52 protein-coding genes and 1 pseudogene (1 of these 53 running past the window's edge) are annotated in these 57,671 nt (G+C 40.7%); 42 read left to right on the plus strand and 11 right to left on the minus strand.

Annotated features, from left to right (window positions below):
- The first annotated feature begins 477 nt into the window (after window positions 1-477).
- Window positions 478-3,006: an excinuclease ABC subunit UvrA gene (locus H5154_RS07555; protein ID WP_182717980.1), complete on the plus strand. Its 2,529-nt coding sequence runs from the start codon at window positions 478-480 to the stop codon at window positions 3,004-3,006.
- A 34-nt stretch (window positions 3,007-3,040) separates the two neighbouring features.
- On the opposite strand, the gene H5154_RS07560 is transcribed toward H5154_RS07555, so the two are convergent.
- Window positions 3,041-3,310, minus strand: a complete 270-nt coding sequence (locus tag H5154_RS07560; RefSeq protein ID WP_182717923.1) for a transglutaminase family protein — start codon at window positions 3,308-3,310, stop codon at window positions 3,041-3,043.
- A gap of 254 nt (window positions 3,311-3,564) precedes the next feature.
- Complete coding sequence (locus H5154_RS07565) at window positions 3,565-4,359, minus strand: hypothetical protein (RefSeq protein WP_220493378.1); 795 nt, start codon at window positions 4,357-4,359, stop codon at window positions 3,565-3,567.
- Between the two features lie 20 nt (window positions 4,360-4,379).
- Here H5154_RS07565 and H5154_RS23620 point away from each other — a divergent pair.
- Window positions 4,380-4,632 (plus strand): annotated as a pseudogene (locus H5154_RS23620) (hypothetical protein); the annotation flags it as partial.
- A 20-nt stretch (window positions 4,633-4,652) separates the two neighbouring features.
- On the opposite strand, the gene H5154_RS07570 reads toward H5154_RS23620, so the two are convergent.
- The gene (locus H5154_RS07570) at window positions 4,653-5,546 is read right to left on the minus strand and encodes a LysR family transcriptional regulator (RefSeq protein ID WP_149982884.1); all 894 of its coding nucleotides are present in this window, start codon (window positions 5,544-5,546) and stop codon (window positions 4,653-4,655) included.
- 117 nt (window positions 5,547-5,663) lie between these two features.
- Here H5154_RS07570 and H5154_RS07575 point away from each other — a divergent pair, with 117 nt between their 5' ends.
- From H5154_RS07575 to H5154_RS07585, 3 genes are all read left to right on the plus strand, one after another.
- Window positions 5,664-6,311: a DsbA family protein gene (locus tag H5154_RS07575; protein WP_182717925.1), complete on the plus strand. Its 648-nt coding sequence runs from the start codon at window positions 5,664-5,666 to the stop codon at window positions 6,309-6,311.
- Between the two features lie 67 nt (window positions 6,312-6,378).
- Window positions 6,379-7,260, plus strand: a complete 882-nt coding sequence (locus H5154_RS07580; protein WP_182717926.1) for an MBL fold metallo-hydrolase — start codon at window positions 6,379-6,381, stop codon at window positions 7,258-7,260.
- Between the two features lie 208 nt (window positions 7,261-7,468).
- Window positions 7,469-7,855 carry a nuclear transport factor 2 family protein gene (locus H5154_RS07585; RefSeq protein WP_149982971.1) on the plus strand — a complete coding sequence of 129 codons (387 nt, stop codon included), beginning with the start codon at window positions 7,469-7,471 and terminating at the stop codon, window positions 7,853-7,855.
- A gap of 127 nt (window positions 7,856-7,982) precedes the next feature.
- On the opposite strand, the gene bcp is transcribed toward H5154_RS07585, so the two are convergent.
- Both bcp and H5154_RS07595 read right to left on the minus strand, forming a co-directional pair.
- Window positions 7,983-8,459 (minus strand): thioredoxin-dependent thiol peroxidase, encoded by a 477-nt coding sequence (gene bcp, locus H5154_RS07590; protein ID WP_145241547.1) that lies wholly within the window; start codon window positions 8,457-8,459, stop codon window positions 7,983-7,985.
- Between the two features lie 10 nt (window positions 8,460-8,469).
- Entirely contained in the window at window positions 8,470-9,003 is a 534-nt protein-coding gene (locus H5154_RS07595) for a glycine cleavage system protein R (protein ID WP_145241549.1), read from the minus strand.
- Window positions 9,004-9,355: 352 nt separating this feature from the next.
- On the opposite strand from H5154_RS07595, the gene bamC reads away from it, so the two are divergent.
- Together bamC and H5154_RS07605 are read left to right on the plus strand one after the other, a co-directional pair.
- Entirely contained in the window at window positions 9,356-10,417 is a 1,062-nt protein-coding gene (gene bamC / locus H5154_RS07600) for an outer membrane protein assembly factor BamC (RefSeq protein ID WP_182717927.1), read from the plus strand.
- A gap of 67 nt (window positions 10,418-10,484) precedes the next feature.
- A complete protein-coding gene (locus H5154_RS07605; RefSeq protein ID WP_149982889.1) occupies window positions 10,485-11,903 on the plus strand; it encodes a YjiH family protein in 1,419 nt (472 codons plus the stop codon).
- Between the two features lie 59 nt (window positions 11,904-11,962).
- Here the strand turns inward: H5154_RS07605 and H5154_RS07610 are convergent, their stop codons facing one another.
- On the minus strand, window positions 11,963-14,332 hold the full coding sequence (locus tag H5154_RS07610) for an EAL domain-containing protein (RefSeq protein WP_149982890.1): 2,370 nt from the start codon (window positions 14,330-14,332) through the stop codon (window positions 11,963-11,965).
- A gap of 249 nt (window positions 14,333-14,581) precedes the next feature.
- Here H5154_RS07610 and pyrC point away from each other — a divergent pair, with 249 nt between their 5' ends.
- From pyrC to H5154_RS07655, 9 genes are all read left to right on the plus strand, one after another.
- The gene (pyrC, locus tag H5154_RS07615; protein WP_149982891.1) at window positions 14,582-15,634 is read left to right on the plus strand and encodes a dihydroorotase; all 1,053 of its coding nucleotides are present in this window, start codon (window positions 14,582-14,584) and stop codon (window positions 15,632-15,634) included.
- A 322-nt stretch (window positions 15,635-15,956) separates the two neighbouring features.
- Window positions 15,957-16,166 (plus strand): cold-shock protein, encoded by a 210-nt coding sequence (locus tag H5154_RS07620; protein ID WP_145241558.1) that lies wholly within the window; start codon window positions 15,957-15,959, stop codon window positions 16,164-16,166.
- 913 nt (window positions 16,167-17,079) lie between these two features.
- Complete coding sequence (locus H5154_RS07625) at window positions 17,080-17,850, plus strand: DUF3450 domain-containing protein (protein WP_149982892.1); 771 nt, start codon at window positions 17,080-17,082, stop codon at window positions 17,848-17,850.
- 6 nt (window positions 17,851-17,856) lie between these two features.
- A complete protein-coding gene (locus tag H5154_RS07630) occupies window positions 17,857-19,221 on the plus strand; it encodes a MotA/TolQ/ExbB proton channel family protein (protein WP_149982893.1) in 1,365 nt (454 codons plus the stop codon).
- On the plus strand, window positions 19,221-19,745 hold the full coding sequence (locus H5154_RS07635) for a MotA/TolQ/ExbB proton channel family protein (protein ID WP_145241564.1): 525 nt from the start codon (window positions 19,221-19,223) through the stop codon (window positions 19,743-19,745). The genes H5154_RS07630 and H5154_RS07635 overlap by 1 nt, the downstream gene beginning before the upstream one ends.
- Before the next feature lie 14 nt (window positions 19,746-19,759).
- The gene (locus tag H5154_RS07640) at window positions 19,760-20,164 is read left to right on the plus strand and encodes a biopolymer transporter ExbD (protein ID WP_054205753.1); all 405 of its coding nucleotides are present in this window, start codon (window positions 19,760-19,762) and stop codon (window positions 20,162-20,164) included.
- Window positions 20,164-20,781, plus strand: coding sequence for an energy transducer TonB (locus H5154_RS07645; protein ID WP_149982894.1), 618 nt, complete (start codon window positions 20,164-20,166; stop codon window positions 20,779-20,781). Before H5154_RS07640 ends, H5154_RS07645 begins: the two co-directional genes overlap by 1 nt.
- Window positions 20,782-20,792: 11 nt before the next feature.
- A complete protein-coding gene (locus tag H5154_RS07650) occupies window positions 20,793-22,052 on the plus strand; it encodes a hypothetical protein (RefSeq protein ID WP_182717928.1) in 1,260 nt (419 codons plus the stop codon).
- 66 nt (window positions 22,053-22,118) lie between these two features.
- Complete coding sequence (locus H5154_RS07655; RefSeq protein ID WP_182717929.1) at window positions 22,119-23,168, plus strand: hypothetical protein; 1,050 nt, start codon at window positions 22,119-22,121, stop codon at window positions 23,166-23,168.
- 16 nt (window positions 23,169-23,184) lie between these two features.
- On the opposite strand, the gene H5154_RS07660 is transcribed toward H5154_RS07655, so the two are convergent.
- On the minus strand, window positions 23,185-23,529 hold the full coding sequence (locus tag H5154_RS07660; RefSeq protein ID WP_149982897.1) for a TraR/DksA C4-type zinc finger protein: 345 nt from the start codon (window positions 23,527-23,529) through the stop codon (window positions 23,185-23,187).
- A 71-nt stretch (window positions 23,530-23,600) separates the two neighbouring features.
- Complete coding sequence (locus H5154_RS07665) at window positions 23,601-24,557, minus strand: tRNA-dihydrouridine synthase (protein WP_149982898.1); 957 nt, start codon at window positions 24,555-24,557, stop codon at window positions 23,601-23,603.
- 214 nt (window positions 24,558-24,771) lie between these two features.
- Between H5154_RS07665 and H5154_RS07670 the strand changes: the two genes are divergently transcribed.
- The 9 genes from H5154_RS07670 (at window position 24,772) to H5154_RS07705 (ending at window position 33,300) form a co-directional block, all read left to right on the plus strand.
- On the plus strand, window positions 24,772-25,287 hold the full coding sequence (locus tag H5154_RS07670) for a hypothetical protein (protein WP_182717930.1): 516 nt from the start codon (window positions 24,772-24,774) through the stop codon (window positions 25,285-25,287).
- Between the two features lie 117 nt (window positions 25,288-25,404).
- Complete coding sequence (locus H5154_RS07675) at window positions 25,405-26,229, plus strand: DUF692 domain-containing protein (RefSeq protein ID WP_182717981.1); 825 nt, start codon at window positions 25,405-25,407, stop codon at window positions 26,227-26,229.
- A 1-nt stretch (window position 26,230) separates the two neighbouring features.
- Window positions 26,231-26,980, plus strand: coding sequence for a DUF2063 domain-containing protein (locus tag H5154_RS07680; RefSeq protein WP_149982900.1), 750 nt, complete (start codon window positions 26,231-26,233; stop codon window positions 26,978-26,980).
- Window positions 26,981-27,053: 73 nt separating this feature from the next.
- Window positions 27,054-27,176 (plus strand): hypothetical protein, encoded by a 123-nt coding sequence (locus tag H5154_RS23625; RefSeq protein ID WP_257325665.1) that lies wholly within the window; start codon window positions 27,054-27,056, stop codon window positions 27,174-27,176.
- Window positions 27,177-27,313: 137 nt separating this feature from the next.
- Entirely contained in the window at window positions 27,314-27,859 is a 546-nt protein-coding gene (gene apt, locus H5154_RS07685; RefSeq protein WP_149982901.1) for an adenine phosphoribosyltransferase, read from the plus strand.
- A 3-nt stretch (window positions 27,860-27,862) separates the two neighbouring features.
- The gene (gene dnaX / locus H5154_RS07690) at window positions 27,863-30,229 is read left to right on the plus strand and encodes a DNA polymerase III subunit gamma/tau (RefSeq protein ID WP_182717931.1); all 2,367 of its coding nucleotides are present in this window, start codon (window positions 27,863-27,865) and stop codon (window positions 30,227-30,229) included.
- Between the two features lie 55 nt (window positions 30,230-30,284).
- Complete coding sequence (locus H5154_RS07695) at window positions 30,285-30,611, plus strand: YbaB/EbfC family nucleoid-associated protein (protein WP_149982903.1); 327 nt, start codon at window positions 30,285-30,287, stop codon at window positions 30,609-30,611.
- 8 nt (window positions 30,612-30,619) lie between these two features.
- On the plus strand, window positions 30,620-31,228 hold the full coding sequence (recR, locus tag H5154_RS07700) for a recombination mediator RecR (RefSeq protein WP_149982904.1): 609 nt from the start codon (window positions 30,620-30,622) through the stop codon (window positions 31,226-31,228).
- A 170-nt stretch (window positions 31,229-31,398) separates the two neighbouring features.
- Window positions 31,399-33,300, plus strand: a complete 1,902-nt coding sequence (locus H5154_RS07705) for an MFS transporter (RefSeq protein WP_182717932.1) — start codon at window positions 31,399-31,401, stop codon at window positions 33,298-33,300.
- Window positions 33,301-33,392: 92 nt separating this feature from the next.
- On the opposite strand, the gene H5154_RS07710 is transcribed toward H5154_RS07705, so the two are convergent.
- Complete coding sequence (locus tag H5154_RS07710; RefSeq protein WP_182717982.1) at window positions 33,393-34,010, minus strand: LysE family translocator; 618 nt, start codon at window positions 34,008-34,010, stop codon at window positions 33,393-33,395.
- Window positions 34,011-34,316: 306 nt separating this feature from the next.
- Here H5154_RS07710 and H5154_RS07715 point away from each other — a divergent pair, with 306 nt between their 5' ends.
- The 5 genes from H5154_RS07715 (at window position 34,317) to ihfA (ending at window position 39,913) form a co-directional block, all read left to right on the plus strand.
- Complete coding sequence (locus H5154_RS07715; RefSeq protein WP_182717933.1) at window positions 34,317-35,372, plus strand: DUF2066 domain-containing protein; 1,056 nt, start codon at window positions 34,317-34,319, stop codon at window positions 35,370-35,372.
- Entirely contained in the window at window positions 35,372-36,082 is a 711-nt protein-coding gene (hda, locus tag H5154_RS07720; protein WP_179959227.1) for a DnaA inactivator Hda, read from the plus strand. Before H5154_RS07715 ends, hda begins: the two co-directional genes overlap by 1 nt.
- 151 nt (window positions 36,083-36,233) lie before the next feature.
- On the plus strand, window positions 36,234-37,214 hold the full coding sequence (pheS, locus tag H5154_RS07725) for a phenylalanine--tRNA ligase subunit alpha (protein ID WP_145241591.1): 981 nt from the start codon (window positions 36,234-36,236) through the stop codon (window positions 37,212-37,214).
- A 15-nt stretch (window positions 37,215-37,229) separates the two neighbouring features.
- The gene (pheT, locus tag H5154_RS07730; protein WP_182717934.1) at window positions 37,230-39,617 is read left to right on the plus strand and encodes a phenylalanine--tRNA ligase subunit beta; all 2,388 of its coding nucleotides are present in this window, start codon (window positions 37,230-37,232) and stop codon (window positions 39,615-39,617) included.
- Window positions 39,618-39,619: 2 nt separating this feature from the next.
- Entirely contained in the window at window positions 39,620-39,913 is a 294-nt protein-coding gene (gene ihfA, locus H5154_RS07735) for an integration host factor subunit alpha (protein WP_016707763.1), read from the plus strand.
- 58 nt (window positions 39,914-39,971) lie between these two features.
- Here ihfA and H5154_RS07740 read toward each other — a convergent pair whose 3' ends face one another.
- Window positions 39,972-40,772 (minus strand): DUF2989 domain-containing protein, encoded by an 801-nt coding sequence (locus tag H5154_RS07740; RefSeq protein WP_182717935.1) that lies wholly within the window; start codon window positions 40,770-40,772, stop codon window positions 39,972-39,974.
- Window positions 40,773-40,948: 176 nt separating this feature from the next.
- Between H5154_RS07740 and H5154_RS07745 the strand changes: the two genes are divergently transcribed.
- From H5154_RS07745 to H5154_RS07790, 10 genes are all read left to right on the plus strand, one after another.
- Complete coding sequence (locus H5154_RS07745; RefSeq protein ID WP_145241596.1) at window positions 40,949-42,391, plus strand: glyceraldehyde-3-phosphate dehydrogenase; 1,443 nt, start codon at window positions 40,949-40,951, stop codon at window positions 42,389-42,391.
- 209 nt (window positions 42,392-42,600) lie between these two features.
- Window positions 42,601-43,731 (plus strand): carboxypeptidase family protein, encoded by a 1,131-nt coding sequence (locus tag H5154_RS07750; protein WP_149982910.1) that lies wholly within the window; start codon window positions 42,601-42,603, stop codon window positions 43,729-43,731.
- Between the two features lie 369 nt (window positions 43,732-44,100).
- A complete protein-coding gene (locus H5154_RS07755; RefSeq protein ID WP_182717936.1) occupies window positions 44,101-45,606 on the plus strand; it encodes a sodium:alanine symporter family protein in 1,506 nt (501 codons plus the stop codon).
- Window positions 45,607-45,787: 181 nt separating this feature from the next.
- On the plus strand, window positions 45,788-46,114 hold the full coding sequence (locus tag H5154_RS07760) for a hypothetical protein (RefSeq protein WP_149982912.1): 327 nt from the start codon (window positions 45,788-45,790) through the stop codon (window positions 46,112-46,114).
- Window position 46,115: 1 nt separating this feature from the next.
- On the plus strand, window positions 46,116-46,397 hold the full coding sequence (locus tag H5154_RS07765) for a YeaC family protein (protein ID WP_016707757.1): 282 nt from the start codon (window positions 46,116-46,118) through the stop codon (window positions 46,395-46,397).
- Window positions 46,387-49,071, plus strand: a complete 2,685-nt coding sequence (locus H5154_RS07770) for a DUF349 domain-containing protein (RefSeq protein WP_182717937.1) — start codon at window positions 46,387-46,389, stop codon at window positions 49,069-49,071. Before H5154_RS07765 ends, H5154_RS07770 begins: the two co-directional genes overlap by 11 nt.
- A 95-nt stretch (window positions 49,072-49,166) precedes the next feature.
- Window positions 49,167-49,721, plus strand: a complete 555-nt coding sequence (locus H5154_RS07775; protein WP_182717938.1) for a DUF1439 domain-containing protein — start codon at window positions 49,167-49,169, stop codon at window positions 49,719-49,721.
- Between the two features lie 253 nt (window positions 49,722-49,974).
- Window positions 49,975-50,745, plus strand: coding sequence for a hypothetical protein (locus tag H5154_RS07780; RefSeq protein WP_182717939.1), 771 nt, complete (start codon window positions 49,975-49,977; stop codon window positions 50,743-50,745).
- Window positions 50,746-51,052: 307 nt separating this feature from the next.
- Window positions 51,053-51,355 carry an H-NS family nucleoid-associated regulatory protein gene (locus H5154_RS07785; RefSeq protein ID WP_149982916.1) on the plus strand — a complete coding sequence of 101 codons (303 nt, stop codon included), beginning with the start codon at window positions 51,053-51,055 and terminating at the stop codon, window positions 51,353-51,355.
- Window positions 51,356-51,437: 82 nt separating this feature from the next.
- Window positions 51,438-53,195: a DEAD/DEAH box helicase gene (locus H5154_RS07790; protein ID WP_182717940.1), complete on the plus strand. Its 1,758-nt coding sequence runs from the start codon at window positions 51,438-51,440 to the stop codon at window positions 53,193-53,195.
- Between the two features lie 21 nt (window positions 53,196-53,216).
- On the opposite strand, the gene H5154_RS07795 is transcribed toward H5154_RS07790, so the two are convergent.
- Entirely contained in the window at window positions 53,217-53,552 is a 336-nt protein-coding gene (locus tag H5154_RS07795; protein WP_182717941.1) for a ribonuclease E inhibitor RraB, read from the minus strand.
- A 174-nt stretch (window positions 53,553-53,726) separates the two neighbouring features.
- Between H5154_RS07795 and H5154_RS07800 the strand changes: the two genes are divergently transcribed.
- Together H5154_RS07800 and H5154_RS07805 are read left to right on the plus strand one after the other, a co-directional pair.
- Window positions 53,727-55,442 (plus strand): autotransporter assembly complex family protein, encoded by a 1,716-nt coding sequence (locus tag H5154_RS07800; RefSeq protein ID WP_404936183.1) that lies wholly within the window; start codon window positions 53,727-53,729, stop codon window positions 55,440-55,442.
- Window positions 55,442-57,671 carry the 5' portion of a translocation/assembly module TamB domain-containing protein gene (locus tag H5154_RS07805; RefSeq protein WP_182717943.1) on the plus strand. It continues 1,457 nt past the right edge of the window, so the window shows 2,230 of its 3,687 coding nt (coding positions 1-2,230); the start codon lies at window positions 55,442-55,444; its stop codon lies off the right edge, out of view. Before H5154_RS07800 ends, H5154_RS07805 begins: the two co-directional genes overlap by 1 nt.

The raw sequence follows: 57,671 nt of genomic DNA on the forward strand, positions 1-57,671 counted from the left end.
AGAGGAGCCTTCAATCAATCGAACTACTGTATAAAAGACTTTGGTTGCAGCCAAAGCTTGGGCCTCACATTACCCGAACTAGGTTAAAATAATAATTAATTTATGGGTTTATTATCCATACAAGCTCCTTAAACATCGCGGCCTGCGGCCGCTGGACTCGCAATAAGTTGCTCGCCGTTTAGGCGTGCGTTCAGGCTGTAGAATTACTCATTTAGGAACTGGTTCTACACAATTAACTTGATTGTTTTTTAACCTTTAATTGAGTTGGTTACTGTGATCTGATAGATATTATTCACCCACGGTAAATTGTTATGGCTCTTTCGTTGGGTAAGGAGTCAAGCCTGACTTATCCTGCCAAAATAAATTCATTCCAATCAATTATGCTGAATAATTTTAGCCTTGCTAATTTATCATCAACCTCCATATCTATAAAATCGTAAGGTGGTTTTTTTATGCCAACACGCTACAAAAAAGGAGATAACAATCGTTCGACAAAAAAACAAACCTAGTCGTATTGAGCCTGATGAATGTATCCAAGTTAGAGGTGCACGGGTTCACAACTTAAAAAACATCGATGTTGATTTGCCCCGTAATGCCTTGGTGGTTTTTACTGGTATTTCTGGCTCAGGAAAGTCGTCATTGGCCTTTGGCACTTTGTTTGCTGAATCTCAGCGTCGTTACCTAGATTCTGTTTCGCCTTATGCCCGTCGCTTGATTGATCAAGTAGAGGAGCCAGATGTTGATTCAATCGAAGGGTTACCGCCAGCAGTAGCACTGCAACAGCAGCGAGGAACTCCATCGGTGCGTTCATCTGTTGGTAGTGTTACCACGATTTCTAATGGCTTGCGCATGCTTTATTCCCGTGCAGGGCAATATCCAACAGGTCAAAATATACTTTACGCTGACGGCTTCTCGCCAAATACCCCAGAGGGCGCTTGTGAGCGATGCCATGGCATAGGTCGTGTATTTGAAGTGACAGAGAAGTCGTTGGTACCAGATGACAGCAAGACTATTAGGGAACGCGCTATCGCGGCATGGCCGCCAGCATGGCAAGGGCAAAATTTATTGCGTATTTTGATTGCATTGGGCTATGAAGTTGATACTCCTTGGAAAAAATTGCCACAAAAAACGCGGGATTGGATCTTGTTTACCGATGAAACCCCTGAAGTGCCGGTTTATCGAGACTACAATATTAGCCAAATACGAGAAGCAATTGATAAAGGGGAAAAGCCCAATTACATGGGGACCTATACAAGCGCCAAGCGTTTTATTTTGCAGTCATTTGCTACTACGCAAAGCCCGCGCACCAAAAAGCGGGTATCGCAGTTTATGCAGATTTCTCAATGCCCCGAATGTCAGGGTAAAAAACTCAAACAAGCGTCACTGTCGGTTAAATTTGCTGGACTTGATATTGGTGAATTGTCGCAATTGACGCTGACTGAGTTGGCGTTGCGGTTAAAGGATACAGCTAATAACAAACCCGCTGATAACACCGCTAATCGAGAAAAAGCCATCGTCGCACAGCGTATTGCCAGCGATATTCTTACTCGTGTTGAAGCGCTTACTCGACTTGGTTTGGGTTATTTGTCGCTTGAACGTGGTACGCCCACGTTATCTCCGGGCGAACTACAGCGCCTGCGCCTTGCAACGCAGATCCGCTCTCAATTATTTGGTGTCGTTTACGTATTAGACGAACCCTCAGCCGGTCTGCATCCCGCTGATACTCAAGCATTGCTAGGTGCCTTAGATGAATTAATCGCAGCGGGTAATTCAGTATTTGTGGTAGAGCATGATGTTAGCGTTATTCGCCATGCAGATTGGATTGTTGATGTAGGTCCCAATGCTGGAACCCATGGCGGAGAAATTATTTACAGTGGTCCGCTTGAGGGCTTGCGCGAGGTAACCGAGTCTCACACTGGTCGATTTGTGTTTAATAAAGATGACAGTGCAGCACATAGGCCAAGACAGCCGAATGCTTGGCTCAAATTAGTTCAGGTTAAGCGAAACAACTTGAAGAATATCGACATTGAGTTTCCGCTAGGGCTTATGACTAGCGTTACCGGTGTCTCGGGTTCGGGAAAATCGAGTTTAGTCAGTCAGGCGCTGGTGGAGCTTGTGTCTGATGCCCTTGGTCAGCAAAATACCGTCGAGGCACCCAATGATGAGACTGATTTACTTGAGGAAGAATTAGAAATCGCCACCAGCGGTAAAATTGTTGATGGCATACAGCACATCCGACGTTTAGTGACCGTGGATCAGAAAGCTATTGGCCGAACACCACGCTCAAACCTTGCCACTTACACCGGTTTGTTTGACCACGTACGTAAGCTATTCGCCGCCACACCCAAAGCAAAAGCGAGGCGCTACGACGCAGGGCGCTTTTCGTTTAATGTAGCTAAGGGGCGTTGTTCGAATTGTGAAGGCGTAGGATTTGTGAGTGTCGAATTGTTGTTTTTGCCTAGTGTTTATTCGCCTTGTCAGGTATGTCAAGGGCAGCGTTACAATGACGAAACGCTCGATATTACTTATCGAGATAAAAATATCGCTGAAGTGCTTGATTTAACCGTCGAAACAGCTCGTGAATTTTTTATGGATGAGCCTTTAATAGCACGCGCTTTGGATGCCTTGTTGCAAGTGGGGCTCGGCTACTTAAGGCTTGGTCAGCCTGCTACCGAATTATCGGGCGGTGAAGCGCAACGGATAAAATTAGCTACTGAGTTGCAACGAACGCAACGCGGTGACACCTTGTATATTCTCGATGAACCCACTAATGGCCTTCATCCCGCAGATGTTGCTATGTTGATGTTGCAATTAAATGGTCTGGTAGACGCAGGTAACACCGTAATCATGGTTGAACACGATATGCAGGTCGCGAGCCATAGCGACTGGGTCATTGATATTGGTCCTGGTGCGGGCGATGAAGGTGGGAATATTGTTGCTCAAGGACCACCGGCCAATGTCGCTAAGTCAAAGGCCAGCCAAACAGCACCCTTTTTGACGCCTTAGCATTAGTCTGACTTTAGGTTATCGACGTTTTTTTTTACTTAAGTTGGTGATTAATTGCGATGTTGCGCTGCCCCGTATACCACCATAAATAGGCATGGTGTTTTCGGGCGTCGCTGGACGCGACATCAAAGTGGGTATTATCAGTCAAAATACCATGGTTGGGGTTAAAACCTAACCAACCTGTACCAGGTAAAAAACCTCTGCCAAGCGTGCAGTTCATCGAAGGGGTTTCCATATCAAAATAGAAATAGCCGCTGACAAAACGCACGGCAATGCCAAAATGGCGCAGCAGATTAATTTGCATCTAAGACAATTCACTACAAGATCCTTTGTTAATTTTAAAGGTTTCATTAGCGGGTAATGGTGGGCTATCTTCGCGATATTCAATACTAAAATCTTGATGTATCTAGGTGATATAGAGCTTGAACGACTCACTAAAAATCAGTGATATCTACTCAAAAAAGCTTCTGTACTAGTACAAAAGCTTTTCTGATTAAGATAAATTGAATCGACCTAAGCTGAAAATTCGATAAAGGTTTATCAAGCAAGATTTAATCATTATGGGGTGAGTTGGTCACAGATTTCAAATGTGTGCTCAACAACATCATTTGAGTTAGCACGTAAATCTAATTGCCATTCTTCCTTACTATCATAATCTCCTTTTTCGGTGTTTTTTATCCAAATAACAGGATAATCATCTGGTTCTACACGATATAAAAAAGGTGCAAGTATTGAAAAATCTTTGGTTTTGCCAATAGTGATTGTTTGATTGTCAGAAACGGACTGATCTAATTCTCCCCCTTCTAACGTGAAATCTAATGAGTTAAATTTAAGCTTAAGCTCAGTAGGGCCGCTATAACCTTCACAAGCTGTCAAACCAATACGGACATTTTGCTTAATAAGTGCTGTTTTTGTACCTAAATCAATGGTGAAGTGGTTGGTAGTTACCTGCTGCTCTCTCACAACGGTAGCAGATGTAAATGGAGAGCTAAAACCCATAATGTTAAATTTCTTCTCTGCTCCTACGCCTATTACTGCTTGATAATAGCCATTATCATCCGTAGAGAAATATAAACTGTCTATTATTGCTTCACTTGAAAACAGATCGACATTAGCAAGGCCGCGCCCTAAAGCATCAACCAGACGACCGCTAACACTACCAAGCCAGCTAACATCATGCAGAGAAACAGCAATTAAAATGTGTTTTACAACCGTATTACCCGCATCGTCCGTTACACTAACCGAAGCAGTATAAGTACCAAGGGTTAGTGGCGTAAATGAGGTTATCGCTTCAGTGGTATTCGCTAGAATTGAATTACTAAGTCTTGGTTTACTCAACAATAAGCAAGACATCCAGCCTAAAATTTGGTCATTGTATTTCTCTGTGTGCGTATGCAGTGATGAGTAATCACACGCACTTAGCACTTAAGTTGATGATAAAAAGCAAATAGACTTAATGACAAAGCTATAATTCTACGCTGGCATAAGCTGTGTAAAGCTACGTTATTGACGAAAAAGTATTTGCAATGGGTAAAATTGAGTAAAACAGAGCTCACCTTTTTGAATCAAACGGTTGAGCAATACCAAGGGAGTTTAAGTAGCATTAGCTGGTTTATGCGCTTATTAATTTTAAGTTATTTGTATTTTTAAGTGTCTGTTTTTTCAAAATACGCAATTAGGCGCTCGAGTAACTTTCTAATCGCTATAGATTGATGTTTGCGAGAACGGTATATGGCGTAAATACCTAAGGACGCTGGCTCATAGTTGGGGAGCACATGAACCAGCTTTTTATCATTGATCAACTGTTGTACGGCATGTTTAGGTTGTAAAGATATACCGCGTCCTTTGAGTGCTGATTGAAGTAAGAGCATTGATTCATTCGCACTGAAGTTGCCAGCGACTGAAGTAACAACCGCGAGTTCTTCTTTGCTGAAATGCCACAAACTTTTTCCAAAATTAGAATAAATTAAGCAATTATGTTTGGCCAAATCATCAGGGTAAACAGGGTAACCAAAACGATTTAGGTAATCTTCGGTGGCGCATAACACTGAGCGGCAACGACCCAGCGGGCGTGCAATGATATTGGGGTCTAAGTCGTTGGTAATACGTATTGCTAGATCGATTCTATCTTCAACTAAATTAGTTACTTGGTTACTGATATGAATATCTATATGTACTTTGGGATACTCATCTAAAAACTGATCAATTACTGCTGGCAATAAATTAGCGGCGACAAATTGAGAGCAAGAAATACGGATCGACCCTTCAGGTTGTGCGACATGATCTTGCTCTAAAGGGATAGACACTTGTTTGGCTAAATCTAATAACGACAGACAATTTACAAAAGCTTTTTCACCTGCGGCGGTGAGCGTGAGTTTACGCGTAGAGCGATGTAATAACTGACTATTCGCCCAACTTTCCATTTCGCTTAAGTACCTAGTTACCATCGAGCGCGACATATCTAACGAATGCGCTGCGCTGACCATACTACCTTGCTCGACAATTCTAACAAAGACTTGAGCTGCGGTGATCCTGTCCATTTTATTTCCTATATGTTCGATATATGCAATTAACTATTGCCTGTTGTGATGTTTATTGCAACATATTTGCAATTTATACTTGTTTCATAAATTTAATACTGCTGACAGGAAAATAAAATGAAGACCTTGCATTTCATTATGGACCCGCAGTGTGGTTGGTGTTATGCCGTCGCACCGCTGATTGATGAACTCACTCAATTAACAACAATAGATATTAAGCTGTATGGCGGCGGCTTATTTTCAGGGGCTAATAAACGTCAGTTATCAGCTGATTTTCATCAGCAAATAATCGCCATGGATAACAGGATCACAAGTTTAACGGGGCAAGTATTTAGTCCAACTTATTATGAAACGCTATTAGATGATAAGCAGCGAATTTTAGATTCAGATACGCCGATCACGGCGCTATTAGCTGGTGGATCTTTAGGTCTTAATACTGTTGCCATGCTGCATAGAATGCAAGTTGATCAATTTGTACTTGGCCGTTCTCAGTCTGATATAGCTAATTTAGCTAACATAGCCACTCAACTTGGTGCTAGCTCTAGGGCTTTTTTAAATGCGTTTGACCTTTTTAGTGGCGAAAAAACGCAGCAGCAAATAATTAAAGCGCGGCAGATGTTGAATTTAGTTGGCGGTAGTGGGTTTCCAACACTTGCGTTTGAGCACGGCGATGGCGCATTTACTAAATTAGACCACTCGCGTTATTACGGTCAGCCACAGCAGTGGTTAGCTTATGTAAAACAATTAATTAATACGATTGATTAACCAATAATTTTACACGTTTAAAAACACCCAATTTACTCGCTAAATGAGCGACATTTTAGAGGCTACTATGACATTTTTATCTAAATTAATTCAGGCAAGCACGCTTGCTACAATGATGGCAGTATCTGCCAATGCAGTTAGTGCAACACTTGAAACCAGTGTGTTTAATCCACAACAAAAAAGCACGTTCCCAGTTAGTTCGGTGTTGATCAGCGGTCCAACCGAAGCGATTTTAGTTGATGCGCAATTTCAGCGCAATGATGCACAATCAGTGGTTGAGTTGATTAAAAAATCAGGTAAAAAATTAACCACTATTTACATTAGTCATGGTGATCCTGACTATTATTTTGGCTTAGACGTGATCACCGAGGCCTATCCTGATGCTAAGGTATTATCAACTGCTAAAACCCGAGATTATATTAAAGCGTCAATGGCGCCTAAAAAGGCTTATTGGGGGCCAATTCTTAAAGAAAATGCACCGCAAAAACTAGTTTTGCCAGAAGTATTGCAAGGCGACACCTTATTGGTTGATGGTGAAAAAGTGAATATTGTTGGTCTTGACGGTCATGATCCAAAACATACTTTTGTATGGATCCCTTCGACTAAAACTATGTTGGGTGGTGTTGTGGTATTTAACAACATGCATGTTTTTTTAGCAGATACGCAAACACCTGAATCACGTCAAAGTTGGTATAAAACCCTTGATGTTATTGAGCAGCTGCATCCTAAAACTGTGATCTCTGGTCATATGTTAGGTGATAAGCCATTGACTATTGAAGCGGTGCACTTTACTCGCAAATACATTCAAGACTTTGAAGCTGCAGCCAAGTCTTCAGCTAATTCAAGTGAATTGATGAGTAAAATGAAAGCAAGCTATCCAAATATTGGCGGCGATAGCGTATTGGCGTTAAGTGCCAAAGTTATTATGGGCGAGATGCCTTGGGGCTAATTACTACAGCTTAAATTTATTTATGGCTTTTCAAGCCGCTTGCAGTTTGAAAGGTCCGTTCAACTCTTTGTACAGGCTTCATTTCATGGGGGGAATTCAGCGAGTAATCACGATAGTAATGGCTTTGGCTATGCTTCAAGCATGCAGTACCACTGCCAAAATATCGTCATTAGAACATTACAATAGTTTTAATCTGGAGACTAAATCGATGACCAATCTTGATATTGTAAAAAGTACTTATGAAGGTAAGACCTCAGAAGAAAACGGTAAAAACCTCAAGCGTTATATAACAAACGAAACACAATGGACGGAAGCCGCTGGTTTTCCATATGCCGGAACCTACCAAGGCTTTGATGAAATTGAAAAAAATGTATTTGTACGGTTAGGCAGTGAATGGAATGGTTATAATTTTGCGGTAGAAGACTATGTTGCTGCTGGCGACAAGGTGTTTGCTTATGGTAGCTATAGCGGAACCAATAAAGCCACAGGCAAATTTTTTAAGGCCAGAGTCGCCCATTTATGGATACTCAAAGAGGGTAAGATCATCAGTTTTGAACAATTTGTTGATAGTAAAACCGTTAGCGATGTCATGTAAAAAAGTAGTTTTTTAATAACAACTACAAGTATGTTGTAGGTGCGCTTTTATTTCGTACTCTCGTGCATAAAAAAAAGCGTTGCCAATCGGCAACGCTTAAGTTCAACTCTGTAGCATCTAGCACCGATTATTTAGTCAAATAATCCAGCACCACTTGATGATGGTCTTTGGTTTTAAATTTATCGAAAAAGTGCTTTATTGTTCCGTCTTGGCCGATCAAGAAGCTTAAACGGTGAATGCCGTCGTACTCTTTACCCATAAACTTTTTGTAGCCCCATACGCCGAATGCTTCTGCAATCGCGTGATCTTCGTCTGAAAGTAGGTCAAAGTTTAATTCTTTTTTGGTTTCAAAGTTCTTTAATTTTTTTACCGGATCAGGGCTGATACCAACCACGCGGGTATTTAGCTGTGCTAACACAGCTTTTTCATCACGTAAGTTTTCAGCTTGCACGGTGCAACCAGGTGTTGATGCTTTTGGATAAAAGTACACTAATACTTGCTGCTCTTTTAATAGCTCTGCAAGGACGATTGTTTCATCATCTTGGTTTTGTAAGCTAAAAGCGGGGGCTTTGTCGCCGGCTTGTAATGGATTAATTGTGTTCATGCTTTGCTCCTTAGCGAATGCGTCGAAATATGTAATCTACGTTTAGAGTACGCGACAGATCTTCAAATTGGACTTTAAACGTATCAATGTCAACCTCAACAGGAATGTTAAACTCCAGTTCACAGCGCATTTTTGTATCTTTTTCTTCGTCATAGGTATCTGACTTTAAAGAACAAATACTAATGTGGTTGTCGGCAAAAAAGCGGGTAACTTTACTTAACGTGCCAGGTGTATCGATACCTGTATATTCGAGGGTGTAGCCAGCACAAAATTCACTTTGAGTATGACTGGCTGTCCGCTTCATCATAGTGAGTAAGCCCAGCTCCATGCCTTTGAGGGGCAGGGTGTGTTCAATGCGGCTGATTGCCGACATATCACCTGATAACAGCATAATAAATGTAAATTCATTGCCTAAGATGGCAATGCGACTATCAATAATATTACAGTGACAGTCACTGACTAATTGGGTTAATTCACTGACAATACCAGGGCGATCATCGCCAATGGCAGTTAAAACGATCTGATGATTTGAAAAAGCAGTCATGAATTCAAGTACCTAGGTTATATTATTAATAACAATCAGAGTAAGCTAAGCCGGCAATTACCACCACACGGCGGCGAAGTTTAACACAAAACAATCGCTAAACTACAGGCCGAGATAATTAAGCTGTTATTAAAGCACAGTGTTTCTTGTTTTTAGTGGCATGGGAAAGTACCATAGTTAAAATTTTGCATATTGACAGGCTGACACTTACGTTTAGCCGTACCCCAAAGTAACGGGTTTTGCATAAAAACAAGATACGTAAAGTTAATATTGACTTTACACTGAACCAAATCGGCATAACCCACTCATATATTTGTTAAAACAATTAAGGGTATGCTAAGGAGAATTATCTGTGCAGTATTGGATCCCAAAAGCGCTTGCTGTAAGCGTATTGGTTAGCTTGTCAGGATGTGGTGTGTTCACTGACGAAGCGCATCAAAAACGTAATTACCGTGCCAGTGAGCCGGTACAAGTGCCAGGACAATTGGCTCAGCCAGCTTTAGACCCCATTTATAAAATGGATGTGGCGGAATATGACAATAATCCGGATTCAACAAACTATCGTCCCCCAGCACAAGTATTAACTGTGGCAAAAGGCAGTTGGGTTGAAGAAGGTGATAAACAAGCACGCGTTTATTTTGATAAAAACGATGGTATTGTCGATTTAGATGAGTTTATTTGGGATTCTGTGCACGCTGTGTTAGCGGAACACCAAACAAAGGCAATCAAACAAGATAAGTTATTAGGTTCAATAGAAACTGACTGGTATGCCATAATTAAACCTGAAGAAGGTTGGTTATGGGATAGCGATACTGCGGTATCTGAGCAACGTTTTATTTTTACTATTGAAGAAAAGTCACATCAACGCACAGCTTCATTAAGCGCTAAGTTAGCTGAGTATAAAAGTAAAGATGTGCCATTGACACCAGTTTTACAACAGCAGCTAGAAGTGCGTGCACTGAACCAAGTAGTGGCTGAGTTTGATTATCGCTATCGTCAACTTGAAGTTGAAATACGTAAACAACAAGGCATTATTTCGCTGGAAATGGGTTTTGATAATAAAGGCAATGCGGCACTGGTAACTGAACAGGATTACTTTGTAATATTTGATCGTTTCTCAGGATTTCTTGAGCGCCTATCGTTTACGATAGTTGAAATTGATCAAGAACGTGGTTTGATCACGGCTGATTACAACAAACCTGAATCAAGTGTTTGGGATTCAATTTGGGGTGAAGAACTTGCTGAATTGCCGATTGAAAACGGCCAATATCAAATCTTAGTCAGTCGCACCAAAGAAGGTGGTACTAGCTTAACGTGGATGGACGATGAAGGCACAACGTTAGAGCCTGGTACGATGAATGACTTACAACAAGCGTTAGAAAGTGCTCTGCGCCAACGCGGTATTAAAATTTAATAATAAATAATAATAACACCACAAAAAGAGCTTTTGCTCTTTTTGTGGTTTCTACAGGTTGAAAATAATGTCTAATCTAGCTTCCTCTCACCCGCAGTTTGACTTTAAGGTATGGTTTAATTTTTTAGTTCCTTCATTGATTGGCGTCCTCTTATTCATGACTCCAGTGCCAATGGACGGGGCAATGACTATTCCTATCGCTGTTATGGCAAAAGCGGTGCAAGCACATATTACATCGTATGCCGATACGTTGATCACTCTAATTATTTGTACTACAGGTGTTTTATCATTGATTTTCAAGGCTTTTAAGCCTGCGGTATTAATGAAATCTACTATTTTAAAGCATCTTTTTGATGTGCATTGGCTTTGGCTAGTGATCCGCTTATTTGGTATGGCGTTTATTATCTTAACGGTTTTAAGTATTAATAATCCGGATTTTAAATCGACGTTACCAGAGTTTTTAATTCCACTTTTCGATGGTATTACATCAGGAAATACCGGTGGCTTAGTGCTAAAAGATTTATTGCCGGTGTTATTTTCGGTATTTATTTTAGCGGGTTTATTACTGCCTTTATTGTTGAATTTTGGCTTGCTTGAGTTAGTAGGCACATTATTAACTAGAGTAATGCGCCCGTTATTTGGCGTTCCAGGGCGAAGTGCTGTTGATTGTGCAACCTCGTGGCTAGGTGATGGCAGTGTGGGTATTTTAATGACTGCGCGCCAATATGAAGAAAAGCATTATACTCAGCGTGAAGCGGCGATTATCGGTACTACGTTCTCCGCGGTATCAATTACGTTTTGTTTGGTGGTATTAGGCCAAGTAGGGCTGGAAAAATTATTTGCCCCGTTTTATTTAACCGTTTGTTTAGCTGGGGTTGTTGCTGCGCTGATCGTGCCACGTATACCGCCATTGAGCTTTAAAAAAGATATATATATTGATGGAAGTCAGCCTGATAAGCATAAAGAACGCGTGCCACATGGCAAAAATGTGTTCAAACATGCGCTACATGTAGCGCTGCACAAAGCTAAAAACTCACCGGGCTTTGCTGGTACCATAAAAGAAGGTATTCACAACGCATTAGATATGGTGTTTGCAGTATTACCTGTGGTTATGGCTGTGGGCACGTTCGCATTAGTTATTGCTGAATATACGCCGATATTTGCTTATTTAGGCAAACCGTTCATCCCATTTTTAGAGTTATTACAAATCCCAGAAGCAGAAACTGCTGCGCAAACGATCATGGTTGGCTTTGCGGATATGTTTATTCCGTCAATATTAGCTGCTGGCACGATCGAAAGTGATGTTACTCGTTTTATTATTGCGGCAATGAGTGTAACCCAGTTGATTTACATGTCAGAAGTGGGCGCGCTTTTATTGGGTAGTAAAATCCCAGTCAATATATTTGAATTATTTGTAATATTTATTCTCAGAACCTTGATCACGTTACCCGTTATTGCCCTGATGGCACATTGGTTGGTTGGCTGATCCTGCCAGTTGTTAATTTATAAAAAGCCTTGATTAATCAAGGCTTTTTTTTATGGTTGTTAAAGTGGTTTATCAATCAATAAAATTGCTTGATCGGCGGGCAGGGGTTTAGCTTTTAAGAAGCCTTGGCCAAAATCACATTGAGTTTTTTGTAATATGGCGAGTTGCTCTTGAGTTTCAATTCCTTCGGCTACAACATCTAACTTAAGTGATGATGCCAATGACAAAATGGCGTCAACCAATGGCGTGGCGGTGTCTTTAAGGCGGTCAATAAAGCTCTTATCAATTTTTAGCACATGAATTGGCAGTTGGTGTAAGTAACCCAAAGAAGAGTACCCCGTGCCAAAATCATCTAAACATAACTTTACTTTTAATGGCGCTAACCCTTCAATTATCTTAGTTGCTAATTCTAAGTTTTCGATCAAACCTGATTCGGTGATCTCTAAACATAAGGAGCCTAATGCTAGCTCATATTTATTATAAATAGCATGAATTTGTGAGATAAAGTCTATGCTTGCAAAATGTCGTGAGGAAACATTCACTGTCACACGTAAGAAACGTTTACCTTGTTGTTGCCACGCAGCTATTTGTTTTCCTGCCAGATCTAATAAATGCAGGTCGAGATTAATTATTTGCCCAGTGTGTTCTGCTATTGAAATAAAATCATTAGGTGAGACAAAGCCTTTGCGTGGGTGATGCCAACGCACGAGTGCTTCAAAACCGACCACGTTACATTGTTGTATAGCAAAGATCGGCTGATAATATAACTCAAACTCATTATGCTCAATGCCATGCTGTAAATCATTTTCTATATCAGCGTGGCTTTTGAGCTTTTTACGCATGGTGTTATTAAAAAATCTTACTTGGCCACGGCCTGTTGATTTAGCTTCGTACATTGCAGCATCTGCATGCTGTAATAACTGATAGGCTTTGTCGTTTTCGTTTTCACAAAATGCAACGCCAATACTGGTCGAAGCTTGCAGTAAATGGCCATCAATATTAAGTGGCTCCGCGAGGACTTTTTTAATCCGTTTTAGTGCGTCGTTAACTTGGTTTTTGTGAGTGATATTTTCCATAAAAATAGCAAACTCATCACCACCGAGTCGTGCGAATGTATCGGTATTTCGAATTGTGCCTTTAATTAACTTACAAATGGCGATTAAAAAGTGATCGCCCACTTCATGTCCTAATGAATCATTGATGCTTTTGAAACGGTCGAAATCTAGATACAGCAACGCATGATATCGCCCTTTGGGTGTTCGAGTAAGCCGTAAAATGCCGTGCTTAATGCGGTCAATTAGTAAAGAGCGATTAGCAAGCCCAGTTAATTCATCATGCAAAGCGCGATGTTCCAGTGCTTGGCGAGATAGTTGTCTGTCGATGGCCATACTAATTTGGCGGCTGACATACGTCAGTAGGGTGCGGTCATGATCATTATAATGGTGAGTTTTATCGTAACTTTGTACCACGATCACACCGCTTATATGATCGCTTACTTTAAATGGTACACCAAGCCAAGATTCTGACTGGCGACCCACCATTTTAAAGTGGCCATCATTTATATGTTGTTGATATTCTTTTTTATTTAATAGTAAAGGCTGTTCGGAATTTAAAAGATAATAGGATGCAGTATGTTTTAGTTGCTCTTTTGATATCTTTTTATGGGCATTTGAACGTACTCCTTCCTCGACAATGTAAACAATATCGAGAATATCGATATTTTTGTTGTATAGCCCTACCAAAAAGTTATCAGCGCGCAGCAAGTTGGTCATAATGCCATGCAATGCTTCTAAAAAAGTATCCAAATCATTGGCTTGATAGGTTAAATTTGCTATTTGTAAAAGCGTTCCTTCTAGCTTTTGTGCTGCATTTAATTTGCTTACCGTTTGTTGCAAGTTTTCAACGGTGTTGACCTGATTTATTTTAGCACTGAGCAAATGCGCTACGGTGGTTAAAATTTCAAGATGGGCATCACTAAAATAGTTACGTACCGGATGCTCGCAGTCTATAACTCCTAAAACCTGCTGCTTATAAACTAATGGTACGCATAGTTCAGACATTGCAGGGCGTACATCTGCGATATAACGGCTATCAGTACTGACATCACCAATAATGACTGCGCTGCCTGTTGAAGCAACATAACCAGTAATGCCTTGATTAAATGCGATGGTTTTTCGTTCTATGGCATAGTTACTATTAGCAGGAGACACTCCCATTGATGCGACTTCATGCAAGGTTGTAGCACTTTCATCGGCAATATAAATAACACAATCAACAAAACCTAGCCGTTTAACTACTTCAGTGGTGACATAGTTGAATAGTTCATCGAGTTTATCTAACTGTAATAAGCTTGATGAAAACTGATTAATAATACTCAGTTGCTCGGTTTTAGCATCAAGCGCTGAAGATAAGTCTACTTTATTCTGCATATGCCACGCGTGAATATACCGTTTTGTGTCATTAATGAATCTATAGATTAACGGAATGTTAACGTTTAGACAAAGAATAAATAAAATTAGCAAGATATGTACGTAAAGGAAAACGCACGCCAAACTATTGATGATTCAGTGCTTTCATTCTATCCGTTGATAAAAAGCATCAGTAAAAACCGCAATAAAATCTTTACTCAGATAGGGCATATGCATATGATCAACTAAATTCAGCCGAGGAAACAAGTAATGACAAAGCAAGCCTTCGACACTCAGTCAACGTTAACTATCACTCGCCCAGATGACTGGCATGTTCATTTACGTGATGGGGATCAATTAAAAGATACAGTGCGTGATATTAGCCGTTATATGGGACGCGCTATTATTATGCCAAACTTAGTTCCTCCGGCAACCTGTACTGAAACGGCTTTAGCGTATCGCGACCGTATTATGGCGGCTGGACCACAAGGAAATTTTGAGCCTCTGATGGTGCTTTATCTAACTGATAACACGAGCGCGGATGAAATCAAAAAAGCGCATGCCACTGGTAAAATCGTTGCCGGTAAAGTGTATCCAGCAGGTGCGACAACAAATTCTGATTCTGGTGTAACATCAATTAAAAAGATTTACCCAGCATTAAAAGCCATGCAAGAAGTTGGTATGTTATTGCTGATCCATGGTGAAGTGACAGATTCATCGATTGATATATTCGATCGTGAAAAAGTATTTCTAGAGACAATTTTAATTGATGTGGTACAAGACTTCCCAGATTTAAAAATTGTGCTTGAACATATCACCACGAAAGATGCCGTTGATTTTGTAAATAATGCCTCTGATAATGTGGCTGCAACCATTACGGCACATCATTTATTGTATAACCGCAATCATATGCTAGCGGGGGGGATCCGCCCACATTATTACTGTTTACCAATATTAAAACGTAATACACACCAACAAGCACTTATTAGTGCTGCGACCAGTGGCAGTGCTAAGTTCTTTTTAGGTACTGATTCCGCGCCGCATTATAAAGATAAAAAAGAAGCCGCATGTGGGTGTGCCGGAGCATACACCGCTCATGCTGCACTTGAGTTATACGCGGAAGCATTTGAAGAAGCCGGTGCGCTTGATAAGCTAGAAGGCTTTGCAAGTCATTTTGGTCCAGACTTTTATGGTTTAGCACGTAATACAGATACAGTTACACTTCTAAAGCAACCATGGACAGTGCCAGCAAGTTACCCATTAGGAAATGATCACGTAGTGCCAATTAAAGCCGAAAGCACAATTGATTGGCTGATTAAATAACCATAAAGTCAGTAAAGCACAGCTAAGAAAGGTGTGCTTTTTGTATTAAAATTAATCACTTGAACAGTTTTATTGAGTTGATGTTAAAAGCATTAAAATAATTCTCAATTAATAGAGCTAAAACAATTATATTGTGTTAACCTTAACTTGCTTTGAGTTTTTGCGTATTGAATTTTTTGGTTAATGTGCGGCGTGTAAGGTTTCCGGTTAATGGTTATTACTTCTTCCTGTACTTTATCCCAGCGATTTATTGGGCATTCACTCAGGGAGGATATAGCCAATCTGGCTGAATTTTAATTATTGACTTACAGGAAAATTTGGTATGTCAAACACGGTTACTGGTAAAGTTAAGTTCTTCAACGAAGCTAAAGGCTTCGGTTTTATTGAACAAGAAAATGGTCCTGACGTATTCGTACATTTCAGCGCTATTACAGGCTCAGGTTTTCGCACTCTAAGCGAAGGCCAACAAGTGTCTTTCGGCATCAAGCAAGGCCAAAAAGGCCCTGAAGCTGAGAACGTAGAACTAGCATAATTTTTATTATGTGAACCTAGGTTCAACTTGGTGAAACAGGACTCTGTTTCACCATAATTCCCCCTCATCAAATTCTTATTTAAAATAAACCTTCTACCGCTACTTTTTTAAATTCAATAAATTTACACTAAATTCTGAATGCTATTTCACTAGACCAAATGCTGCTCAATACAAGCGGTGTACATATTTGCGTCCCTCAATAAACTTTTTATACCAACTGTATACAGTTAGTCAGCTACTCAACACCAATAACGATGATGTTTTTAATTAAATTAGTATTTAATTAGATAGTGCTATTTTGCCTCTGATTGCTCATACATAAGTTTGGCACGTTAGTAATCGGTATAAATAGGAACAGGGGATATCGCCTCAACATGTTTAATGTGATTATTTCTAATATCTTGATAACACTGGCAGTGACTCTTTGAGTCTTACAGAGAAAACAGGTATTACTTTAGGCCTTAATCATGCGCCACGCTTTCCTTTAAAAGGTCCAGTTGCTAATTTTTATATGCGATATATCCTAGGTTTGGCTGCATAAAAAGGCTTTTTTACTGAATGATTACGCTTATTCGAAATAATTATGAACTTTTTTTAACCCTCTTAGATTACACATAAAATGTTACATTTATGTTTTGTATTTCATGGCTGACGGTAGAACTGTTGTTAGGTAGCGGCTTTCATCCCAGCTGAAAACTCAGTGGTGTTGCATTTATGTTAATCCTTTGTTTTTTGTGTTTTAGTTTGCAATGATTGAATTAATTTATTTCGATCTAATTCCAAACATCAAGTTGACAGCATGCATTGCATTTAGCATTATTGGAGGGTTGATATCTATTAAAAGATATCAGGGTTGTCTCCTTCGGGAGGTAATTAAATTATAAAAGTAACATTACTTAATTGGTTGGGAACTATGTCTGTTAAAATCAGAAAGAGTCTTGTAGCAACTGCGTTGGTTGGCGCTTTTGCATTCGCAAGCAGCAATGTGATTGCAGATCCTTTGAATGACGTGCAAAAAGCAGGTCTACAAATTCAAACGGCTGCGGTTAAGTCTCAAACTAAAATTGACAATGTATATGGTCAAACTCAAGAGCTATTAGCTGAGTACCGTAGCGTTGTTGATGAATCTGAGCTATTGAAAGTATACAACGATCACGTTGCACGTTTGGTCGCTGACCAAAATGCACAAATTGAATCGTTTGACCGTCAAATTGCTACGATCGACAACACAAAACAAAACGTTGTGCCTTTGATGTATCGCATGATCGATACGCTCGAGCAATTCATCAAAGCGGACGTTCCGTTTAACAGTGACAATCGTTTGGCGCGTGTTGAAAGATTACGTGAAACAATGGTTTCTTCTTCTGTAACGACTTCAGAGAAGTTCCGTCAAGTATTAGAAGCATACACAATTGAAGCTGCATACAGCTCTTTAGTTGCTGCTTCACAAGGTACTTTAGAAGTTGATGGCAAGAGCATTAACGTTGATTTCGGCCAACTTGGTCGTATCACATACGTTGCTCAATCGTTTGACTTAAAACACGCATGGGTATGGGATAACAACACTAAACAGTGGAAAGAATTAGGTGATGAATACCTAAAACCTGTTAAAGAAGTTATTCGTATGGCGCGTAAGCAAGCGACATTAGAACTTGTTAAACTACCAATCTTTGGCGCGGAGTAATCAATAATGAAGAAACTATTTAAAGGTTTTGCTGTTGCAGCAGTACTATCTGTTTCTGCAGGTACCGCGCTTAATGCACATGCAAATACTTCTGCTTTAGATAAAATTCTTGAGCAAGTAAAGCAAGAGCGTATCTCTGAAGGCAAAATCAATAAGCAACGTGAACAAGAGTTCTTATCAGATCGTGCTGATAAGCAAGCGTTACTTAATAAAGCAAAAAGCCAATTAGCGGCTGAAAAGTCACGTGGTGATAGCTTAACAAAGCAATATGCACAAAACGAAACTACCTTAGCTGAGAAAGAGGCTGCTCTTCAAAGTGCACAAGGTACGTTAGGTGAAATGTTTGGTGTTGTACGTCGTGCTGCGCAAGATGCAATCGGTTCAATCGAAGCATCTCTTGTTTCTGCTGAAAAGCCTGGCCGTGCTGAAATCTTACGTTCATTAGCTGCTGCTAAAGAGTTACCAACAGTTCGTGAACTTGAAGAGCTTTGGATAGCGCTACAAACTGAAATGACTGAGTCAGCTAAAGTTTCTACTTTTGAAACTGAAGTTGCAGGTCTTGACGGTAACGCAACAGTTAAGAAAGTAACCCGTATCGGTAACTTCAACTTAGTAACAGACGATGGCTACTTAATCTATTCGCCTGAAACTAAATCGATTCAGCCTTTAGGTAAACAACCTGATGGTTATATCCTTGCTGGTATTAAAGACTTAGAAAATACGTCTTCTGATAACTATGCTGGTGTATATGTGGATCCGACTCGTGGTGCTATCTTACGTATCAATACACAAAAAGCGACACTTGATGAATACTTCCACCAAGGTGGCGTAGTTGGTTACATCATCACTGCGTTATTAGGTTTAGGTATCTTAATCACACTAGTACGCTTTATTGACCTTACTCTTACTCGTAGTAAGATTAATAGTCAGCTTAAAAACGTGTCTACACCGAATACAAATAACCCATTGGGTCGTATTCTTAAAGTGTACCATGACAACAAAACGCAAGATGTTGAAAACCTTGAGCTTAAACTTGATGAAGCGATTCTTCGTGAAACGCCACGCATTGAAGCTGGTATCAATATCATTAAAATCCTTGCTGCAATCGCGCCGTTACTTGGTCTACTAGGTACGGTAATCGGTATGATCTTAACGTTCCAAACAATCACATTGTTCGGTACAGGTGATCCGAAGATCATGGCAGGTAACATCTCTCTAGCACTTGTAACTACTGCGCTAGGTCTAATAGCTGCATTACCACTTATTCTTCTTCACGCTGTTGTTGCGGGTCGTAGTAAGTCGGTATTACACATCCTCGATGAGCAAAGCGCAGGTATTATTGCTACTCACGCGGAGAAGGAGAAAGCCTAATGCTAGTCCTGATGGAGATCTGGGAATCTATCAGGGATTTTGTTGGCACAGGCGGCCAGGTTTTATACGTGGTCGCGATAGCACTCTTTCTTATGTGGGTTTTAATGATTGAGCGCTATTGGTTCCTACTTGCAGAATTTCCTCGTTTATCGTCGGAAATTGTAGCAAAGTGGGATGCCCGCCAAGACACTACGTCTTGGTACGCACACAGAATCCGTGAAGCATGGATTTCTGAAGCGTCTGAAAAATTAGATCAGCGTATGTTGTTGATTAAAACATTAGTAGCTGTTTGTCCTTTAATTGGCTTACTTGGTACAGTAACAGGCATGATCGCGGTTTTTGAAACCATGGCAAGCCAAGGTACAGGTAATGCACGTTTAATGGCATCAGGTATTTCAATGGCAACAATCCCAACAATGGCTGGAATGGTTGCGGCATTATCTGGAGTATTCTTTAGCTCACGCCTTGAGGCAAGAGCGAGAATGGTGAAAGCCAAGCTTGTTGATAGTATGCCTCATCACTAGAGAGAGAATTAAATATGGCACGTAAACAACGTTTTCGTGAAGAAGAAGATGCAACGGTAGATATGACACCGATGCTTGACATCGTATTTATCATGCTTATTTTCTTTATCGTAACTACATCGTTCGTTAAAGAGGCTGGTATCGAGGTCAATAAACCAAAAGCGGCCCAAGCTACGAAGCAAAAAAATGCTAACATTTTTATTGCAATTCGTGACAACGGCGAAATCTGGATTGATAAACAGCAAGTTGATGTTGAACGTGTTTCAGCAAAAATCGAAAGTTTATTAGCAGAACAACCTACTGAAGTTGTAATTTTGCAAGCTGATAAAGATGCAAAACACGGCGTAGTGGTTAAAGTTATGGACCAGATCAAAGCGACGGGCGACAACCTGAGAATTTCAATAGCTGGAGATCAGTAATGATTCGTTTTCTGTTTTCACTGATTGCAGGTGGGGCAGTTACTTTCGGCTTGTTCTACTTCATGGCCTTCCTCATCTCTGGTGGGGCTGACCGTAATACGGAACAAAAAGAGCAGATCATAGTCGAAATTATGACGAATCCGCCTGAATCTAAGGTGCAGGAACGGAAGCGAGTACCGCCTCCGCCGCCTCCACCGCCAAAGCAGCCGCCTAAACCGCAGCCGCCACAGCCGGAAAATAACAACCCAAATCCTGGTGCTATGTCATTTAACATGCCAAGCATTGATGTGGGAAGTTCGGCAGGTGGTCTAAGTGGTCCAGGGGCATTCGGACGAGACGGTGATGCGACACCAATCGTTCGTATTGAACCAAAATATCCAACACAAGCAGCACGTGATGGCAAAGAAGGTTGGGTACAACTTTCATTCTCAATCGATGAATTGGGTGGGGTTACTGATGTTGAAGTAATTGACGCAGACCCTAAACGTATTTTCGATAGAGAAGCTAAACGCGCCTTGAGCAAGTGGAAATACCGTCCTAAAATTATTGACGGTAAGCCACAAAAGCAAGTTGGTTTACAAGTTCAGCTAGACTTTAAAATTAACCAAGGCAATTAAGGAGGCAAGTAATGAGAAATTTATCTAAAGTAACAGCACTTGCGGTACTTATGTCTTTCTCGGGTGCAGTATTTACTGCACCGGTTCTAGCAGCGCCAGATCCCGCGAAAATTGAAGCGCGGAAGAAAGCAAAAACTAGGATCATGGGTGAGCGCACTGGTAAAAAAGTTATAAAAGCGTTTGACTTGTATAACGAAGAAAAGCTTGATGAAGCTATCGCCATGTTGAAAGAAATCGATGCTTCTGATGATTTCGACAAAGCAACAGTTAACCGCTATTTAGGTAGCATGTATGGCCAGAAAGAGCAGTACAAAACTGCGATTGGTTACTTAAAATTAGCTGTTGCCCCTGATGTGTTAAACTTTGCCGATCAAGAACAAAGTTTAAAAACATTAGGCGATATGTATGCTGGTACTGAGCAGTATGAAAAAGCCAAAGATGCTTATGTTGCATGGATGGACTTTACTGGTGAAGAAGATGCAACGGTTTATACTCGTATAGCCCAAGCTAACTATCAGTTAGGTAAATTCCGTGATGTTTTTACACCAGCTGAGAAAGCAATTAAACTTCAAAAAGAGCCTAACAAAGGTCCTTACCAATTAAAATTAGGTTCTTACTTTGAGCTTAAAGACTATAAAAATATGGTCAAAGTTGGTGAAGAAATTGTTCGTATCTGGCCAGATGATAAAAAAGCATGGGTAAGCTTAGGTAAATACTACCTTCAGACGGAAGACTATAAAACTGGTCTTGCAACGATGGAAGTAGCTTACAAAAATGGTTATTTTGAAACTGAAGTTGATTATAAAGTTTTGTCTAACTTTTATTCATTGAATGAAATTCCTTATAAAGCCGCTAAGGTTTTAGAGAAGTCTATCAATGATAAAATTGTTAAGCGTAATAAACAAAATATCAGCGCAGTAGCCAGTAACTATCATCGCTCAAAAGATATTGAAAAAGCAGCTAAGTACTATGAAGAAGCGGCTAAATTTGATGACGATGCTGAGCTTTATCGCAAAGCAGGTTCATTACTTTTACAATCGCAAAATTATAGTGCTGCCGTTGTTCGTTTGAACAAGGCGCTTGAATTAGGTTCTGATAAGACAGGAACTATTTATTCAGATTTAGCGGAAGCCTATTACTATCAAGAAAAGTATAAGCAAGCTTATGCTGCAATTACTAAAGCAATGGATGACCCTCGCACGCGTAAGTTTGCAAAAGGTTGGTCTGTATTTATTAAAGATAAAGCCGCTCGCAACGGTGTTAAGATTTAACTTTAATTCGCTATAGCAATTTATAAAAAGCCCCTATGGGGCTTTTTTTATTGGATTTAACTCATTATGAAACACCTAATATGGATATGCTTCTCAGCGCTTTTCTTGAGCGCATGTGGTGATACGAATAATCAGTATCAAAGTAAAGAGCAAGCTCAGCAAGCATTGCAAACACTAAATCAATTTTTAAGACCAACAGGTGAAATTAAACAAGTTAACGAGCAACAGTTTCCATTTAGTGATGCATATTTGAAAGAGCGTCACAGCATATATCAAGCCATGCAAACCTTAGACTTCACTCCTGTCGCGCAGAGTTCATTGGATTATCTTATTATTGCAGAGCGTTTTCCGGAGCGCTATTTTACATGGCCGGTGTATATTCCTGTGCTTGATAATATGCTTGCCTATAACCAACAACACGACATTACTGCAAACATAAACAATTGGCTCAGTTTTACTCAGCAGCAGTTGGTGCTTGCTAAAGAGAGTAAACTTAGACTCAACTCAATTGAGCTTAATGCGTTACAAACGCAGGTAACTAAGAATCTTACTCGCGTTGATCTTCCAGAAAACCTTAAACACACTCTCAACGAGTTTAATGAGTATTTAGCGCTCTATACACCCCGTGGAAGTGTTGGTTTACATGGCTTATCAAATGGTGGGTCTTGGTATCAAAGTAAGTTAAATTACTTCTCAGGCACTACTAAAGCACCAATAAATTGGCTAGTTGCAGTGCAATCTCAGTTGAAGGAAATGCAGCAAGGTGCATACTCTATGCGTTTTGCAGTTGATCATCAGCACTCAGTCCTTGAGCAGCGTTTTGCATTGTCTAAAGATAAGCAAGTTGGCTTTGATTGGGCGCAAAATTACTTGAGCTTAAGGGGTTATGCAGGGCAAGCTGCAACACAGATAAGTAATCAAGAGCGTACTTTCTGGTTAGCTATGATGGAAACCGATCTTGGCATCCATTACCATGCTTGGACTGTGCAACAAGCGAAAGTTAATTTACTGAAACGATTAAAAATGACGCCACAACAAGTCGATTATTTAGTGGCTGATATCATTTTTTATCCGGCGCAAAGTTTTGCGTTCGCAACACTTTTAACAACTTCGTAAGCTCGCTTGCTGATTTTTATGACCTTGGCTCGCAGTTGCCGCAGCGCTGCGCTGTTGGATCGGCATTTAGCCGTTGCGAGTCAATTTTTTCTTCACAGTCACAGCAATAACCATATTGGCCGATATCGATTTGGCAGACTGCCGCTTCAAGTTGTTCTAAGCGTACTATGATATCTTTATATTCAGTGCCAAGTTGCTTCTGCGTAAGCTCTAACCATTGTTCAGGGTTATTTTTGCGTAAGGTTTCAGCTAGCGAGTGATGCAGTAGGTTACATGAACTTGATAGTGTCGTAAGCAAGCACAGCCTTACTTGCTCTAACTCTGTATTAAGTTGTTGAAGGTGATATTGAGCATTGATCATTGTCATTGTCCTCGTTGAGCAATGCTGCAGTATTCATTAATTTAAAAAAGCCGACTATGATGTGTGTCAAATTAAGGTGCGATAGCGTATTTTTTCAAAACATCGGCAACATCTTCTTTTGTTTTAAGGCGTCTGATCTCATCGAACAAAATATCGGCCTGGCTATATTGGCGTTTTAAATAGCCCAGCCACTGCTTAGTACGAGAAGCAAAATATTTTTCATCTTTCGCGGGGTCATGATGTATGGCTGAATGGATCAGATGATAGAGAATATGCTCCCACTTTAAGCCAACATAGTGCTCATCATTAAAGTGTGCTTTTATTTTGCGTGCTAAATCAGGATGCGACAGTGCACCGCGACCAAGCATTAAGTCTTTACAACTACTACGTTGCTGGCAAAGTAGTGCATCTTCTACTTGCCAAATTTCACCATTTGCGACTACGGCGATGTTTTTATCTTTGATCAGTGGTGGAATTTTCTCCCAATAAGCGGGCGGGTTATAACCGTCTCGCTTTGTACGGGCATGTATAGCAATACTATTGGCACCGGCACTAACAACGGCATCAACAATTTCTTGACTGTTACTGTCATCATCAAAACCTAAACGAATTTTAGCGCTTACTTGATGCTCGCTTGGCACGGCATCACGGACTGCTTTAATGATTTCATACATGTGTTCAGGGTCTTTTAACAGCACAGCGCCACCTTTACTGCGGTTGACTGTTTTCGCAGGGCAACCAAAATTAAGATCAACGCCGTGAGAGCCAAGCTCAATTACCCTGACAGCGTTTTCAGCTAATGCGTGTGCGACTTGGCCAAGTAATTGGATACGCACAGGAGTGCCAGAACGCGTTAAACCGTTATTATTTAGCTCTGGGCAATAGCGATGAAATACTTTATCAGGCAAGCAGGCATCGATAACACGTACAAATTCAGTGACGCATAAATCAAAACCACCAATTTCGGTGAGTAGTTGGCGCATTTTAAAATCGACAACCCCTTCCATAGGCGCTAAAACTAATTTCATGATAGGGGCACTTTGACTTGATAAAAGGAGACGTAGTTTACCTGTAAATATAACATTGATAAATGCCAATTTTACTCCCATAGTTAACTTCAATTGTTCACTCTTTTGTAGCGTTATTGTAACTAACAAATAAAAAGTTGCGATTAAGTGAAATATTATTTTTGTAGCAAGGTCTACTTAGTACACCCCTTACATGTTTAGAGAGAGTCATAAAATGAATACACTTAAAAAAAATTCAATTGCGTTAACATTAGGCGCGGTAGTTGTAGGCAGCACAAGTTTTATTTCTGCAGATGTTCAAGCGAATCCATTTGAATTTCAACAAATGGTAACGGGCTACCAAGTCGATGCTACAGAAGGTAAATGTGGCGAAGGTAAATGCGGTGGAGATGCTAAAACTAAAGACGACAAAGCTAAAAAAGAAGGTAAGTGCGGCGAAGGCAAATGTGGTGGCGATGCCAAACACGACAAAGCTAAAAAAGAAGGTAAGTGCGGCGAAGGCAAATGCGGTGGCGATGCTAAACATGACAAAGCTAACAAAGAAGGCAAGTGCGGCGGCGATGCTAAACACGATAAAGCTAAAAAAGAAGGCAAGTGCGGCGAAGGCAAATGCGGTGGCGATGCTAAACACGATAAAGCTAAAAAAGAAGGTAAGTGCGGCGAAGGCAAGTGTGGTGGCGACGCTAAAAACGACAAAGCTAACAAAGAAGGCAAATGCGGTAGCCATTAATTAGATAAGTTATGTAACCTGCACTTTAGTTAAGTAGTTTGTTTATAAAAGGGCCGCATTGTGGCCCTTTTAAATGAAGGAGTGGATATGACTGTATCTAGTAACAGTGAATTTGGCATGGTAGGGCTTGGGCTGCGCAGAGAAATGCTCGATGAATTATTCACGCAGATACCAAAGCAAATTGATTTTATGGAAGTGGCGCCTGAGAACTGGTTAAAACTCGGTGGTCGCTTTGCTAAGCAGTTTAAGTCACTGACCGATACAAATAATTTTGTTTGTCATGGCTTGTCATTGTCGATCGGCTCACCTGAACCGTTAGATATTGAATTTGTTAAATCCTTAAAAGTCTTTTTCAAAGCACATAACGTTAAGCTTTTTAGTGAGCACCTTAGTTATTGTTCCGGCAACGGCCACATGTATGATCTGATGCCGATCCCATTTACTGAAGCTGCGATTGCCCATGTTGTTGGGCGGATAAAACAGGTGCAAGATATTCTCGAACAGCAAATAGCTATCGAAAATGTGTCTTATTATGCCGCACCTGGTCAGCAAATGAGCGAGTTAGAATTTACCACTGAAATATTACAGCAAGCTGATTGTAAGTTATTACTCGATGTAAATAATATTTATGTGAATTCGATAAATCATGGTTATGATGCAGAGCATTTTTTAGCTAGCTTGCCATCGCAACGTATAGCGTATGGTCATGTCGCAGGGCATTTCAACGAGGCGGATGATTTACTTATTGATACTCACGGTGCTGACGTGATTGACCCTGTTTGGCAATTACTTGACCGTGCTTATCAACATCATGGGGTGTTTGCGACTTTATTGGAACGTGATTTTAATATTCCAGCTATCGCTGAGCTTACCAAAGAGCTGGATATAATTCATCAACTACAAGCCAAGCACGCAATAATACAGCGAAAAGAAAGTGCCTGATATGAATTTTATTGAAACCCAACAAGCGTTTATGGCGCATATTCGAGCGCCAGATACACAACCAAAGCCCGATGACATTGAAGAACGTCGTATGGCGATCTACCGTGATTTATTTTTCAATAATATCAATGGCTTTATTTCCTCAGCATTTCCGGTTCTGAAAACACTCTACAGCGATAACAATTGGTTAAGATTAGTTCGCCAATTTTTTGCTGAACACGATTGTCAATCACCTTATTTTTTGGATATTGCTGGTGAGTTTATTGCGTATTTAAGTAGTGATTACCAATTGCAAGAAATTGATCCCCCCTTTATGCTTGAGCTTGCTCATTATGAATGGATTGAGCTTGATGTCTCGGTTGCGCATGCGGATCCAACTGATTGCATCATTAATGCACCGCTGAGTAATGTGCCTCTTTATATGGGTAGTTGCGCGCGAAATTTAAGTTATCAGTTTGCTGTACAGCATATTAGTGTTGATTTTCAACCACAGCAGCCTAGTGAACAGCCTCATTATTTTGTGGTGTATCGCGATACCGACGACGAAGTACAATTTCTTGCTACCAATGCAATGACCGCATTATTACTGGCGATTATAGATACAACACCGAGTATCAAATTAGCTTCGTTGGTGGAGCAAGTTGCTTTACAAGCGCCGCAATTTACTACAGAACAGCTTGTGCAAGGTGCTACAGCAACATTACATGCAATGGCAGAGCGTGGCGTTATCGTGACAAAAAATCACCCTTAAAGTCTTTATTGATTATTTTACATCGTCTATTATGTGCGCCTTAATTCGTCGCGCTTAATAAAAGGTAGTACCTATGTCAGAAGATAAAGATTTTAAAGATCCGTTTAATGCAATGTATTTTCTTGCATTCTTAGCTGTGTTTGCAGGAATTGGCTGTTTAAATGCAATCCTAGGCTGGATCACCACAGTCTCTTAATTTAGCACTGCTAAATTATAATAAGGCTGTATATAGTGCAGTCTTATTACTTAATTATTTAACTTCTTACCGACAACTCATTTTTGTGATGTTATAATTGTCTGCTTTGTAATATTACAGATAAAACAGTTTAAATTATGACTCAAGTAACTCCATCTATCATTAAAGATAGCATAACTACTATTGCAGATTACCCTAAAGCAGGCATTATGTTCCGTGATGTAACTACGCTAATGGCTAATCCCGCTGCATTTCAAGCAACAATTAATGCATTTATTTCAGCTTATAAAGATCAAGGTTTTACCAAGATTATAGGTACTGAATCACGTGGTTTTATCTTCGGTGCACCGCTTTCATATGCATTAGGTATTCCTTTTATTCCAGTGCGTAAACCGGGTAAACTGCCACGTGCAGTGATCTCTCAAGATTACCAGCTAGAATATGGTGAAGATGTATTAGAGCTGCATACAGATGCCATTGTCCCAGGTGACAAAGTGCTTTTAGTAGATGACTTGTTGGCAACCGGCGGTACCATTGAAGCGACCGCTAAATTAGTCAATAAGTTGGGTGGTCATGCGACAGATGCAGCATTTGTAGTCTCTTTACCAGAACTAGGTGGCGAGCAACGCATTGCAAAAATGGGGATTAAAATCCTGAAATTGGTTGAATTCGAAGGCGAATAATTAATGAGTTATCAAGTCCTAGCGAGAAAATGGCGTCCACAGACCTTTCATGAATTGGTCGGTCAGTCCCATGTGAAACAAGCGCTTATTAATGCTTTAACACAAAACAGACTGCATCACGCTTATTTGTTCACTGGGACTCGCGGGGTGGGTAAAACCACCATCGCACGTATTTTTGCAAAAAGCTTAAATTGTGATGAAGGCATTTCGGCGCAACCTTGTGGCAAGTGTAGCAGCTGTATAGATATCGAAACTGGTCGTTATATTGACTTACTTGAGATAGATGCCGCATCGCGCACTAAAGTTGAAGATACCCGTGAGATATTGGATAACGTGCAGTACGCGCCAACTCGCGGTCGCTACAAAGTGTACCTGATCGATGAAGTACACATGCTTTCAAAGCATAGTTTTAATGCATTATTAAAAACCTTGGAAGAGCCGCCTGAGCACGTTAAGTTTTTATTAGCGACGACGGATCCACAGAAACTGCCTGTCACCATTTTATCGCGTTGTTTGCAGTTTAATCTTAATGCGTTATCGCAACCTGAAATACTCCAACAACTTGAATATGTGTTAGGCGAAGAAAAATTAAGTTTTGAAACTCAAGCCCTGCAAATTATCGCCAAAGCTGCTGATGGCAGTATGCGTGATGCATTGAGTTTAACTGATCAAGCGATTGCTCAAACGAATGGTGATATTAAGCATCAAGCGGTGCAAGCAATGCTAGGGTTGATGGACAACCATTATAGCCAGCATTTGCTGGTTGCATTATTAGCCCAAGACGGCCATGCATTGATGGCGCAAATCGAGCAAGTTGCCACCCAAAACCCAAATTATATTGCTTTGTTAGATGATCTAATTGGCCTTACACATTTAGCACAATTAACCCAATTAGTGCCCGATGCCGCCAAGTTAGATGAATATAATCGCGAGTTTATAAGTGAAGTAGCAAAGAGCTGCGATTCACAACAAATCCAAATTTATTATCAATTACTGCTTAATGGCAAAAAAGACTTACAATGGGCGCCAGAGCCTCGTTTAGGTTTTGAAATGGTTATGCTGCGTTTACTGGCATTTCAACCAGTTGATAGCCAAATTCTTGCAAGTACTGCGGCGCAGGCACCAGCGGCCGATAACAACCGGTCTCGCTCAGCAGCATTGAGAGATATTCTCAATAAAAATAAGCCTGCAACACCACAGCCTGTTGATAACCAAGTATCATTGCCTCAAGCTGCACCGGTACAAGCGACCGAGAGTGCGCCTGAACAAGTCGTTGCAACAACTGAACAATCTGTAACCGGTGAGCAAACAGCACATGTCGATACGCAGCCAACTGTTACCACTGCACCACATACAAATTCGGGAATTATGCACGAAGCCGCGCATGGTAATGAGCATGATTCAGATGCTGAGCTTGAGCAACAATTAGTATCCCAATATGATGAGGTAATGAATAACGCAGTGGAGCAGGGCTTTCATAGTGGCTTTGAGCATGCGCCAGGACAATCTTTGCCTGAGCATCAATATAGCGCAGAGCAAACCGCTCCAGCACAAAATAACAGCTCATTCTCAGAGTATTCAGATACCACAGATATTAGCCAAAAAGAAGCACAAGCGCAGTCTGCAATTGCACGTATTTTACGAGATAGAAATATTTCCGGTGCAGGTACGCTCTCTGGTGGTAAAACACCTGTGGCGCCATCAACGAATAAACCAGCTGCGGTTGAGCGCGGTACTGCGGTAAAAAAGTCACAGCCCCAGATAACGGGGGCAAGTAGTCAGCCTGAGACTGATGGTTACACGCCGAATATCGCCGCAAATAAGCGTGTGAAACCTGACTTTAAAGAAAAACATCAGACTATTACTGAGAATTTAGCACCGGAATTGCTAGAGCAAATTAATCCACAAAAAGTAGTTGCTGCACCTGAGCCTGAAATAAATATTCAAATACCGGATGATTTTCAAAGCCCGATCAGCGATATTCGTTTTGCACATCAACAAGATGAGTGGGCATACTTAATTAAGCGGATGGGACTTGGCGGGCGGATGCGTCAATTTGCTTTGCATTCAATTTATTCAAAGCAACAACAACAGCTGCACTTAGAAGTGGATGAATCGCAAAAACATCTCGATACCCCGATGTTAAGGCAAAAGCTTAGTGCAGCGCTGGCCAGTATTTACGGGCATAATGTTGAGCTGACAATCAATTTTGCCCCTGGGGTGATAGATTCGCCTTATTTAATTCAGCAAAAGATCGATGCAGGGCGCCATCAGCAAGCAATCGATGTGATCAACGGTGATGAAAATATCGTACAGTTACAGCAGCTATTTTCTGCAATTATCGATGAAAACAGTATTCAGGCATTGTAATTCATTGCAATAGCCCTTATCTTCATGGCAATTAGAAATAGAAAGAGAGAAAGTTATGTTTAAAGGTGGAATGGGTAACATGATGAAGCAAGCGCAGCAAATGCAAGAGCGCATGCAAAAAGCCCAAGACGAAATTGCTCACTTAGAAGTGGTTGGTGAAGCCGGTGCCGGTTTAGTTAAAGTAACCATGCTTGGTAACCACAATGTTCGCCGTGTTGAACTTGACGAAAGTTTGATGGAAGACGAAAAAGACCTTATTGAAGACTTACTTGCCGCTGCGTGTAATGACGCAGTACGCCGTGTAGCAGAAGAAACACAAGAGCGTATGGGTAAAGTAACTGGCGGTATGCAATTACCACCAGGTATGAAAATGCCGTTTTAAGATAAAACATGCAACTTTCAGAGAGTTTAAACCAGCTGATCGAAGCACTACGCTGTCAGCCGGGCATAGGCCCAAAGTCAGCGCAGCGCATCGCGTTTCATCTGCTTGAGCGCGACCGTAAAGGGGGCACTCAACTTGGTAATGCACTTATCAAGGCGATGACTGCAATAGGACACTGTCAATCGTGTCGTACTTTTGCAGAGCAGCCGCAGTGTGAAATCTGTTTAAGCCCCAAACGCCAAGATAGCGGAATTTTATGTGTGGTTGAATCACCTACCGATGTGTTGGCGATTGAACAAACTGGCCAGTATAAAGGTTTGTACTTTGTATTGATGGGACATTTATCACCTATCGATGGTATTGGTCCAAATGAAATTGGCCTTGATATTCTTGAAAGTAAGTTGCAACAAGGTGGGATAAACGAGGTTATATTAGCGACCAACCCTACCGTTGAGGGGGAAACTACAGCGCATTATATTGCCCAGCTTTGTCACCGCTATAAAGTTGATGCATCGCGGATAGCCCATGGTATTCCGGTCGGTGGCGAACTTGATTTGCTCGATGGCATGACATTAATGCATGCATTTAGTGGCCGACGAGTGGTTAGTCAAAATTAGCTCTTAGAAGCGCATTAATTTAAAACCTGCATTAACGTCTGTTATGCAGGTTTTTTGTTTTTATACCTTGGCGGTAAAAGTTTGATCGTAATTTATCCAATAACTGGGTAATCTATTTTTAGTAGCTGGAGTCTTTTTTTCACCAGTTTGGTTAATTTGTAAGGATCACAATGCAAGATAATAAAAAACATCAGCGTGCTTTACTAAAGAGTAAGCGCTTTCTACCGCTTTTTGTCACCCAGTTTTTCTCTGCGTTAAATGATAATATTTATAAACAAGCGGTGCTACTGTTATTGATTTTTCAAACGGCAAATGTTGCCGATGGCGCTTTTTATGCTAACTTAGCGGCAGGCTTATTTATTCTACCGTTCTTTTTATTTTCAGGGATGGCGGGACAAATTGCTGAAAAAAAGGAAAAGTCAAAATTAATCCGCACCGTAAAACTTGCCGAAATTCCGATTATGCTAGTAGGCGCTGTGGCCATTTCAACGCAATCTGTTTGGTTGATGTTAACCACGGTATTCTTAACAGGGTTACAAAGTACCTTTTTTGGCCCGCTAAAATATTCCATTTTACCGCAGCACGTGGCAGCCGATGAATTAACCAAAGCCAATGGCCTTGTTGAATCTGCGACATTTGTGGCTATATTGATTGGCACAACGTTTGGCACGTATTACATTACCCAAACAGTGGGGCCAACGGTCATCTGTGTGGCAATTATAAGCCTGGCGATTATTGGTTATTTGAGTAGTCGCTCTATTCCAATCAGTGCCGCGAATGATCCTAATTTAGTGTTTACTTTTAATATTTTCTCCTCCACCAAAAGCCTATTTAGGGTACTTAATTCACAAACTGAGTCGGTTGGAAAGTCGGTACTTGGTATCAGCTGGTTTTGGTTTATAGGGGCGATTATTTTAACGGCGCTACCAAATTATGTGAAATATGTCATGGTTGGCGATGAGCTGGTCGTCACCAGCGCTTTGGTGGTGTTTTCATTGAGCATCGCAATAGGCTCGCTGTTGTGTGAAAAGTTGTCTCGCTCGCGGATAGAATTAGGTATTGTGCCATTTGGCGCGTTGTTGATCACATTATTTTTGTACTTACTGAGCCAAGAGCCTGCAATGAGCTTTTACCAGCTACCAAGCGAAGAATTATTTACACTTTCACAAATACTGCATACTGGTGACATGTATTGGCATTTTATTTGGATGGCCGGCATTGGCATTGCCTCTGGTTTTTATACTGTGCCATTGTACGCTTTGATCCAACAACGCACCGTCGAATCAAGCCGTTCACGCATCATCGCCGCTAATAATGTGTTAAATGCGTTGTTTATGGTCGCCAGTGCGGTGTTAAGTATTGTAACGCTATCTATATTTGCATGGACGATCCCACAGTTATTCTTGTTACTGGCAGGATTGAATTTACTGATCTCTGTGTATATTTATACCAAGGTGCCAGAGTTCTTCTTACGCTTTGCTGTTTATTTATTGACCATTTGTATGTATCGAGTGCGTACCAAAGGGGATCATAATATTCCTAGTGAAGGCGCAGCAGTATTGGTGAGTAATCACGTCAGCTTTGTTGATTGGATGTTTATTTTAGCGGCATCACCAAGGCCTATTCGATTTATGGTATTTGCCCCCATTTATTATTCTCCCGCGTTGCATTGGTTATTTAAAATGGCCAAAGCTATCCCAATTGACAGTGAAAAATCTAATCCGCAGGCGTTTCAAGAAGCATTTGATGAGGTTGCTAAAGCATTAGATAACGGTGAGTTAGTGGGTATTTTCCCTGAAGGGAGGCTAACTGGCGATGGTTCGATTGATATTTTCCGCCGTGGTATTGAACGTATTATACAGCGTTCACCGGTGGCCGTTATACCTGTCCATCTAGGCGGGTTATGGGGCAGCATGTTTAGTCGTAAAGCAAAATGGCGACTTCCACGACTGAAATGGTCGCTGGTCGCTGTGACTGTTGGCGAGCCTATTGCTGCCAATGCAGTCACTGCAGATGAATTGCGTGAGCGAGTGGTTGCCTTAAAAGAGCAGTATGAAAAAGGTGCTGTTTAATAGCGATTAAACGCTGATGTAACAGAGATATAAATTTAGCGCGCAATATTCAGTCGTGAATATTGCGCGTGAGTCTTGTGCTTAGTTGGCCGCTAACTAACTGCTAACCAAATACCAACCGCGATCATCAAACTACCAGCGATGCGGTTCATCCACTTGATATTGTCACCTTGGTTTAAAAACAGCCGTAAACTTTTACCGCCAGTGGCATAGAGCATCATGCAAGTGAATTCGCTGAGCATAATGATGGCGACTAACATACTCAATTGTGGCGCAATCGCGTAGTCAATATTTATAAACGGCGGTAGCAGGGAAATCATAAACGCCCAGCCTTTAGGGTTAGCAATCGCGGTGATAAAGCCTTGTGAGAATAGCGCTTGGCGAGATACTTTTAATTTACTGTCTGCGCCTAATTTGATGGTTGCTTTTGCTCGCCACATTGAAATGCCAATGTAGACTAAATAACCTGCACCGAGCCATTTTAATACGTTAAATAGTGTCGGGTAGTTGAGCATGATACTTGCCACCCCTGCGACTGCTGCAACAGCCACAATGGCAACGCCAAGTAATTCGCCAATCATCATCCACATAGTTCTGCGCACGCCAATACTCATTCCTAAGGTCATGGCTAAAGTCATACACATCCCAGGTGTAATAGAGACAAAAAAGAAGGTGGGTATAAATACCCCCAGCACTGCGAAGTCGAGCATGTAAGCATCCGTTAGTTGCTGCAATAGAATGCGCAATAGAATACGCAATAGTAATGGTTTTCGAAAGCGTTAGAAACCAATTTGGGATAGTTAAGCGCAATTATGAGATTGTTAGCACCCGCGATAAAGCTCCGGTTTATCGCTTATTCGTAAGCTAATTGCGATCCCTATAGAGGATGCCGCTGTGATCTTCTGTGTATTGATTACAAACACTTATTTGTAAGTGGGTTTTAACAAATATATTTTTGCTTTGTTGGGTGCTTTGAATTAGGATCAAATCAGTTTAAAACCAAGAACTAATGCCCTGTGTCTAGATTATTTATTGCTATTACCACCATTTTCCTAAGTTTCACTGCAACTGCGGTTGAAGTTACTGATCTATATCAGGACGTATTAAAAGTATCTGACAAATCTCGCGATGCTCGACTAAGCGCCAGCCGCGAAGCGTTGCTAAATGTACTGGTTAAGGTCAGTGGCGATCCGAATGCGGACAAAAATCCAACGGCTCAGCGACGTAGTAAAGATATATCAGATTACATGCTCAAATTTGAATACGACGAAAAAGCCAATGGTCAGCTTAATCTCGTGGTTAAATTTGAAGCAAACAAAATCAACGCACTCGTCAAAGAACTTAATTTACCATTGTGGGGGACGCGTCGTCCGCTGGTGGCTATTTGGCTTGCCATAGAAGATAACTGGCGTCGCGAACTTGTTACCCAAGAAAGCTATCCGCAGTTAGAGCAACTAATTTATAGCACCGCAGCGCGACGTGGTTTGCCTGTCGTGGTGCCATTACTTGATTTACAAGACCGTGCATTAGTGGGAATACCTGAAGTGTGGGGAAATTTCTCTACGCCAGTCGAGCAGGCATCAAGCCGCTATAGTGCAGAGCGCAGTATTACCGCGCGTTTATACAAACAACCTGACAGTGAGGTTTGGCTGTTGGATTGGCGTTTTACTAACGATGAGCTGTTTGAAGCAAACAGAGTAACCGGTGATAAACAACAAGCCATAGCCTTAATGATTGACAGTTTAGCGGCAGGCTTGGCCAATGAATATGCGGTTGATCCAAATTCTACAACGCAGCTTGCCCAAGCGGTGTTTAAATTAAAAGGCACCACTAACTTTGTCGATATAGAGCTTGCTAAACGTCAGCTACAGAGCTTAAGCGTGGTTACCCAAGTGACAATTCGTTCTCGTACCGCTGATATGGTTAGTTTTGCGATAAATCATACTGGCAGTATGCATGATTTACAAAAAGCCTTAGAGCTCGACCGCGCTTTTCAACCCTTTGTTGACCCTCGTGCGTTTTATCCTGTGACAGCGCAAGACGATTTAGAATATCAATGGGTTGGTTTGTAATGCCGGCAATGGAGCCGGTGCAAATGGCATTGCCGGTGACGTTACCGGATGATGAAACGTTTGCCTCTTATTTTGGTGGTGAAAATTCACTGGAAGTGAGTCATTTAAAAAATGCCTTTAAAAGTTTAGCAACCACTTTTCAATATACTTATTTGTGTGGCTTAGGGGATTCAGGTAAATCGCATTTACTGTATGCAACCTGTATTCATGCTCAAGAGCATGGTTTATCAACTATGCTGCTATCAATGCGCGAAGTGATTGATTTCGGTCCTATGGTGCTCGATGGCTTAGATGCCCTTGATGTGCTGTGTATTGATGACGTGCACTTAGTAGCAGGTAACGATGCGTGGGAAAAAGCGTTGTTTAATTTTTTTAATCGTTTTAACGAACCGGGTAAGTGCTTGGTAGTGACAGCGGATCTGTTACCAGACATGCTAAATATTAGCCTGCCGGATCTTGAGTCACGATTAAAATGGGGTACGACATTTCAAATCCGTTCTATGAGTGATGATGACAAAGCCGAAGCCTTAGTAAAGCGTGCCAATATGCGCGGCTTAGAGCTCAGTGATGAATGTGCGCGCTTTTTATTAACGCGTTTGAGTCGTGATATGCGTGCGCTACTTGATGTGCTTGATAAACTTGACCATGCATCGATGGCTGCACAACGTAAATTGACAATTCCTTTCATAAAATCCACTCTAAAACTCTAAATTCTTTTACAACATAGCTTAAGTTCCCATTTTACTTAACCAGAATGGGAAAGAATTCAATAAGATTGGTATAAGGTCTGGAATCTAGCCATTGCTTTCAGTTATCATTAGCTATTACTTAAATCACCTTCTGTGACAGATCAGGTATCGAATGAACTTAGAAAATATATTAGCGCAAGCACTTGAGGCGGTCGCCAGTGCCAGTGAAATCGCGCAGCTTGAAGATATCAGGGTTAACTACCTTGGTAAAAAAGGCGAAATCACGAATCTATTAAAAACCCTTGGTAAAATTGCCCCTGAAGAACGCAAAGAAGCAGGCCAAGTAATTAACCAAGCTAAGCAAGATGTACAAGTTGCGATTAACGACAAGCGCGAATTATTAGCAAGCAAAGCCCTTGAAGAGAAATTAGCCGCTGAAACAATCGATGTAACATTACCCGGTCGTGTTATGCCAACAGGTGGTTTACACCCAGTGACGCGTACCATTGAGCGGATTGAGAGCTTTTTTGGCGAATTAGGTTTTGCGGTTAAATCTGGCCCAGAAGTAGAAGATGATTTTCATAACTTCGACGCGCTAAATATTCCTGAGCATCACCCAGCGCGTGCTGATCACGATACCTTTTACTTTAATCCAAAACTGGTGTTGCGTACGCAAACCAGTGGTGTGCAAATTCGCACCATGGAAGCTGAGCAACCGCCGCTGCGTATTATTTCTCCAGGGCGTGTATACCGTAACGATTACGACCAAACACATACGCCGATGTTCCATCAGGTTGAAGGGTTGATGGTTGATACTGATGTAAGCTTTACTGAGCTTAAAGGTATTTTGCACGATTTCTTGCGTAACTTTTTTGAAGAAGATATGGAAATTCGTTTCCGTCCTTCATTTTTCCCATTTACAGAGCCTTCAGCGGAAGTTGATGTGATGGGTAAAGACGGAAAATGGTTAGAAGTATTAGGTTGCGGAATGGTGCACCCTAACGTGCTTAAATCAGTGGGAATTGATCCAGAAAAATACACTGGTTTTGCCTTTGGTATGGGTGTAGAGCGTTTAACCATGCTGCGTTATGGTGTAAATGACTTACGTGCGTTTTTCGAAAACGATTTGAAATTCCTTAATCAGTTCCGTTAAGAGTGAAGAAATAACATGAAATTTAGTGAAAAGTGGTTAAGAGAGTGGGTTAATCCTGCAATTGACACGCAGGCTCTTTCGGAACAGTTATCGATGGCCGGCCTTGAGGTAGATGGTGTAGAGCCCGCTGCTGCAGAATTCTCTGGCGTTGTTGTCGGTGAAGTAGTTGAATGTGGTCAGCATCCTGATGCAGATAAACTACGTGTAACTAAAATCAATGTCGGTGGCGATGAGCTATTAGATATTGTATGTGGTGCGCCAAATTGCCGTTTAGGTATCAAAGTTGCAGTAGCTATGGTTGGCGCTGTATTACCGGGCGATTTTAAAATTAAAAAAGCCAAACTACGTGGTCAACCGTCTCACGGCATGCTGTGTGCATTCGTGGAGCTGGGTATTAGCGAAGAAGGCGACGGTATCATGGAGTTGCCACTTGATGCACCAGTGGGCACAGACTTACGTGAATACTTAAGCCTTGATGACAACATTATTGATGTTGATTTAACCCCGAATCGTGGTGACTGTTTAGGTATTAAAGGCATCGCTCGTGAAGTGGGCGTACTTAACAGTATTGATGTTAAAGCCCTAGAGATACCAGCGGTTGCAGCAACTATTGATGATAAAGTATCAATTGAACTAGTAAACGATGAAGCCTGCCCACGTTATTTAGGGCGTGTGATCAAAGGCATCAACCTTGACGCCACAACACCACTTTGGATGGTTGAGAAGCTTCGTCGTAGTGGCGTGCGCGCAATTGACCCTGTGGTTGATGTAACTAACTATGTGTTACTTGAACTTGGCCATCCAATGCATGCTTTTGATTTAAATGCGATTGAAGGCGGTATCAAAGTACGTAGCGCCCATGCTGGTGAAGAGCTGGTATTACTAGATGGTAATACTGCTAAGTTGAATGAATCTACCTTAGTAATAGCCGACCATAACAAAGCGCTGGCGATTGCCGGTATCTTTGGCGGTGAGCAATCAGGCGTTACCGAGCAAACAACGGATATTCTATTAGAAAGTGCGTTTTTTAATCCAGTTGCTATCGCAGGGCAAGCCCGTAGCTATGGTTTACACACAGATGCATCGCATCGTTATGAACGTGGTGTGGATTTTGCGCTGCAACATGATGCAATAGAACGTGCAACTGCGTTGTTACTTGAGATTGTAGGCGGTCAAGCAGGCCCTGTAGTTGAAGCTGTTGCAAAAGATAAGCTTCCTAAGGTCACTGAAGTGCGTCTTCGTCGTGCGCGTTTAGACCGTGTTATTGGTCATCATATTGAAGATGCGAAAGTAACCGACATTTTAACCCGTTTAGGGCTTGATGTGAAAATTGTCGATGGTGTGTGGAGTGCAGATGTACCAAGCTACCGTTTTGATATTCGTATCGAAGAAGATCTAATTGAAGAAGTTGCTCGCGTATATGGTTACAACAGTATTCCAAACGTAGCTCCGACTGCTAAATTAAAAATGACCACTCATAACGAAGCCAATATTGCAGTGAGCAAATTTCGCAATACGTTAGTGACTCGTGGTTATCAAGAAGCGATCACTTACAGCTTTGTTGATCCTAAAGCACAGGCTATTTTACACCCAGACAGTGACGCGCTTATTTTGCCACATCCAATTTCGATTGAAATGTCGGCAATGCGTGTGAGCCTTATGCCAGGTTTACTTGCATCAGTAATGTATAACCAAAACCGCCAGCAGCCACGTATTCGTTTATTTGAGCATGGCCTTAAATTTCTACGTGATGAAAACGCAGAGAATGGCGTAAACCAAGTTGCAGTTATCGGTGGTGCTATTACTGGTCTGGCACATGGTGAACATTGGGTTGAAGAAAAGCGCACCGTTGATTTTTATGACTTAAAAGGTGACGTTGAAGCATTACTTTCATTAACCAATGATATAACGCGTTTTGAAATCAAAGCGGAGCAATCAGATGGCTTACATCCGGGCCAATCTGCGGTGATTTATGTTGAAGGTAAAAAGGTCGGTTTCTTTGGTGCTATTCATCCTCAAGTACAAAAATCGTTAGATATCAATAATGCGACTTACGTGTTTGAAATTGAAATGACAGCCATTGAAAAAAGAAATTTACCAGAGGCTGTAGGGGTTTCGAAGTTCCCTTCAAACCGCCGCGACATCGCTATTTTAGTGGAAGATCAGGTGAAATCTGGCGACATTTTATCAGTGATAGAAAAAGTTGGCGGAAATCAATTGGTTGACCTAAACTTATTCGATGTGTATAAGGGCAAAGGTATTGAGCCAAATTATAAGAGTTTGGCGATTGCTCTAACACTGCAAGCGGTTGATAGAACACTCGAAGAGAAAGATATCAATCTAGTAGTTGATAACGTGGTGGCCGCACTGGCCGAACAGTTTAATGCATCGTTGAGGGACTAGATATGGCGCTTACTAAAGCCGACATAGCTGAACACCTATTTGAAAAATTGGGGATCAATAAAAAGGATGCCAAAGATTTAGTTGAAGCGTTTTTTGAAGAAATCCGCTCAGCGCTTGAAAAAGGCGAGCAGGTTAAGCTCTCTGGATTTGGTAACTTTGATCTTCGTGACAAGAAAGAAAGGCCTGGCCGTAACCCGAAAACTGGGGAAGATATCCCTATTTCGGCACGACGCGTCGTCACCTTTCGACCTGGTCAAAAGCTCAAAACTCGTGTTGAAGTTGGTACGAGCAAATAAATTAAAAAAGGCAGCGTCAGCTGCCTTTTTCTTTTCTATAAACTAAGTTTGAACGCGATTAAAAATCCCGTGGTGAAACAAACTGCCCAGCTTGAATACTGTCGTAGGTTTGCTGTGCGAGGGTATCTAATCCGCTGAGACTTTTTCCTGTTGCTGTTAGCTGCTGTTCAATTGGGAATATTTCAACATTGGTTATCCCAGAAAGCTGCGCAATTTTTGCAAAAGTATAGGCATGCTTATATTTTTCCTGCTTATAAAACAAACTGGTCAATGTGGTGAATATTTCGGGGTTTGGAGTTTGCTCAGCTTTGTTTAGCTCTAACGTTTTATACAGTAAGTCTATGGTCTTATCTTCATCAAACTTAATATAGTAGCTGGCTAAGAAAAACTGGATTTCAGCGTCCTCAGTGACACTAGGATCGTTTTCAAGCGCAAGTAATTTAGTCAGGGCTGATTGGTCATTATTGCGTGACCAGTGATAATACAACAACCCAGGGTGGTTAGTATTTTTGGTATCTTGAAATAACCGTGTCATTTCCTTGATACTGGTTAAATGCGCTTCAACGCGGGAGGTGGTTTTTTCTTTTAACTTGATATGCTCAATTTTTGCCGCCAGCGATACGCATCTATCGTATTTTTCAAAACCCTTTAATAATAAATATTTGTTATCGTCAGTCGGTTGTTTGTATTCATGGTAACGCGCCATGATCACATCAGCACGCTGTGCTTTACAGTGACTATCGGTATTTAAATCATTACATAAACCTGGGGTTTCTTTACACACCTTTGCAAGTGTCAACGGTTCTTCACACCCAGTTAATGCCAAAAAACTCAGTAAAACACTTGCTCTTAGTAACATCCCTTAACCTCACCTTAATAATTACCTTGTTATTCTAGCGTAATGAATTGATCTCTAACAGTGGAGAATAAAGTTAGTTTAAATTAGAATAGCGAAGCCCACTGAGGCGTGTTGCTCTCAAAATTCAATACGTCTTATGGCTATCCGTTCAAAAATTGTTTAATTAGGTAAATAAAATGACCTCATCTCACGAGTTAGAATACACAAATAGTTGGCAAGAACGCCAAGATTACGCAGAAAGCATGCAACCTATCATTGGTAAGCTTTATCGTAATCGTGGTATTGAAATCGCGGTATATGGCCGTCCTCTCGTCAATGCCAGTACAATTGATATCATCAAATCTCACAAAACAGTGGCACAGTTTGAAGGTACTAAACTACGTTTACGCGAAAGCTTTCCGTTTTTAGAAGCTATTAGCAAAATGGATTTAAACTCTGCCCGTATCGATATTGGTAAACTGGCTTATGGTTATTTATTTAACGATGTTGCAAATGGTCGTTCTATCGAAGAGTATTTAAACGACGAGTTAGCTGAAATTGTAAACTCACAAGCCAAAGAGCCACGCGATGTAGTGTTATATGGTTTTGGTCGTATCGGTCGTTTACTAGCGCGTTTGTTAATTGAAAAATCAGGTCCTTATGCGGATTTACGCTTACGTGCAATCGTTGTTCGTGGTGGTAAAGACGGCGACCTTGAAAAGCGTGCTAGCCTATTACGTCGTGATTCAATTCATGGTCCTTTCAATGGTTCAATCACCATTGATAAAGAACGTAATGCAATAAAAGCCAATGGTAGCTACATTCAGGTGATCTATGCTAACTCTCCAGATGAAATTGACTACACAGCATATGGTATTGAAAACGCATTGATCGTCGATAATACGGGGATCTGGAAAGACGAAGCTGGCCTTGGCTTACATTTAAAATCAAAAGGCGCTGCAAAAGTACTATTAACAGCACCGGCGAAAGGCAATATCAAAAACATCGTATATGGTGTTAATAACCACGATATCAAACCGGAAGATAAAATTGTTTGTGCAGCAAGCTGTACTACCAACGCAATCACACCAACATTAAAAGCACTTAATGATAAGTTTGGTATTAACAATGGTCACGTTGAAACAGTTCACTCGTACACTAATGACCAAAATTTGATTGATAACTACCACAAAGCAGATCGTCGTGGCCGTGCCGCAGCACTTAATATGGTGATCACTGAGACTGGCGCAGCTAAAGCTGTTTCAAAAGCATTACCAGAACTTGAAGGCAAATTAACGGGTAACGCAATCCGTGTACCTACACCGAATGTGTCTCTGGCTATTTTGAACTTAAACCTTGCGACCAGCACCACGGTTGAGGAGTTAAACTCGTTCTTACGCCATGCTGCTCTGCATTCAGAGTTACGCGACCAAATTGATTACACGGCCTCTACTGAGATTGTGTCTACCGATTTAGTCGGCAGTCGTTATGCGGGTGTAGTTGATTCAACCGCCACTATCGTTGATGACAACCGTATTGTACTTTATGTTTGGTACGATAATGAGTTTGGTTACAGCTGCCAAGTTGTGCGTTGTATGCGCGATATGGCCGAGGTTTCATTCCCAAGCTTGCCACGTTAATTGGTAATAGCTTAAAAATCTTTACAAAAAGCCAGCATTCGCTGGCTTTTTTAGTCATGAATGTTTTTTCAAAACCCAAGCCATGTGGTAGGCTGTATCCAGTTTGCTACATTTTAATAACAATGCGTCCATTATAGTGAGGCGTTATTTAATTTCTAACTAACAAGCGATGAGTTAGCGATTAATTTTTCATATATAGGTTTAATAAAATGAAAATCACCAGTAATTTTGACAGTGGCAATATCAAGGTCATTGCCGCGACCGATCCACTTAATATTCAGCTTGAGATCAATAAAGATCATTTATCTGATTTTTTTCAGTGGTTCCATTTCCGTTTAGAAACAACACCTTTTCAAAGCCATAAATTACATATCAATAACCTTGAAAATTCAGCTTATCCTGACGGCTGGGAAGGTTATCAGGCAGTTGCATCATATGATCGCCAAACCTGGTTTCGTGTTCCTTCAAACTATGCTGATGGCACGTTATCATTTGAGATTGAGCCAGAATGTGGCTGTGTTTATTTTGCTTACTTTGCACCATATAGCTACGAGCGTCACTTAGATCTAATCACATGGGCACAAAGCCAAGAAGCCTGTCAGCTTGAAACCTTAGGTGAAACACTTGATGGCCGTGATATGAGCGTACTGCGCATTGGTGGCGAAAGTGATGAAAATAAGAAAACTATTTGGATAACAGCCCGTCAACATCCAGGCGAAACGATGGCCGAATGGTTTGTTGAAGGTGTATTACATAAGTTATTAGATGATGAAGATCCACATGCAGCAGCATTGTTATCAAAAGCGGTATTTTACATCGTACCGAACATGAACCCTGATGGCAGTGCTCGCGGGCATTTACGTACTAACGCAAAAGGAGTTAACTTAAATCGTGAATGGCAAACTCCCAGCATGGAAAATAGCCCAGAAGTATATTTAGTGCTAAATAAAATGCGTGAGACCGGTGTTGATATGCACCTTGATATTCACGGAGATGAAGCGATTCCATATAACTTTGTAGCCGGTAGTGAAGGTATCCCAAGCTATGATGCACGCTTAAAAGACTTAGAAGACAGTTTTAAAGCGGCATTGCACATAGTGACTCCTGAGTTTCAAGATGTCCACGGTTACCCGAAAGATGAGCCAGGTCAAGCCAATCTAACGGTGGGGTCATCAGCTGTTGCAGAAGAATTTAAAGCGCTTGCTTATACGGTTGAAATGCCATTTAAGGATAACGATGGTTTACCAGATCCTGATTATGGCTGGTCAGATCGCCGTTCATATCAATTTGGCCAAGACACCTTGGCTGCGATTGTTAACGTAGTAGATAAATTAAGATAACGCGTTTGTACTAAGGGCATCATTCATATCGATGCCCTTAGTTTTTTTAATCGCGATGAATGGCATTAGCGACGCTAATAAAGCGATGATATTTGTTTAATGTGTTACTTAAATCTTTTCCAAGCTCTGTTCGAGCCGTATATTTAAGTTACCTGCATAAAACCACGTAGGGTTAATTAAGTTTTACAAGTAGTTGTTTTGAAAAATAAGTGTTAACAAACTTAGATCGTTTAAGTTAATATTCAAAAAGTTGCAGGGGAGGTAGTAATGTTGTTACCTTATTTCCCATAGCCATATGTCGCGCATTCTGAGTAGCTACAGCAGAGTATCGTAACTAGAAAATAATAAATATAACTATAGAGGATATCCATGGAAGCTTTTGTAAGCGCTGTTAATGATGTTGTTTGGAGTAATGCACTCATCTATTTATGCCTAGGCGCAGGCTTGTTCTATTCTGTATTAACCCGATTTGCTCAAGTTAGACATTTTAAAGAAATGTGCAAATTACTATTTAGCCCTAACACCTCAGATAAAGGGATCTCATCTTTTCAAGCATTGGCTGTGTCGTTATCTGGACGAGTAGGGGTTGGTAATATAGCCGGTGTAGCGGCAGCAATTGGCTTTGGTGGCCCTGGTGCTATTTTTTGGATGTGGATAGTGGCTTTTCTAGGAGCAAGTACCGCGTACGCCGAATCTACATTAGGGCAAATTTATAAAACAGAAGAAGATGGCCAATATCGCGGCGGCCCAGCATATTATTTTGATCGCTGTTTAGAACAAAAATGGCTGGCGATTTTATTTGCCGTGTCGGCAATTATTGCATGTGGTGTTTTTCTGCCGGGCGTGCAAGCCAATGCAGTTGGCAACGCGTTTACCCAAGTGTTTGGTGATGGCACTATGGTTTCAACGAGTTTTGGTGAAGTTGGTAGCTTTAAATTGGTTGCTTTGGCAATTATTCTTATTGTTTTAGCGTTTATTATCTTCGGTGGTATTAAGCGTATTGCTAACTTTACTCAGATTGTGGTGCCATTTATGGCGTTAGGCTACATAGTATTAGCTTTAATCGTGGTATTTTTAAATATCGATAAAGTACCTGATATCTTCTCTTTAATCATAACAGATGCGTTTACCGCACAGGCCGGTTTTGGTGCCGCTATTGGTTGGGGTGTAAAACGTGGTATTTATTCTAACGAAGCTGGTCAAGGTACCGGACCGCATGCAGCTGCTGCGGCCGAAGTTGATCACCCAGCCCAACAAGGTTTAGTGCAAGCTTTTTCTGTTTATGTTGATACTATTTTTGTTTGTACTGCGACAGCATTAATGATTTTAATTACCCAGCAATACAATGTAGTGGGTGAATTACCTGCAGGGCAATTTATTGTACAAAACGTTGATGCTGCAACTGAAGTTGGTTCAGCTGCTTTCACGCAAATGGCTTTATTCAGCGTGTTTGGTGGTTTTGGTGAAGCATTTGTTGGAATTGCATTGTTCTTCTTCGCTTTTACTACAATACTTGCTTATTATTATATTGCTGAAACCAATATCGCATATTTAAATCGTTATTTTAAAGGTACTATTCCGCTTGTGATGGTGAAATTTGTGATTATGTTTATGGTGTCATATGGCATGGTAAACAGCTCTGGTTATATCTGGAGTATTGGTGACATTGGTGTAGGTTTAATGGCTTGGATAAATATATTGGGCATTTTATCAATATTCTTTGTGGCTAGACCTGCGCTATTATGTTTGCGCGATTACGAAGATCAGAAGAAAAAAGGCGGGGATATCACATTTGACCCTGTTAAGTTAGGGATCAAAAACGCTACTTTTTGGGAAAAGCGTCTCGCAAAACAATCAAAAGACTCTCAGTTATAGGATTGAGTGGTGTAATCAGAGATGTTTTGGTTATTGTAAAAATTAGATACTCGTTGTTTTTCGGATCTCAGCTATTGGCTGCAATTGAAAAAAGACAACGACAAATAAAACACGTACAATAAAGGGCGCCGCAAGGCGCCTTTTTTATGCGTAGATTTTTATGCGAAGTATGGAGAAAGATATGGCAATTGTTCGTTGTCCTAGTTGTAATAAGTCAATATCCGATAAACACCAACAGTGCCCTCACTGTGAGAATAATGTAGCGCAGCTTGATGATGAACAACGTCAACAGCTAGCGCGCGAAAAACGCATTCAAAAACAACAAATGTTTATGAATCATTCTTTTTTTGCTTTACTGATATTTTTAGGTGGATTCTTTAGTTTATACTTTTTACATCCAGAACCTGAAACTCCATCGTGGTACGCATGCTCCGCAGCCATTGCAATCGGTTGTATTTGGTATTTAATAAACCGCGTTATTTTAGTGACTTTAAAAAAGAAAAAATGACATGAACATCGATAATCTCGTAAAAACAATTACCCCAGAATTATTCGAACGCCTCCAGTATGGTGCCGCAACAGGTAAGTGGCCTGATGGCACGGTACTCAGTGACGAGCAAAAGCAGCAGACAGTGCAATTAGTCATGCTTTACCAAGCAAAAGTAGCGCAAACAAATGAGCAATTCACCATCGGTTCTAATGGTGAAATGGTGCAAAAAACCAAAGCACAATTGCAAAAAGAATTTACCGCAGACAACGAAATAGCAAGGTTTAGTGAACATGATCTTTAAACACCTTTTTACCCCGAAGTGGAAGCACCCGAAGCAACAAGTACGTTTAGAGGCAATTGAAAAGCTAGATGTAGAGCGTGATGCGACGATTTTAAATGCATTAGCTCTGGAAGATAGTTCAGCAGAGATCCGTAAAAAAGCGCTTAATAAAGTCAATGATTTAGTGCTGTGGTGGCAGGCGTATAAACAAGATCAAAGTTTAAAAGAATTAGCAGAACAGCATATATCAAATGCCGTACTGAGTGATGAAAGTAACTTATCTAGCCACATTAAAAACGAATACATAGAGCGTTTTGCTCCGGTAAAAACGCTTGAAAAACTTGCATTTGCAGAAAAAGAACTGCAAGTAAGAGCGAAGCTATTAAAACGTTTGGCTAATCCTAAGTTAGTTGAAAAGGCGTTCAAAGAAGGTTCAAGCGAACTACAAGTGCACCTTGTTGAGCAAGTGATCACCCATCAATTAGTGAAAAGCTTAGTTAAGCATGCACATGATGAGGCAAAATTAACCCTTGAGACGCATATAGAAAATGAGCGTTTAGCAATTGAAATGCCATTAAAAGTACAAAATGATACTCGTGTTATTTTGGCAAAACTTAATGCATTACGTGAAAAACAAGACTATGCGCTTGTTACTCAACAATATGGTGAGTTAACCCAGCAATGGCAGGCACTTGATCTAACCTGGTTAAATCCAGAACAACGCGAGACGGTTGCAAATAAATACATCGTACTAACCGAAAAATTAAATGAGTTAGTTAGTCAATTACAAGCTGTTCATGAGCAGCAACAACAACGGTTAGCTCAGCAGCAACGACAATTATTGGCGTTGGCAAATTTAGAAGCGTTAAGTGATGAAATTGAAAATGCGCTACAAGTTGGCTTAGAAACACCAGAGCAAATACAACAAGATTGGTTGGAAGCTAAAGTTGCACAAGCACAGGAAACACTGACACAAAGCGAACTGCAAGACGGCGGGCAAAAAAACCAAGTGACTGGCAGATTAACAAGTTTGTTTAAGCAAGTAGCTAAATTACCAGAGCTTAGTGAAGCGATCAGGGTTTTTAAAACTTCATTAAAAGAATTGAGCAGTATCAACACTGACGATATTGACCAAGCAAATTATGATGAGGCTAATCGCCAATTTAAGCAGACGTATAAAGCGGCGAATGCATCTTTAGCTCAGTTACCTAAGCCGTTACAAGGGCCTTTTAAAGCACAATTAAATGAGCAACAACAACGCTGGAATAAAGCTGTTGCACCTATTAGTGATACATTAACAAAAAATCAGCAACAAGCTACTCGCAAAGGACGCGATGTTCAGCGCCTTATTGAACAAGGCCGTTTTAATGTTGCATTTGGTGTGTTTAAAGGCTTTATTGAGCTGTATGAAACGTTAACTCCAGTTAGTCAGCAAAGTCTTGAAAAAGTCAAAGCAGATCTTGAGCAGCAGTTAGAAAATGCTCGTGATTGGCAAAAGTATGCGTCTGCCCCTAAGCGTGAAGAGCTACTAACTGAAATTACCAGTTTGCTCAATCAACCTTGCACAGATGCCAAGGCGCGCGCAAACGAAGTGAAAACATTACGCCGTCGTTGGAATGAGCTTGGACGTTTAGATACCGAGCAAGAGCAGGCGCAAGGTAAAGAGTTTGATGACAAGATAGAGCTATTATTTGCACCATGTCGTGAACATTTTGCGCAACTTGAACAACAGCGCGAAACGACGAAACTTGAACGCGAAGCGATTATCACTCAGATGAAATCATTGGCTGATACTGATACGACGAGCGATGAGTTTGATTGGAAAGAGTTTGAAAGCCAATACAATCGTATCAATAAAGTATGGCGTAATGCTGGTAATGTAGAGCCAAAAGTATACCGTGCTTTGCAAACACAATATAAAGCGCAGCAACAGCAAGTATTCAATGCGTTGAATGCGTTTCATAAAAGCAACGCGGCAGCAAAAAATGCACTCGTTGAACAAGCACAGCAATTATCAGTAAGTGAAGACTTAGCTGATGCTTGTCAGCAGCTCAAAGAGCTGCAACAGCAGTGGCAGGGAATAGGCTTTGCGGGTGTAAAAGCTGAAAATGCATTATGGCAAAAATTCCGTCAATGCAACGATGTGACATTTGCCAAACGCAGTGAAGAGTTTGCTCAGCATAAGCAGCAACAAGCCGCCGACAACGCAGTTATCGCAGCACAGTTGAGTGAACTTGAAGACGCATTACCAGCGGTTAATCAAAAAGCGCAATTACTAGATTTACGCACTAAGCTAATTGTGCTTGAAGGGAGCAAAGAATTAAATAACCGCATGCAAAAGCTATTAGCTAACATTGATGGTAAATTAGCCGTGCTGACAGAACAAGCAGCACAGGCTGATTTTAGCGCTTTATTTAGTGCGCTTGAAAACCAGCAAGCAATACCTGCACAATGGCAAGGGTGTGCTGATACGCATTTAACCATTACGCAACTGATGTTAAGAATGGAAATTCTAGCTAATGTTGCCAGTCCTGAGGGAGCACCTCGTATGGCTGAGCAGGTTGCAATGCTTGACGATAAGCATCGCGGTGAACAAGCTGATCTACATTATTACTTAAAACAGTTATTGGCTCTGGCTCAAGGTTCAGTTGATGCTGACACACTAGGACGTTTAAAAGCGGTATTTAGCATTTAAATAATCTAGGGCGCCGCAGATTAAATAAAGCCGCCGTTGTGCGGCTTTTGTTTTTATTTGGTTTTTGACGATAATATTATAGTAAAGGAAAAACAATGAAGTATATTTTATTAATTAGCTGTTTATTACTCTCTGCTTGTAACACCACGAACGGCGTATCTGTTTATTCATTTACTAGCAGCGAAATTGAAACAGCACTTAACCAGCAATTACCAAAACTTAGTGAAGAAGTCAGCTTGATGGGGTTACCTGTACAGTTTAATGTGAATGATTTAAGCGTGAATGTCGGCCCTGATAATCGTGATGTAATCGTATTAGGTGCAGATTCGAGTGCTGTTATAAATGCTTTCGCACTTAAATACCCAGTGCGTCTGAAGCTGCAAATAGAAGGTGCGCCATTTTATGATAGTGAGAAAAAAGCGGTATTTCTACGGAATGTAAAATTGCTTGATTCAACTATCGACGCGGGCGGTTTTAAGGGAAACCTAGCGGTGCTTGATGATGAAGCAATGAAAGTTATTAACGGATTTTTAGCTGTAAACCCAGTCTATAGATTAAATATGAATGATCCTAAGGTTGCGCTATTAAGTAAATTACCTTTAGATATGAAAGTAGAGCAGGGCGCAATTAAATTAGTACCTAGCATTTAAACTAATATTATTCAGATGGTTGAAGCCCTGCACGTACAGGGCTTTTTTGTATCTGTTTAAATATAAGTAAGGTGGTTGTTGCTTAATTTAAAAGGGGAGGTACACGCTATAAGGGCTGCTATTTATAACCGTCATCGAGATATAAATTAAAAGAATAATTTTATTATATAGGTACAAGTTGTGTGTTTAATCGACTATACTGATTGTTAGTTAAACACCCTTAATTGCCTTCTTTATGGATAAAGAGCCTATTATGAAAAAATGTAACGTGATATTCAGTGCAACGATGATAGCTGTATTCTCGGTTGTAGCTTTTGCTAATGAGCCCGATTTAAATTCTAATCCTTTTCTTGCAGAACATGCAGCGCAACAGCAGGGCGCTCAGGTGTTTTCTTTTACAGAAACGCCAATTGAACTGCACGAACATGATAAAGTTAATGCAGCTCAAGATACAGACTATATACGGCTCGCTGTAGAGACGAAAACGAATGGGTTTGCGTTAGTCGACACATCTCAGATCAAAGATATTGATAAAGTCATTGCAGAGCAAAAATATGGCCATGAACTATTTCTGCACAGCTTGAAACCTGAAATCATGGCTGCGCAATCAACCGCAGACCAAACTAATTTGTCTGAGCAATTTGCAGGAGACACAGTTGCTTTAGATAATATATTGTTGCAACAAGAATTTACTGTTATGAGTAAAACCGTTGGCGGAAATTTTATTGCCGGTAGCGGTTGGGATCAGTTAACTCAGATTGTCAAGAATGATACGTTTGGTACTGTGATTATAAAAATGTTTAGTTTTAGTCAAAGCAGTGGCGTATATATTGATGCGGACGCGGTGAATTATTATGTAAATAGCAACCCTGGGGTCCTTTATGTACTTAAAGACAATAGCGATAATGTGTACACGAGTTTATCTTGGGCTGACCAAAAGCAATCCTATTCTATTGGTCTTGAAAAAAACATTAATGATATTGGTTTAGAGGGGCGGTTTAAAACGCTAATAACGTCGATGTAGTTGTATTATAAAGTGATCAAATGAATTTATGTAATTGCGAAAATATTGAGATGAACGTTCGTTTTAAAATAAAGCGATTACATACTATTTATGTTAATTAAGCATGTTAAGTATATTTTTCAGCGCTGATAAAGTGAATAATAAACCACTTAACTTTAATAAATGACTATACTAATCTTATTGATTAATCTTAGTTTAAATAAAATCCTTAAAAACTGCTTAATCAGCTTGGCCTATTTTAAAGAATAGGCTTATAATTTAGTTGAATCATATCTAATTTATAACTTTACAACTTAGTGAGTAAAAAATGAAAGAAGTTAAAGCTTTTATTAAATCAGCGAGTCTATCAGACTTAGAAAAAGCACAGGCATTACTTGGCGATGCGATTGCAAAATATACGCAGCAGCAGCAAGCGAAACAAGAAGTACTTGATCTGTTAAAAGCAAAAGGTCTTACTCTTGATGATCTTCAAGACGGTGCCAACGATAAACGCACAAAAGTAATGCCTAAATACCGTATTGAGTTTGAGGGTGAAATTGTTGAATGGACTGGCCGTGGTAAACGCCCTAAAGCATTCCAAGGTGTTGAACTTACCGACCACTTAGCTTAATACTGTAGGGGGTGTATACCCCCTCTTTATTTACAAAATAGTTATTACCCCATTATTTGTTGACCCCTTCGAAGTTGCCACTATGACGTATGTACTACGACCCTATCAACAAGAAGCGGTTGATCGCACTGTCGCTCATTTTCGTAAAACCTCAGATCCTGCTTTAATTGTATTACCTACGGGTGCAGGTAAAAGCTTGGTGATCGCTGAGTTAGCGCGAATTGCCAGAAAGAAAATTTTAGTACTTGCCCATGTCAAAGAGCTTGTTGAGCAAAATGCTGAAAAATATAAAAGCTTTGGCCTTCAGGCGAGTATTTTTTCTGCGGGTTTAAAACAAAAGTCATTGCTACATCAAGTAACGTTTGCCAGTATCCAATCGCTGTCACGCAATCTTGAGCAACTTAACGAACATTATTCGTTAGTGATCATAGATGAATGTCACCGTGTCAGTGGTGAGCAAGATAGCCAGTACCAAAAAGTGATCGTTGCGCTAAAAGCATATAATCCGCAGTTAAAAGTACTTGGACTTACCGCTACGCCTTATCGTATGGGAATGGGCTGGGTTTATTATCGTCATTATCATGGTTTTGTTCGAGGCGATAAAGCGAGTCCATTTCGAGAATGTATTTTTGAACTACCCCTACGTTATATGATCAAGCATCATTATTTGACTGCGCCAAAGGAAGTGGATGCGGCGATCAGTCATTATGATTTTTCTTCTTTACAAAGTGATTCCTTCGGACGCTATACAGCCGATGATATGAACCAGTTGCTAGAAAAGCATAGCAGAGCAACCAAAGCTATTATGCAGCAAGTTATTCAGTACAGCGAGCAACGCCAAGGGATCATGATTTTTGCTGCGACTGTAATGCATGCAAAAGAAGTCTATGGTTATTTGCCTGAACAACAAACGGCTTTGATCACCGGGGATACTCCTAACGCTGAACGTGACCGTATTATTATGGAATTTAAGCAGCGCCGACTAAAGTATTTAGTCAATGTATCGGTGCTCACCACTGGGTTTGATGCGCCTCATGTTGATTTTATTGCTATTTTACGCCCGACAGAGTCGGTTAGTTTATACCAACAAATTGTTGGTCGAGGCCTGCGTTTAAGCGAAGGGAAAACCGAGTGTTTGGTAATTGATTATGCAGGTAATGGCTTTGACTTATTTTACCCCGAAGTAGGAAGTAAAAAAGGCGATAGTGATAACGAGCCTGTACAAGTACTTTGCCCGGGTTGTGGTTTTGCCAATATATTTTGGGGAAAAACCGATACACAAGGTAAAGTGATTGAGCATTTTGGCCGTCGCTGCCAAGGTTTACTCGAAGATGATGATGGCTCAAAAGAGCAATGTGATTACCGTTTTCGCTTTAAAGAATGTGAAGCGTGTGGTGCGCAAAATGATATTGCCGCACGTCAGTGCCAGTCTTGCCATGAGGTAATGGCTGATCCTGATGATAAACTACGTGCTGCATTAAATTTAAAAGATGCATTGGTATTACGTTGCAGTGGTTTAAGTGTTGTTAGCCTTGCAAATAACGAACATATTATTAAAGTTACTTATTATGATGAAGATGGTGCTAGTTGCGATGAAATTTATGATTTCTCAAAGTCCGGCGCCCGTTATGCGTTTAATAAACAATTTGCTCAGGGTACTGCTAATGGTCAAACACCCACAGAATATAAGTCAGCTGGACAAGTTATTGCTGGACAGATGCAGCTTGTTGCACCGGATTTTGTTATTGCTAGAAAGAGTAAAAAATATGGCTGGAAGGTTGCCGATAAACTATTTGATTATCAAGGTAACTTCAGAAAGGCAAATCAGCTAAGCTATTAATAAGCTTAACTGATTTTAGACTTAGGCGTCGTCGCCATCCATTAATCCCCAGCCATCACCATAACCGTTATAGCCATTTGCAATACTTTCTAAATATTGCTCTGTTTGGCCAAGTAAAGTGTGATCTGGCACCATCTCTACCTGAGTTACCACTTCCCAAATACCGGTGTCTGTGCATTGCACTAATTCGGTGGCAGGGGAGAGTTCATCTTTGGCTATCGCGGTGGCAAACTTTTCGGCATCTACTTTTTGCTCAAATAAAATATAGAAATCAATTTTGTGCATTTGGGCCAAATCTATACCCGCAGCGGCGATTTCAGCTAAAAGTTGGCCATTGTCATCATCAGGAAAGTGCATTTAAAAACTCAATAAAATTATTTCAAATTAGTATCGACTATTGTAACCAAAATAAAGCACATAAGCGTACTAATTTTCACATTTGAGTTACTGCGTGAAGTGACTTCAATATGGTACTATTTCAATAATTATCGGTAAATTGTTTTTAAGTAAGGAAATTACTTGCCTAGTTGGATATTAACTCGCTTTGCGGTTGGTTTATTTTTATTTTTTTCGTTTCATGTATTTGCAGCTGCGCAAGTGGTAACTAGTTATGAAATTAATGGTATTAAGGGCGATCTTGAAAAAAACGTTGCGCTGTACTTAAAACAATTAGAAGGTGACAATGCAACCAGTACTTTGTTAAGTCATGCAAAAAAACAAGTGGCGAGTAGTTTAAAAGCACTTGGTTATTATAAACCGACCATTAAGTTAAATTATAATAATGAAACACAAACCTTAGTGGCCACTATTGAGCGCGGACCTGTAACACGAATTGCAGACGTACGTATTACTGTCCAAGGTGATGGTAAAGATGACCCTCTACTCAAGCATAGCATCAACACTATTAATTTAAATCAAGGGGATATTTTAAATCACAGTAACTATGATGCGGCGCGTAAAAAAATTGAAGGGCAATTGCTTGAGTTAGGATATTTTGATGTTAAATGGCTAGCACACCAACTCGCAATTTCATTAAAGAATAACAGTGCTGAAGTGATCCTAACGATCGACACCGGTGTTCGTTATCAATTTGGTGAGTTAGTTTTAGGTGAAGAAACTCGAGCTGAAAAATACATCCGTTCTATTGCAAAATTTCAGCAAGGTGAAGCTTATAAAGCAACCTTGGTATCTGAGTATAACTTAGCGCTTTCAACCACTCCTTATTTTGCCAGCGTACGTGTTTACGCTGATATTTCTAATCGTGCAAATAAGCAAGTGCCTATTAGGGTTGACGTGCTACACAAACCTGCCAATAGTTATGAAATAGGCGGCGGCTACAGTACAGATCTGGGGCCCAAAGTGCGTTTTAAATGGTCTAAGCCTTGGATCACTGAAAATGGCCACTACCTTGAAAGTAACTTAAATGTGTCACAGCGTCAGCAAGATATTTCACTTGGTTACACTGTCCCTGTTGATGATCCAAATGATGACTTATGGCGTTTTTCTGTTGGTTACAAGTTAGAAGATGAGTTAACTAACGACGTATACAGTAAAATTCTCACTGGGCAACTACAACGGCAATGGTTGACCAATGATAACTGGGTTCGTACCGCTTTTTTACGCCGCGATCGTGAAACATACCGAATTGGCGATACAGAGCAAAGCTCAAAAATGTTAATGCCCGGGCTCAGTTACGCTAAAAAAGTTGCTGAGGGAGGCACAACACCATCATCAGGATATCAATGGCTGGTGTCGGCAGAGTTTGGCTTAAAGGACATGTTTTCAACCACTAATATCGTCAGAATGCAGATACAAAATGCTTGGTTGCAAACATACCTTGACCGACATCTGATTTTTTTAAAAGCAAATATTGGTGCAATGTTGGTTGATGATATTGATAACGTACCATTTTCACTGCGTTTTTATGCTGGTGGTGATCAAAGCGTACGTGGTTTTGCATATCAATCAATATCACCTGAAGATGAAGCCGGTCGTTTGATTGGTGGTAAATATCTAATTACAGGTACTGTTGAATATAATTACCAGTTTGCAGAAAGTTGGCGAGCAGCCTTATTTGTAGACAGCGGTACAGCGACCAATGACTTTACTGACCGTGTAGAAGTGGGGGCTGGGTTTGGTATTCGTTATTTAACACCAGTAGGCCCTGTGAGAATTGATCACGCGTGGGGACTCACTAAAGAAAGTAACAGTACACGATTAAGTATTACCATAGGGCCTGAAATTTAATGTCAAGAATGAAAAAAATCATCACCGCACTCACAGTGTTTCTTGCCTCGGTATTCGTGCTGGTATTTTGTTTATTATTTACAGCACCGGGTAATCAGTTGATTGCCTATACCGCAAACAAACTAGTCGATGGCTTACACATAGATATTAACAATGGCCGTTTTTTATATAACGATTCATTTGATGTGCGGTTTCAACAAGGTGGCTTAGATTTTAATGCTAAAAACTTAAAACTCGATCTATATTGGTGGGGATGTGAAGGTATTTGCATCGAAAATATAAGTGCGCAGAGCATGGCACTGGTATTGCCCGATACTTCACAAAATTTAGCTGATGATGAAGCGACTGTTCCAGAGCTGCCAGTTGCCAGTAGTACTGATGAAATCAGTTTACCGATAGCAATTTCGATTAAACGTATCGCAATTGCATCGTTTAAGCTTGCTCATCCCAGCGCTGATGTCACAGTGACAAAATTTGCGCTGTCAGCCTCGGCAGAGCAATCCCTGGTGACGTTAAACTCACTCTCAATTGCTCAAGTTGATGTGCTGCTCAAAGAGACTCAATCACCTCCTAGCGAACCACTAACGGCACTTGCGGCGTTACCTGACATCCATTTTAGCTCGCCGCTTGCAGCAACACTTGAGCAATTATTGGTATCGAAAGTAACGATTGTACAGGGTGAGCAAAGTCATGAAATTACAGATATTAAAGGTGCTTTCTCAATTGCAAAAAACCAACTGATATTACCTTCATTCAGTGCTGACTATTTGCAATGGCATTTGAGTAGCCAATTAAAAGCCTCCTTAGTTGATGATACGCCGGTTACGGCAAAAATAACTCTTAACAATCCAGAGCATCAGCTCAGTTTGGCTGTGGATGGTGATTTACACGATTTGCAACTAGATGTAGTCACCCAAGGGCAATATCCGCTAAGTGCAAAAATAAACGCAGATTTAAAAACGATAAACTTTCCTTTTTCAGTCAATGCAAATATTACTCAGTGGCAGCTTGAAGTAGATAACAACGCTTTAGAGATTAGTGATGTGCAGTTAACTGGCAAAGGTAATGCTGATGATTATAAGTTACAGCTAATAGCACAAAGTCAGTTGGTGGCATACCCAAAGGTACAGTTAAAATCCTCTCTTAAAGGTGGCCTAACCCAGATCCACGTCGATGACTTGTCATTGTTAGCGAACGAGAGTAAAGCCACTATTACAGCGTCTGCGCGTTGGGATAAAGGTATTCATAGTGAGTTTTCAGGGCAATTAACTCATTTGAAAGCCCAGTACCTAACAGATGCGCTAACAAGTGATCTTTCAGGGCAATTTAACGGTGTTTTCAGTGCTAAGCAGCAGCAATGGCAGCTGAAAATGACCAATACTCAGCTAGCTGGTACGCTGAACGATATACCATTTAGCTTTGCCTCAGACTTTGATTTAAATAACTCACTGTATGCAAGTATTGATAAGTTTGAGCTTGCCAGTGGTGAAAATAAACTTACATTATCTGGTGATATCACTAAGCAGTGGAATATTAAAGGGCTGTTACATTTAAATAAAGCGCAGCAAAATGAACTCGAATTTACCGGCGTTGGTGAAGGTAAGCTTGCGATAACTGGGCAACGATTGGAGCCGATAGTTAATTTAGATGTTGGCATCAGTCATTTAAGCTTTGCTGATATTGCGATTGAACATTTAGCGCTCAAAACAGACTTTAATTATGCCGCTGATTGGCAAACCAATGTGAGTTTAAAACTCACCGATGCGAGCGTATCTGGTCGTCATATCAACAGTTTTACTATAGCAGCTGCAGGTGATAAAGCTGATCATCAACTGCAACTTAATTTAGATGCCGCTGACGGAGAAGCTCAATTTGAAGTTGCTGGTAAATTTATTAATCAAGTATGGCAAGGCCGTGTCAGTGATGTATTACTTACTGATAATGTTATTCGTGTTAGCACACAACCGGCGGTTGCAATTGAATTTAATATCGACAATGGCGATTTTTCGGTGCAGCAACATTGCTGGAAAAGTGACAATAGCAAACTTTGCGTTGAGCAGCTTAGCCAAACTAACCAACAAGGTCAGTTTAAAGCGCAACTGGATAATTTTGATCTAGCCGAAATAAAACATTTATTACCTGAGAATATTATTACCGAAGGGGGCTTGAACGGCCAACTAAATGCGAATTGGCAAAACACTCAATTACAAACTTTAACAGCAGCAATTA

This window comes from Pseudoalteromonas sp. SR44-5 (genome assembly GCF_014163675.1).
GTDB lineage: Bacteria > Pseudomonadota > Gammaproteobacteria > Enterobacterales > Alteromonadaceae > Pseudoalteromonas > Pseudoalteromonas rhizosphaerae.

Excerpts from the sequence above, each read along its gene's own strand:
- H5154_RS07560 (WP_182717923.1), bottom strand. The coding sequence starts at position 3,310 with ATGCAAATTAATCTGCTGCGCCATTTTGGCATTGCCGTGCGTTTTGTC.
- H5154_RS07565 (WP_220493378.1), bottom strand. The coding sequence starts at position 4,359 with ATGTCTTGCTTATTGTTGAGTAAACCAAGACTTAGTAATTCAATTCTA.
- H5154_RS07570 (WP_149982884.1), bottom strand. The coding sequence starts at position 5,546 with ATGGACAGGATCACCGCAGCTCAAGTCTTTGTTAGAATTGTCGAGCAA.
- H5154_RS07575 (WP_182717925.1), top strand. The coding sequence starts at position 5,664 with ATGAAGACCTTGCATTTCATTATGGACCCGCAGTGTGGTTGGTGTTAT.
- H5154_RS07580 (WP_182717926.1), top strand. The coding sequence starts at position 6,379 with ATGACATTTTTATCTAAATTAATTCAGGCAAGCACGCTTGCTACAATG.
- H5154_RS07585 (WP_149982971.1), top strand. The coding sequence starts at position 7,469 with ATGACCAATCTTGATATTGTAAAAAGTACTTATGAAGGTAAGACCTCA.
- bcp (WP_145241547.1), bottom strand. The coding sequence starts at position 8,459 with ATGAACACAATTAATCCATTACAAGCCGGCGACAAAGCCCCCGCTTTT.
- H5154_RS07595 (WP_145241549.1), bottom strand. The coding sequence starts at position 9,003 with ATGACTGCTTTTTCAAATCATCAGATCGTTTTAACTGCCATTGGCGAT.
- H5154_RS07605 (WP_149982889.1), top strand. The coding sequence starts at position 10,485 with ATGTCTAATCTAGCTTCCTCTCACCCGCAGTTTGACTTTAAGGTATGG.
- H5154_RS07610 (WP_149982890.1), bottom strand. The coding sequence starts at position 14,332 with ATGCAGAATAAAGTAGACTTATCTTCAGCGCTTGATGCTAAAACCGAG.
- pyrC (WP_149982891.1), top strand. The coding sequence starts at position 14,582 with ATGACAAAGCAAGCCTTCGACACTCAGTCAACGTTAACTATCACTCGC.
- H5154_RS07620 (WP_145241558.1), top strand. The coding sequence starts at position 15,957 with ATGTCAAACACGGTTACTGGTAAAGTTAAGTTCTTCAACGAAGCTAAA.
- H5154_RS07625 (WP_149982892.1), top strand. The coding sequence starts at position 17,080 with ATGTCTGTTAAAATCAGAAAGAGTCTTGTAGCAACTGCGTTGGTTGGC.
- H5154_RS07630 (WP_149982893.1), top strand. The coding sequence starts at position 17,857 with ATGAAGAAACTATTTAAAGGTTTTGCTGTTGCAGCAGTACTATCTGTT.
- H5154_RS07635 (WP_145241564.1), top strand. The coding sequence starts at position 19,221 with ATGCTAGTCCTGATGGAGATCTGGGAATCTATCAGGGATTTTGTTGGC.
- H5154_RS07640 (WP_054205753.1), top strand. The coding sequence starts at position 19,760 with ATGGCACGTAAACAACGTTTTCGTGAAGAAGAAGATGCAACGGTAGAT.
- H5154_RS07645 (WP_149982894.1), top strand. The coding sequence starts at position 20,164 with ATGATTCGTTTTCTGTTTTCACTGATTGCAGGTGGGGCAGTTACTTTC.
- H5154_RS07650 (WP_182717928.1), top strand. The coding sequence starts at position 20,793 with ATGAGAAATTTATCTAAAGTAACAGCACTTGCGGTACTTATGTCTTTC.
- H5154_RS07655 (WP_182717929.1), top strand. The coding sequence starts at position 22,119 with ATGAAACACCTAATATGGATATGCTTCTCAGCGCTTTTCTTGAGCGCA.
- H5154_RS07660 (WP_149982897.1), bottom strand. The coding sequence starts at position 23,529 with ATGATCAATGCTCAATATCACCTTCAACAACTTAATACAGAGTTAGAG.
- H5154_RS07665 (WP_149982898.1), bottom strand. The coding sequence starts at position 24,557 with ATGAAATTAGTTTTAGCGCCTATGGAAGGGGTTGTCGATTTTAAAATG.
- H5154_RS07670 (WP_182717930.1), top strand. The coding sequence starts at position 24,772 with ATGAATACACTTAAAAAAAATTCAATTGCGTTAACATTAGGCGCGGTA.
- H5154_RS07675 (WP_182717981.1), top strand. The coding sequence starts at position 25,405 with ATGGTAGGGCTTGGGCTGCGCAGAGAAATGCTCGATGAATTATTCACG.
- H5154_RS07680 (WP_149982900.1), top strand. The coding sequence starts at position 26,231 with ATGAATTTTATTGAAACCCAACAAGCGTTTATGGCGCATATTCGAGCG.
- H5154_RS23625 (WP_257325665.1), top strand. The coding sequence starts at position 27,054 with ATGTCAGAAGATAAAGATTTTAAAGATCCGTTTAATGCAATGTATTTT.
- apt (WP_149982901.1), top strand. The coding sequence starts at position 27,314 with ATGACTCAAGTAACTCCATCTATCATTAAAGATAGCATAACTACTATT.
- dnaX (WP_182717931.1), top strand. The coding sequence starts at position 27,863 with ATGAGTTATCAAGTCCTAGCGAGAAAATGGCGTCCACAGACCTTTCAT.
- H5154_RS07695 (WP_149982903.1), top strand. The coding sequence starts at position 30,285 with ATGTTTAAAGGTGGAATGGGTAACATGATGAAGCAAGCGCAGCAAATG.
- recR (WP_149982904.1), top strand. The coding sequence starts at position 30,620 with ATGCAACTTTCAGAGAGTTTAAACCAGCTGATCGAAGCACTACGCTGT.
- H5154_RS07705 (WP_182717932.1), top strand. The coding sequence starts at position 31,399 with ATGCAAGATAATAAAAAACATCAGCGTGCTTTACTAAAGAGTAAGCGC.
- H5154_RS07710 (WP_182717982.1), bottom strand. The coding sequence starts at position 34,010 with ATGCTCGACTTCGCAGTGCTGGGGGTATTTATACCCACCTTCTTTTTT.
- hda (WP_179959227.1), top strand. The coding sequence starts at position 35,372 with ATGCCGGCAATGGAGCCGGTGCAAATGGCATTGCCGGTGACGTTACCG.
- pheS (WP_145241591.1), top strand. The coding sequence starts at position 36,234 with ATGAACTTAGAAAATATATTAGCGCAAGCACTTGAGGCGGTCGCCAGT.
- pheT (WP_182717934.1), top strand. The coding sequence starts at position 37,230 with ATGAAATTTAGTGAAAAGTGGTTAAGAGAGTGGGTTAATCCTGCAATT.
- ihfA (WP_016707763.1), top strand. The coding sequence starts at position 39,620 with ATGGCGCTTACTAAAGCCGACATAGCTGAACACCTATTTGAAAAATTG.
- H5154_RS07740 (WP_182717935.1), bottom strand. The coding sequence starts at position 40,772 with ATGTTACTAAGAGCAAGTGTTTTACTGAGTTTTTTGGCATTAACTGGG.
- H5154_RS07745 (WP_145241596.1), top strand. The coding sequence starts at position 40,949 with ATGACCTCATCTCACGAGTTAGAATACACAAATAGTTGGCAAGAACGC.
- H5154_RS07750 (WP_149982910.1), top strand. The coding sequence starts at position 42,601 with ATGAAAATCACCAGTAATTTTGACAGTGGCAATATCAAGGTCATTGCC.
- H5154_RS07755 (WP_182717936.1), top strand. The coding sequence starts at position 44,101 with ATGGAAGCTTTTGTAAGCGCTGTTAATGATGTTGTTTGGAGTAATGCA.
- H5154_RS07760 (WP_149982912.1), top strand. The coding sequence starts at position 45,788 with ATGGCAATTGTTCGTTGTCCTAGTTGTAATAAGTCAATATCCGATAAA.
- H5154_RS07765 (WP_016707757.1), top strand. The coding sequence starts at position 46,116 with ATGAACATCGATAATCTCGTAAAAACAATTACCCCAGAATTATTCGAA.
- H5154_RS07770 (WP_182717937.1), top strand. The coding sequence starts at position 46,387 with ATGATCTTTAAACACCTTTTTACCCCGAAGTGGAAGCACCCGAAGCAA.
- H5154_RS07775 (WP_182717938.1), top strand. The coding sequence starts at position 49,167 with ATGAAGTATATTTTATTAATTAGCTGTTTATTACTCTCTGCTTGTAAC.
- H5154_RS07780 (WP_182717939.1), top strand. The coding sequence starts at position 49,975 with ATGAAAAAATGTAACGTGATATTCAGTGCAACGATGATAGCTGTATTC.
- H5154_RS07785 (WP_149982916.1), top strand. The coding sequence starts at position 51,053 with ATGAAAGAAGTTAAAGCTTTTATTAAATCAGCGAGTCTATCAGACTTA.
- H5154_RS07790 (WP_182717940.1), top strand. The coding sequence starts at position 51,438 with ATGACGTATGTACTACGACCCTATCAACAAGAAGCGGTTGATCGCACT.
- H5154_RS07795 (WP_182717941.1), bottom strand. The coding sequence starts at position 53,552 with ATGCACTTTCCTGATGATGACAATGGCCAACTTTTAGCTGAAATCGCC.